The sequence below is a fragment of the Burkholderia sp. SJZ089 genome, from assembly GCF_007828315.1.
In the GTDB taxonomy this organism is placed as follows: domain Bacteria; phylum Pseudomonadota; class Gammaproteobacteria; order Burkholderiales; family Burkholderiaceae; genus Burkholderia; species Burkholderia gladioli.
The window spans coordinates 115,344-171,411 of record NZ_VIUM01000005.1 but is presented as its reverse complement, the minus strand read 5'-3'; the positions used below and the strand labels follow the sequence as shown (position 1 = coordinate 171,411).

The 56,068-nt window shown below is 68.2% G+C and carries 55 protein-coding genes and 1 pseudogene (1 of these 56 running past the window's edge); 21 read left to right on the top strand and 35 right to left on the bottom strand.

Going from position 1 to position 56,068, the window contains the following annotated elements; all coding sequences use genetic code 11:
* On the bottom strand, positions 1-1,087 hold the 5' portion of the coding sequence (locus FB600_RS11135) for a PHA/PHB synthase family protein (RefSeq protein ID WP_145756854.1). The gene continues 800 nt to the left of window position 1, outside the view; 1,087 of the gene's 1,887 nt are visible here — the first part of the coding sequence; it begins with the start codon at positions 1,085-1,087; the stop codon falls past the left edge of the window.
* 313 nt (positions 1,088-1,400) lie between these two features.
* Between FB600_RS11135 and FB600_RS11130 the strand changes: the two genes are divergently transcribed.
* The gene (locus FB600_RS11130; protein ID WP_046579581.1) at positions 1,401-2,603 is read left to right on the top strand and encodes an acetate/propionate family kinase; all 1,203 of its coding nucleotides are present in this window, start codon (positions 1,401-1,403) and stop codon (positions 2,601-2,603) included.
* 153 nt (positions 2,604-2,756) lie between these two features.
* On the top strand, positions 2,757-3,590 hold the full coding sequence (locus tag FB600_RS11125) for a universal stress protein (RefSeq protein ID WP_096748845.1): 834 nt from the start codon (positions 2,757-2,759) through the stop codon (positions 3,588-3,590).
* A gap of 55 nt (positions 3,591-3,645) precedes the next feature.
* On the opposite strand, the gene FB600_RS11120 is transcribed toward FB600_RS11125, so the two are convergent.
* Together FB600_RS11120 and FB600_RS11115 are read right to left on the bottom strand one after the other, a co-directional pair.
* Positions 3,646-4,101 carry a universal stress protein gene (locus FB600_RS11120; RefSeq protein WP_046579174.1) on the bottom strand — a complete coding sequence of 152 codons (456 nt, stop codon included), beginning with the start codon at positions 4,099-4,101 and terminating at the stop codon, positions 3,646-3,648.
* A gap of 129 nt (positions 4,102-4,230) precedes the next feature.
* A complete protein-coding gene (locus tag FB600_RS11115) occupies positions 4,231-5,223 on the bottom strand; it encodes a zinc-dependent alcohol dehydrogenase family protein (protein ID WP_046579175.1) in 993 nt (330 codons plus the stop codon).
* Between the two features lie 160 nt (positions 5,224-5,383).
* Between FB600_RS11115 and FB600_RS11110 the strand changes: the two genes are divergently transcribed.
* Positions 5,384-6,385: an Acg family FMN-binding oxidoreductase gene (locus FB600_RS11110; protein ID WP_105819963.1), complete on the top strand. Its 1,002-nt coding sequence runs from the start codon at positions 5,384-5,386 to the stop codon at positions 6,383-6,385.
* 40 nt (positions 6,386-6,425) lie between these two features.
* On the top strand, positions 6,426-6,761 hold the full coding sequence (locus FB600_RS11105) for a c-type cytochrome (RefSeq protein WP_013698082.1): 336 nt from the start codon (positions 6,426-6,428) through the stop codon (positions 6,759-6,761).
* Between the two features lie 54 nt (positions 6,762-6,815).
* Here the strand turns inward: FB600_RS11105 and FB600_RS11100 are convergent, their stop codons facing one another.
* On the bottom strand, positions 6,816-7,055 hold the full coding sequence (locus FB600_RS11100) for a hypothetical protein (RefSeq protein ID WP_013698081.1): 240 nt from the start codon (positions 7,053-7,055) through the stop codon (positions 6,816-6,818).
* A 255-nt stretch (positions 7,056-7,310) separates the two neighbouring features.
* On the opposite strand from FB600_RS11100, the gene FB600_RS11095 reads away from it, so the two are divergent.
* Complete coding sequence (locus FB600_RS11095) at positions 7,311-7,964, top strand: nitroreductase family protein (protein WP_047835492.1); 654 nt, start codon at positions 7,311-7,313, stop codon at positions 7,962-7,964.
* A 127-nt stretch (positions 7,965-8,091) separates the two neighbouring features.
* Here the strand turns inward: FB600_RS11095 and FB600_RS11090 are convergent, their stop codons facing one another.
* Both FB600_RS11090 and FB600_RS11085 read right to left on the bottom strand, forming a co-directional pair.
* Positions 8,092-8,526: an Hsp20/alpha crystallin family protein gene (locus tag FB600_RS11090; protein WP_013698079.1), complete on the bottom strand. Its 435-nt coding sequence runs from the start codon at positions 8,524-8,526 to the stop codon at positions 8,092-8,094.
* A gap of 118 nt (positions 8,527-8,644) precedes the next feature.
* A complete protein-coding gene (locus FB600_RS11085; RefSeq protein WP_096748848.1) occupies positions 8,645-8,935 on the bottom strand; it encodes a DUF1488 domain-containing protein in 291 nt (96 codons plus the stop codon).
* Between the two features lie 452 nt (positions 8,936-9,387).
* Between FB600_RS11085 and FB600_RS11080 the strand changes: the two genes are divergently transcribed.
* On the top strand, positions 9,388-11,082 hold the full coding sequence (locus FB600_RS11080) for an AAA family ATPase (RefSeq protein WP_105819962.1): 1,695 nt from the start codon (positions 9,388-9,390) through the stop codon (positions 11,080-11,082).
* Positions 11,083-11,149: 67 nt separating this feature from the next.
* On the top strand, positions 11,150-11,722 hold the full coding sequence (locus FB600_RS11075; protein ID WP_046579182.1) for a rhomboid family intramembrane serine protease: 573 nt from the start codon (positions 11,150-11,152) through the stop codon (positions 11,720-11,722).
* Between the two features lie 12 nt (positions 11,723-11,734).
* Here FB600_RS11075 and FB600_RS11070 read toward each other — a convergent pair whose 3' ends face one another.
* The 4 genes from FB600_RS11070 to FB600_RS11055 all read right to left on the bottom strand — a co-directional run bounded on the left by FB600_RS11070 (position 11,735) and on the right by FB600_RS11055 (position 15,997).
* Complete coding sequence (locus FB600_RS11070; protein ID WP_096748849.1) at positions 11,735-12,199, bottom strand: hypothetical protein; 465 nt, start codon at positions 12,197-12,199, stop codon at positions 11,735-11,737.
* A gap of 47 nt (positions 12,200-12,246) precedes the next feature.
* Positions 12,247-12,792: an Hsp20/alpha crystallin family protein gene (locus FB600_RS11065; protein WP_013698074.1), complete on the bottom strand. Its 546-nt coding sequence runs from the start codon at positions 12,790-12,792 to the stop codon at positions 12,247-12,249.
* A 116-nt stretch (positions 12,793-12,908) separates the two neighbouring features.
* Entirely contained in the window at positions 12,909-14,243 is a 1,335-nt protein-coding gene (locus FB600_RS11060; protein ID WP_186056450.1) for a nitrate/sulfonate/bicarbonate ABC transporter ATP-binding protein, read from the bottom strand.
* A gap of 20 nt (positions 14,244-14,263) precedes the next feature.
* The gene (locus FB600_RS11055; RefSeq protein WP_046579583.1) at positions 14,264-15,997 is read right to left on the bottom strand and encodes an ABC transporter permease; all 1,734 of its coding nucleotides are present in this window, start codon (positions 15,995-15,997) and stop codon (positions 14,264-14,266) included.
* A 238-nt stretch (positions 15,998-16,235) separates the two neighbouring features.
* On the opposite strand from FB600_RS11055, the gene groL reads away from it, so the two are divergent.
* A complete protein-coding gene (gene groL / locus FB600_RS11050) occupies positions 16,236-17,861 on the top strand; it encodes a chaperonin GroEL (protein WP_046579191.1) in 1,626 nt (541 codons plus the stop codon).
* A gap of 197 nt (positions 17,862-18,058) precedes the next feature.
* Here groL and FB600_RS11045 read toward each other — a convergent pair whose 3' ends face one another.
* The 4 genes from FB600_RS11045 to FB600_RS11030 form a co-directional block, all read right to left on the bottom strand.
* Positions 18,059-18,508, bottom strand: a complete 450-nt coding sequence (locus tag FB600_RS11045; protein WP_046579193.1) for a CBS domain-containing protein — start codon at positions 18,506-18,508, stop codon at positions 18,059-18,061.
* Between the two features lie 118 nt (positions 18,509-18,626).
* Positions 18,627-19,277 carry a BON domain-containing protein gene (locus FB600_RS11040; protein ID WP_046579195.1) on the bottom strand — a complete coding sequence of 217 codons (651 nt, stop codon included), beginning with the start codon at positions 19,275-19,277 and terminating at the stop codon, positions 18,627-18,629.
* A gap of 86 nt (positions 19,278-19,363) precedes the next feature.
* A complete protein-coding gene (locus tag FB600_RS11035) occupies positions 19,364-21,631 on the bottom strand; it encodes an FAD-dependent oxidoreductase (protein WP_186467856.1) in 2,268 nt (755 codons plus the stop codon).
* A gap of 26 nt (positions 21,632-21,657) precedes the next feature.
* The gene (locus FB600_RS11030) at positions 21,658-22,158 is read right to left on the bottom strand and encodes a flavodoxin family protein (protein ID WP_227742978.1); all 501 of its coding nucleotides are present in this window, start codon (positions 22,156-22,158) and stop codon (positions 21,658-21,660) included.
* 171 nt (positions 22,159-22,329) lie between these two features.
* Here FB600_RS11030 and phaZ point away from each other — a divergent pair, with 171 nt between their 5' ends.
* Positions 22,330-23,586: a polyhydroxyalkanoate depolymerase gene (phaZ, locus tag FB600_RS11025; RefSeq protein ID WP_096748853.1), complete on the top strand. Its 1,257-nt coding sequence runs from the start codon at positions 22,330-22,332 to the stop codon at positions 23,584-23,586.
* Here the strand turns inward: phaZ and FB600_RS11020 are convergent.
* From FB600_RS11020 to FB600_RS11010, 3 genes are all read right to left on the bottom strand, one after another.
* Entirely contained in the window at positions 23,557-24,048 is a 492-nt protein-coding gene (locus FB600_RS11020) for a hypothetical protein (protein WP_052747403.1), read from the bottom strand. The genes phaZ and FB600_RS11020 overlap by 30 nt on opposite strands.
* Before the next feature lie 180 nt (positions 24,049-24,228).
* The gene (locus FB600_RS11015) at positions 24,229-24,579 is read right to left on the bottom strand and encodes a carboxymuconolactone decarboxylase family protein (RefSeq protein WP_046579587.1); all 351 of its coding nucleotides are present in this window, start codon (positions 24,577-24,579) and stop codon (positions 24,229-24,231) included.
* A gap of 289 nt (positions 24,580-24,868) precedes the next feature.
* On the bottom strand, positions 24,869-25,510 hold the full coding sequence (locus tag FB600_RS11010) for a response regulator transcription factor (protein WP_096748854.1): 642 nt from the start codon (positions 25,508-25,510) through the stop codon (positions 24,869-24,871).
* Between the two features lie 628 nt (positions 25,511-26,138).
* Between FB600_RS11010 and FB600_RS11005 the strand changes: the two genes are divergently transcribed.
* Positions 26,139-26,831, top strand: a complete 693-nt coding sequence (locus tag FB600_RS11005) for a CBS domain-containing protein (RefSeq protein WP_096748855.1) — start codon at positions 26,139-26,141, stop codon at positions 26,829-26,831.
* Positions 26,832-26,875: 44 nt separating this feature from the next.
* Positions 26,876-27,382 (top strand): BCAM0308 family protein, encoded by a 507-nt coding sequence (locus tag FB600_RS11000; RefSeq protein ID WP_096748856.1) that lies wholly within the window; start codon positions 26,876-26,878, stop codon positions 27,380-27,382.
* A gap of 79 nt (positions 27,383-27,461) precedes the next feature.
* Here FB600_RS11000 and FB600_RS10995 read toward each other — a convergent pair whose 3' ends face one another.
* From FB600_RS10995 to FB600_RS10985, 3 genes are all read right to left on the bottom strand, one after another.
* Positions 27,462-28,718 carry a putative glycoside hydrolase gene (locus FB600_RS10995; RefSeq protein WP_096748857.1) on the bottom strand — a complete coding sequence of 419 codons (1,257 nt, stop codon included), beginning with the start codon at positions 28,716-28,718 and terminating at the stop codon, positions 27,462-27,464.
* Positions 28,711-29,505 (bottom strand): polysaccharide deacetylase family protein, encoded by a 795-nt coding sequence (locus FB600_RS10990; RefSeq protein WP_052747407.1) that lies wholly within the window; start codon positions 29,503-29,505, stop codon positions 28,711-28,713. Before FB600_RS10990 ends, FB600_RS10995 begins: the two co-directional genes overlap by 8 nt.
* Positions 29,506-29,576: 71 nt before the next feature.
* The gene (locus FB600_RS10985; RefSeq protein WP_096748858.1) at positions 29,577-30,527 is read right to left on the bottom strand and encodes a universal stress protein; all 951 of its coding nucleotides are present in this window, start codon (positions 30,525-30,527) and stop codon (positions 29,577-29,579) included.
* Positions 30,528-30,964: 437 nt separating this feature from the next.
* On the opposite strand from FB600_RS10985, the gene FB600_RS10980 reads away from it, so the two are divergent.
* Genes FB600_RS10980 through FB600_RS10970 form a run of 3 tightly spaced genes read left to right on the top strand, consistent with a single transcriptional unit; the run spans position 30,965 to position 35,167 of the window.
* A complete protein-coding gene (locus FB600_RS10980; protein ID WP_046579216.1) occupies positions 30,965-31,426 on the top strand; it encodes a hypothetical protein in 462 nt (153 codons plus the stop codon).
* Positions 31,419-34,130 (top strand): cation-translocating P-type ATPase, encoded by a 2,712-nt coding sequence (locus FB600_RS10975; protein ID WP_145756820.1) that lies wholly within the window; start codon positions 31,419-31,421, stop codon positions 34,128-34,130. Before FB600_RS10980 ends, FB600_RS10975 begins: the two co-directional genes overlap by 8 nt.
* Entirely contained in the window at positions 34,127-35,167 is a 1,041-nt protein-coding gene (locus tag FB600_RS10970; protein WP_046579220.1) for an AI-2E family transporter, read from the top strand. The genes FB600_RS10975 and FB600_RS10970 overlap by 4 nt, the downstream gene beginning before the upstream one ends.
* A gap of 105 nt (positions 35,168-35,272) precedes the next feature.
* Here the strand turns inward: FB600_RS10970 and FB600_RS10965 are convergent.
* A pseudogene (locus FB600_RS10965) lies at positions 35,273-35,420 on the bottom strand (IS701 family transposase); the annotation flags it as partial.
* Between the two features lie 344 nt (positions 35,421-35,764).
* Entirely contained in the window at positions 35,765-36,040 is a 276-nt protein-coding gene (locus FB600_RS10955) for a hypothetical protein (RefSeq protein WP_124076333.1), read from the bottom strand.
* Between the two features lie 359 nt (positions 36,041-36,399).
* Between FB600_RS10955 and FB600_RS10950 the strand changes: the two genes are divergently transcribed.
* Genes FB600_RS10950 through FB600_RS10945 form a run of 3 tightly spaced genes read left to right on the top strand, consistent with a single transcriptional unit; the run spans position 36,400 to position 37,234 of the window.
* On the top strand, positions 36,400-36,816 hold the full coding sequence (locus FB600_RS10950; RefSeq protein ID WP_124076331.1) for an EamA family transporter: 417 nt from the start codon (positions 36,400-36,402) through the stop codon (positions 36,814-36,816).
* 21 nt (positions 36,817-36,837) lie between these two features.
* Positions 36,838-36,981, top strand: coding sequence for a hypothetical protein (locus FB600_RS37175; RefSeq protein ID WP_164467538.1), 144 nt, complete (start codon positions 36,838-36,840; stop codon positions 36,979-36,981).
* 19 nt (positions 36,982-37,000) lie between these two features.
* A complete protein-coding gene (locus FB600_RS10945) occupies positions 37,001-37,234 on the top strand; it encodes a hypothetical protein (RefSeq protein ID WP_145768425.1) in 234 nt (77 codons plus the stop codon).
* Between the two features lie 223 nt (positions 37,235-37,457).
* Here the strand turns inward: FB600_RS10945 and FB600_RS10940 are convergent, their stop codons facing one another.
* The 3 genes from FB600_RS10940 to FB600_RS37710 form a co-directional block, all read right to left on the bottom strand.
* The gene (locus tag FB600_RS10940; protein WP_036034522.1) at positions 37,458-38,108 is read right to left on the bottom strand and encodes a hypothetical protein; all 651 of its coding nucleotides are present in this window, start codon (positions 38,106-38,108) and stop codon (positions 37,458-37,460) included.
* 217 nt (positions 38,109-38,325) lie between these two features.
* A complete protein-coding gene (gene rclC / locus FB600_RS10935) occupies positions 38,326-38,946 on the bottom strand; it encodes a reactive chlorine resistance membrane protein RclC (protein WP_096748861.1) in 621 nt (206 codons plus the stop codon).
* Positions 38,947-39,018: 72 nt separating this feature from the next.
* Positions 39,019-39,588: a DUF4148 domain-containing protein gene (locus FB600_RS37710; RefSeq protein ID WP_261383368.1), complete on the bottom strand. Its 570-nt coding sequence runs from the start codon at positions 39,586-39,588 to the stop codon at positions 39,019-39,021.
* 275 nt (positions 39,589-39,863) lie between these two features.
* Here FB600_RS37710 and FB600_RS10925 point away from each other — a divergent pair, with 275 nt between their 5' ends.
* The 3 genes from FB600_RS10925 (at position 39,864) to FB600_RS10915 (ending at position 46,126) form a co-directional block, all read left to right on the top strand.
* Positions 39,864-41,585 carry a DUF3300 domain-containing protein gene (locus tag FB600_RS10925; RefSeq protein ID WP_145756821.1) on the top strand — a complete coding sequence of 574 codons (1,722 nt, stop codon included), beginning with the start codon at positions 39,864-39,866 and terminating at the stop codon, positions 41,583-41,585.
* A gap of 1,038 nt (positions 41,586-42,623) precedes the next feature.
* Positions 42,624-44,585, top strand: a complete 1,962-nt coding sequence (locus FB600_RS10920; protein WP_261383371.1) for a glycoside hydrolase family 28 protein — start codon at positions 42,624-42,626, stop codon at positions 44,583-44,585.
* Between the two features lie 164 nt (positions 44,586-44,749).
* On the top strand, positions 44,750-46,126 hold the full coding sequence (locus FB600_RS10915; RefSeq protein ID WP_096748863.1) for a glycoside hydrolase family 28 protein: 1,377 nt from the start codon (positions 44,750-44,752) through the stop codon (positions 46,124-46,126).
* A 47-nt stretch (positions 46,127-46,173) separates the two neighbouring features.
* On the opposite strand, the gene FB600_RS10910 is transcribed toward FB600_RS10915, so the two are convergent.
* The 10 genes from FB600_RS10910 to FB600_RS10865 form a co-directional block, all read right to left on the bottom strand.
* Positions 46,174-46,485 carry a zf-TFIIB domain-containing protein gene (locus tag FB600_RS10910; RefSeq protein ID WP_036051461.1) on the bottom strand — a complete coding sequence of 104 codons (312 nt, stop codon included), beginning with the start codon at positions 46,483-46,485 and terminating at the stop codon, positions 46,174-46,176.
* 186 nt (positions 46,486-46,671) lie between these two features.
* Entirely contained in the window at positions 46,672-48,108 is a 1,437-nt protein-coding gene (locus FB600_RS10905; protein WP_145756823.1) for an alginate export family protein, read from the bottom strand.
* Between the two features lie 4 nt (positions 48,109-48,112).
* Complete coding sequence (locus FB600_RS10900) at positions 48,113-49,060, bottom strand: VOC family protein (RefSeq protein ID WP_145756824.1); 948 nt, start codon at positions 49,058-49,060, stop codon at positions 48,113-48,115.
* An 89-nt stretch (positions 49,061-49,149) separates the two neighbouring features.
* Positions 49,150-49,914 (bottom strand): YoaK family protein, encoded by a 765-nt coding sequence (locus tag FB600_RS10895; RefSeq protein WP_145756825.1) that lies wholly within the window; start codon positions 49,912-49,914, stop codon positions 49,150-49,152.
* Positions 49,911-50,147, bottom strand: a complete 237-nt coding sequence (locus tag FB600_RS10890) for a DUF1427 family protein (protein ID WP_096748868.1) — start codon at positions 50,145-50,147, stop codon at positions 49,911-49,913. The genes FB600_RS10895 and FB600_RS10890 overlap by 4 nt, the downstream gene beginning before the upstream one ends.
* Before the next feature lie 83 nt (positions 50,148-50,230).
* On the bottom strand, positions 50,231-50,893 hold the full coding sequence (locus tag FB600_RS10885) for a phosphohydrolase (RefSeq protein ID WP_013698047.1): 663 nt from the start codon (positions 50,891-50,893) through the stop codon (positions 50,231-50,233).
* Positions 50,894-51,004: 111 nt separating this feature from the next.
* Positions 51,005-51,427: a DoxX family protein gene (locus FB600_RS10880; RefSeq protein ID WP_047837551.1), complete on the bottom strand. Its 423-nt coding sequence runs from the start codon at positions 51,425-51,427 to the stop codon at positions 51,005-51,007.
* A 10-nt stretch (positions 51,428-51,437) separates the two neighbouring features.
* Positions 51,438-53,315, bottom strand: a complete 1,878-nt coding sequence (locus FB600_RS10875) for an amidohydrolase (protein ID WP_098154020.1) — start codon at positions 53,313-53,315, stop codon at positions 51,438-51,440.
* A 149-nt stretch (positions 53,316-53,464) separates the two neighbouring features.
* Entirely contained in the window at positions 53,465-54,100 is a 636-nt protein-coding gene (locus tag FB600_RS10870; RefSeq protein ID WP_098154021.1) for a hydrolase, read from the bottom strand.
* Positions 54,101-54,382: 282 nt separating this feature from the next.
* Positions 54,383-55,378, bottom strand: coding sequence for an alpha/beta fold hydrolase (locus tag FB600_RS10865; RefSeq protein ID WP_105821062.1), 996 nt, complete (start codon positions 55,376-55,378; stop codon positions 54,383-54,385).
* 502 nt (positions 55,379-55,880) lie between these two features.
* On the opposite strand from FB600_RS10865, the gene FB600_RS10860 reads away from it, so the two are divergent.
* Complete coding sequence (locus FB600_RS10860; protein WP_013698042.1) at positions 55,881-56,057, top strand: DUF1328 domain-containing protein; 177 nt, start codon at positions 55,881-55,883, stop codon at positions 56,055-56,057.
* Positions 56,058-56,068: the final 11 nt, after the last annotated feature.

Below are 56,068 nucleotides of genomic sequence, written 5' to 3'. Positions count from 1 at the left end.
ACCCGACCGCATGCACGGCCTGCCCGCACCGCGCTCGCACGAACTCGAGCGCGGCCAGGCAGCCGTCATGCAGATAATCGTCGAGTCCGAGCTCGCGCGACTCCGCCCCCGGATTGCGCCACGACAGCACGAACACCGTGTAGCCGGCCTCGACCAGGAAGCGGATCAGCGAATTGTGCGGTTGCAGGTCGAGGATGTAGTACTTCATGATCCAGGACGGCACGATCAGGATCGGCTCGCGCGCCACACGCGCCGTGGCGGCATCGTATTGAATCAGTTCGCACAGTGCGTTGTGCCACACCACCCGGCCGGGCGTGAGCGCCACCTCGCGCCCGGGCAGATAGGCGGGCGCCGCGCCCCCGCGCGCGCGGCAGGCGTGATCGCACCAGGTATCCAGGTCGTCCATCCAATGGTGCAGGCCCGCCGCGAGATTGGCGCCGCCGCTGCGCAGGGTCGCCTCCAGCACGAGCGGATTGGTGGGAATGAAATTGGCGGGACAACAGGCATCGAGCCATTGCCTGGCCAGGAAGCCGACCAGTTCCTCGTGGTGCCGCTCCACGCCCGGCACGCCGCTGGTGGCATCACGCCACCAGTGCTCGACCGCCAGAAAGCCTTCGCGATAGCCGCGAAACGGCCAGGACGACCATGCCGGATGGGAAAAACGCGGATCGGCCTGGGCCGCGGGCGGCGGCCGAGCCGCCGCCTCGACGCTTGCCTCGGGCGCCGCCGCGTCCGCTGCCTGCCAGGGGCGCATCGCCAGCTCGGTGCATTTGCCCGGCGACATCGCCAGATGCGCGCCCCAGTCGATCACCGCCAGGGCCATCGAGATCGGCGACAGCCCCAGGGTGATCGCCGCCACGTTCGCCCTGGCGATGCGGTCCCATTGCTCGGCCGCCGTGGCGGGGGGCCGTGCCAAGCCGCGGGGGAAGGCTCGCCGCGCGACCGGGCGCGCTGCCCCCTGAGGCGACCCCGCGGCGGGTCCGACAGGACCGCCGGGCGCCCCGCGCGCCTGACGCCCAGGGGCGACGCGTCCGCCGTGCGCGGCCTGCAGGCCCTGCGCCGAACTGGTCAATACGGGGTGCTTCATCATGGTTCCTGTGTCGATCCGATCCGCCGCCGGGCCCGGAGCTGGTCGCTTGCCCCCCGGCATGGGCGACTGTGCGATCGCCGCGGGATCACGCCGTTGACTTGAGTCAAGCGCGTGGCGCGGTGCCTTCCTAGACTGGGCCACACCGAACCAGGCACCGTCGCGGGAGCATCGCCGATGAACCACCGAAACAGGCAGCCGCGCCGTGCCGCGCATGGGTATCGCGAGCGCGGCCATCGCGCCGCCGCCCGCGCGCGATGCAACGGCACCGAAGCGGGCCGCCGCGGCCCACGCGAGCGGCACTGAGGCGCCCATGCGGACCCTCTCGCTGCTCGTCATCAATACCGGCTCGTCGAGCCTGAAGTTCGCCGTGTTCGCCTATCCGCCGCACGGCGAGCCCGAGCGTCGGCCCCTGCATCGCGGCGAGGCATGGGATGCCGGAGGCGGCATGTCGATCCGCTTCGACGACGAGCCCGCCCGGCCGCTGCCGCCGCATGGCGGCGAGGATCCCTACCGCGCCGTGCTCGCGCAGGTGGTCGCCTGGATCCGCGAGCGCCTGCCGCGCATCGCGCTGTGCGCCATCGCCCACCGGGTGGTGCACGGCGGCGCGCATTTCGGCGAGCCCGTGATGCTCGACGCGCGCGTGCTGGACGCGCTGCGCGCGCTCACGCCGCTGGCCCCCGTGCACCAGCCCCACAGCCTGGACGCGATCGACGTGCTGGGCGAGGCGTTCCCGGGCCTCGCGCATGTCGCGGTATTCGACACCGCGTTCCATCGCAGCATGCCGCGCGTCGAGCAATGGCTGCCACTGCCGCATGCCTGGTTCGAGCAGGGCCTGCGTCGCTATGGATTCCATGGGCTGTCCTACGAATACCTGAGCATCGCGCTGGAGGAATCGTTCGGCGAGCGCGCCCGCGCCCGCGTGATCGCCGCGCACCTCGGCAGCGGCGCCAGCCTCTGTGCCCTGCGCGAGGGACGCAGCATCGCCACCACCATGGGCTTCTCCGCATTGGACGGACTGATGATGGGCAGCCGATGCGGAACCCTGGACCCCGGCGCGATCCTCCATCTGCTCGAGCTCGGGCGGATGTCGGGCGAGGCGCTCGGCCGTCTCCTGTATCACGAATCCGGCCTGCTGGGCGTCTCGGGCACCTCCGGCGACCCGCGCGTGCTGCTCGAGCGCGAAGCGGCCGGCGACGGCCTGGCACACGACGCGCTGGCGCTGTATGTCCACCGCATCGTGCGCGAGGCCGGCGCGCTCTGCGCCCTGCTCGGCGGCCTCGACCTGCTGGTCTTCACCGCCGGCGTCGGCGAGGGTTGCGCGATCCTGCGCGAACGCATCTGCACCGCCCTGGGCTGGCTCGGCATCGAACTCGACGGACCCGCGAACGCGCGCCACGCCCATGTCGTGTCCTCGGCATCGAGCGCGGTCACCGTGGTGGTCGAGCCGGCCAACGAAGCCTGGATCGTGGCCCGCGACGCCGCGCGCCTGCTGCGTGCGGCCCGCCGCGATTGATCCACGTCAGTGCCCTCGCCGCCGCGGCGGCGATGATGGACGACAGCCGGCCCAGCAAGGCCGCGGCCTCGGTCGGCGCCTGCCGCCGCGGCCGTCGCGCGGACCAGTCGGGCGCGCCGCGCCGGGCCCGGCACCCACCGACAAGGAGCCGTCATGAGCTATCGCACCCTGCTCGTCCACCTCGACGACAGCCCACGCTGCCGTGTTCGCACCGATCTCGCGCTCGACCTCGCGCGGCGCTGGGATGCCCATCTGATCGGCCTCTACGTGGTCTGCCAGGATCTGCTGGAACCGCTGCGCCGGCCCGGGGAACCGCTCGAGCTCGGCGTTCACGAACGGCTGACCGAACAACGGCGCAAGGCGGCCGAGCAGCAGTTCCTGAAGGCCGCTGAAGCCGCGGGTCGCGCCGTCGAATGGCAGGCGCCCGCCGGCGCGCCCAGCCATACCGTGATCCGGCATGCGCGCCATGCCGACCTGCTGCTGCTCGGCCAGGAGGATCCGGACGATCGCCTGAGCCATGTCGCGGCCCATTTCATCGAGGACGTGGTGATGGGAGCGGGACGTCCCGCAATCGTGGTGCCCCGCGCCGGCAGGGTATCGAGCTGCGGCGAGAACGTGCTGATCGGCTGGGACGGCAGCCGAGAGGCCGCCCGCGCCCTGGCCGACGCGCTGCCGCTGCTCGCGCACGCGAAACTGGTCGACGTGGTGACGGTCGAATCCCGCCATTCCGATCCCGACCGCACGCCGGCCGGCGTGGACGTCGCCGCGTATCTGGAGCGCCACCAGGTGCGCGCCGCCTTCTCGACGGTGCCGCGCGAACGCGCTGCCGGCGCCGGCGAGACCCTGCTGGATCGCGCCACCGAATTGCATGCCGATCTGCTGGTGATGGGTTTGTACAGCCATACCCGCATGCACGAGCGCATGCTCGGCGGCGTGACGCGCACGGTGCTGGGCAAGATGAGCATCCCGGTGCTGCTCTCGCATTGAAGCGCGCACGGCGGGCCGCGCGCGTCCCGCCGTGCGCCGCGGCCTCGCGAATCGTTCAACGATCCCGCGCCTCGCGCACCACCAGTACCGGCCGCCGTGCCGAGCGCAGCAGCGATTCGGCGACGCTGCCCAGCCAGAACCTGCGCATGCCGCGCCGTCCGTGCGTGCCCATCACGATCAGATCGGCATTGCATTCGATGGCCGCCCGCACGAGCACCGCGGACACGTCCTCGCCGCCCGCCTCGATCGCCTGAGCCGTGCCGCGTACCCCGGCGCGCCGCAGTGCCGCCTCGGCGTCGGCCACCACCCTCGCCGCGCGCTCCGATACGCGGCCTGACGGCTCGAGCTCATCGGCATATCCGCTGTCGAAATCCAGCAGCCTCGGCGCGTCCGGTACCACGTAGCGGGCATCGATCGTGCCGCCCGAGATGCGGGCAAGGTCGATCGCCCGGTCCAGCGCGCGCCGCGCGCCGTCGCTGTCGTCCAGTGCCGCGAAGATGCGTTGGTACATGGCGCGTTCCCCGCCCGGTTCCGATCGGGCCACTGTGAGGCCGGGTTGCCGCATGCCCTTGACCAGGGTCAAGCCGGGATCGCGACCTCCGGAAAAACCGGGCAGCGGCCGAGCGTCGCCGCGCATCGGTCAGGCACGCACGCGCAGCACCGCGGCGCCCGACACCCGGCCATGGCGCAGATCGTCGAGCGCGCGATTGGCATCGCTCAGTGCATAGGGCACCGCCTGCACCTGCAGCGGAATCGCGCCGGCGATCCGCATGAACGCGAGCGCATCGGCGCGCGTCAGGTTGGCGACCGAGGCGACACGGCGCTCGCCCCATAACCACGCGTAGGGAAAGGCGGGAATATCGCTCATGTGGATGCCGCCGCACACCACGATCCCGCCCTTCTCGATCGAGCGAAGCGCGACGGGGATCAAGGCGCCGACCGGCGCGAAGATCAACGCGGCATCGAGCGGCTCCGGCGGCGCTTCGTCGCTGCCGCCCGCCCAGACCGCGCCGAGCGACAAGGCAAGCCGCTGCGCAGGTAGGTCGCCCGGGCTGGTGAGGGCGAACACCCGCCGGCCTTCGGCCCGGGCGATCTGCGCGACCAGGTGCGCGGCGGCGCCAAACCCGTAGATCCCGATGCGTCGCGCGTCGCCGGCCATGCGCAGGCTGCGGTAGCCGATCAGGCCGGCGCAGAGCAGCGGCGCGGCCGCCAGGTCGGAATAGCGCGGCGGCAGATGCACGCAATATCGATGGTCGGCAACGGCACGTTCCGCGTAGCCGCCGTCGATGGTGTAGCCGGTGAAGCCCGGCCTGTCGCACAGGTTTTCCCGGCCGGAACGGCAATACGGGCAGTTGCCGCAGGTGTGGCCGAGCCATGGCACGCCCACCCGATCGCCCGGCGCGAACCCCGTCACGCCCTCGCCCAGCGCGCTGACGGTGCCGACGATTTCGTGCCCGGGGATCAACGGCCGTTTCGGGGCGGCCAACTCGCCGTCCAGGATGTGGAGATCGGTCCGGCATACGCCGCAGGCACGCACATCCAGCAGCAACTGCCCCGGCGCCGGCCGTGGATCCGGCACCTGCGTCTCGCGCAGACTTCGCGTCCCATCACCCTCGAAACTCATCGCAAGCATGTCGGCCTCCCCCTGCCCTCGTCGAATTCAAGCGTAGACGGCAACGACCGAACCCGTATCCCACTCGACCACGTGCTTGACATGAGTCAATCGCGATGCGATGCCCGCTGACAGGATGTGATGGCATCGCGCCGCCGGCCGGCGCCCTGGAGATCATCGAATGACATACCTTGCTCCCTCCGCCGCCAATGCCCGCCTGGACAGCCAATTGGGCCTGCTCCTGCGCTACGCGACGATGGCGCCGTCGAGCCACAATTCGCAGCCCTGGCGCTTCATCGTCGACCGGAACACGATCTCGGTGTGCGCCGACCGGATGCGCGCGCTGGCCGTGATCGATCCGTACGACCGCGAACTGATCATCAGTTGCGGCGCGGCCTTGCTCAACCTGCGCGTCGCGCTCAGTCACGCCGGGCTGGCCCACACCATCAGCACCTTTCCGTCCGAGGCCGATCCCGACCTGCTCGCGCTGATCCGCGTGTGCAACGACGGCTTCATCGACAACGACCTCGCCACGCTGGTCGATGCCATTGCGAAACGGGTCACGACGCGCTCCCCATTCGAAGGCACGGCCGTGCCGCCCGCGCTGCAGCACGCGCTGGTGGCGGCCGTCATCGCGGAGGGCGCCGGCGCACTCGCCGTGGATTCCGTCGCGGATCGCATGCGCATCGCCGAACTGGTCGCCGAAGCCGATCGCCAGCAGTTCCACGATCCCCGTTTCCGTCGCGAGCTGGCCAGCTGGATCGACCCGCGCCGCCATCTCGACGGCATGCCGGCGTTCGCGGCGGGAGTGCCCGCCCTGCTCGACTTCAGCGCGCCGCTCGTCACCAGCGCGGTGCGCACCTTCGACCTCGGCAATGGACTGGCCGCGCTGCACCATCAATTGGTCGAAGCCTCGCCGCTGATCGTCTGCATCAGCACCGCCGGCGACGACCGCGAGGCCTGGCTGGTCGCCGGCCAGGCCCTGGAGCGGATGCTGCTGGTCGCGACGAGCGCCGGCTATACGGCGTCCTACCTGAATCAACCGATCGAGACGAGCGGGCCGCGCGACTCGCTGCGCCGCATGCTGGCCTTGCGCGGCACGCCGCAGCTGCTGCTGCGCATCGGCCGTGGCCCGCATACGCCGCACTCGCCGCGGCGCCCGCTCACCGACGTGGTGTCGTAGTCGAGGCCCGCGCCTGCCCTCATTCGACCGGATCGCCGCCATGCACCTCGCGCCTCTCCTCACTTTCGCCTTGGCGATCGCGCTCGCGCGAACGAGCGCCGCCCAGACCTCGGTGCCCGAGCCGACCGCGCTGGTCGACGCGCAGCACTGCATGTTCTGCCATACACCGGACATGCCTTTCCTCGCCCCGTCCTTTCATCAGATTGCCGAACGATACCGGGACGTACCGCGGGCCGAGGAGCAACTGGCGATCAAGCTGCGCCTTGGGGGGCGCGCGCACTGGGGAGACACGCCGATGCCGCCGGCCGGCGAGCGCGGCGGCCCGCTCTCGCGCGAGCAGGCGCACCAGTTGGTTCGCTGGGTGCTGAGCCAGTGAGCGCGGTGTCCGTGCCCTTGCCGGCACAGCCGCGCATCCCGGCCGCGCGCGCCGTCATGTCGTGAAGGTATTCGCCTTTCTCATCTCGACCCAGATCATGCCGGTGCGCAATCCCTCGATGGCGGCATCGCGCTCCGTGGGATGGCAGGTGCTGTGCGTGAAGGTGTGCTCGCACACGCCGCTCGGCAGCTCGAGCTTCACATGGGTTCGGCAACGATACCCGCCGGCATCCGCGGCAACCGTCTCGATCGCCACGGTCCAGTCTGCATGATGCAGTTCTCCTGAGAGCGTCATCGAACCTCCTTTGCGGTAACGGAAAACATGGACCTGCTGCGCGCCCTTCGGTGAGTGGCGCCGACGCTGCGAGCAGATTGTGCTCGCGCGGGCAAGCTCACCTATGACTCAAGTCAATCCATGCAGGCCGTGCACGCCGGGCATCCCGCGACTCTCGATTGATGGAGGTCAAGCGCCGGCCGGGCCGCCGGCTTATCGTCCCATCAGCGCCGTTCCATGTCGGGTCGACGGCGGCGTCGCCAAGGAGAATCGGAGATGGAACGGCAGTTGTTGACTTATACGCCCACGGCCCCGGCACGGCCGGCGGCCCTCCAGGAAACGCCGCCGGCGGTCATCGACCTGCCGCGCCCCTCCCTCGATGGCGGGGTGCCGCTGATGGCGGCGCTGGCGGCTCGCTCGAGCTGCCGGTCCTTCGCCATCGAGGCGCTGCCGCCGGCCTCGCTCGGCGCGATGCTGTGGGCCGCCGACGGCGTCAACCGTCCCGGCGGCGCGGGCCGCACCGCGCCGTCGGCATATGGGGTCGATGCGATCGACCTTTACGTGACCTTGCCTGGCGGCGTGTATCGCTATGAGCCTCTCTCGCATCGCCTTCTGCTCAAGCACGCGGTGGACGCCCGCAACCTGACGGGCTACCAGGATTTCGTGGGGCGGGCCCCGCTGGACCTGGTCTACGTGGTCCGCACCGCCGCGCTGCCGGGCATGCCGCCGTCGCAGCGCGATATCTTCGCGGCCGTGGAGGCCGGCGCCATCGCCCAGAACGTGTCGCTCTACTGCGCCGCGGCCGGCTTGGGATCGGTGGTGCGCGGCTGGATCAATCATCGAGCGCTGGCCGAGGCGCTGAGCCTGAACGAGGACGAATTGCCGATCCTCGCGCAGACCATCGGCTTCCCCGGCCATGTCGCGGGCTAGCCCGCCCGGGCAGGATCGGGGCAGGCCAGACAGCTGCCGGGGCCAAGCACCGACGACGCCCACCACCTGACGAGGCCGGCGTGCCGGGGCCGGCGCGCCGGCCCCGCTCCCACCCGGCCACGCGTATTCAACTGATGGTCAGCCGCTTCTGCCCGGCCGGCGCCTTCTTCGGCAGCGTCAGCGACAGCACGCCGTCGTGATAGCTCGCCTGCGCCTTGGTGTCGTCGATCTCGTCGGACAGGGCGAACGATCGGCTGATCTCGCCGCGATAACGCTCGCGACGGATCACGCGCTCGCCGTCCTTCTGCTCCTGGTTGTGCTCGAGCTTCGCGCTGATCGCCACGGTGCGACCGGTCACCTGGACCTCGATCCGGTCCTTCTCCACGCCGGGCAATTCGGCATCGACGTGATAGGCATCGTCGCTTTCGGCCACGTCGATCCGCATCGATGCAAGATCGGGCTGATCGCTCATCGCGATGCTGCGCATCGGCCTGAACAGGCCCTGAAACAGCTCGGAAACGGGTTCGATCGAGAACGGATCGTAACGCGTCAGATTGTTCATGCTTGCCACTCCTCGAACGATTGCAATGAACCGGCGGCGATCCTGCCCGCCGTGCCGTGCAGGGATGTCACGGCAACGCCCAGCGTAGCCGCGGCCATCACGCCGCGCTTGACACGGGTCAATCGCGGCTACCTCGTTCGTAGAAGCGGAAGTACCCGCTGTGCAGCAAGACCGGCCGACCACCGATTTCCTGCAGCAGGCACCGCGCCGCATTCTCGATGGTCTCGCGATGACGCTGGAAGGCATCCAGCAGATCCGATTCACGTGAGGAAGCGGCCAGGAAGTGATCCTCGAGCGCCTCCGCCGTGATGACGCAAAGCACGCGGCGACCATCGACCAGCGCGGAAAAACTCAAGGCCGGATCCAGGCCGCAATAGCGAGGCGCTTCGGCGGGAAACGAGATGTGCATGGGCTCTCCGGATTTCATTCGGATCGGGCCGGGCTCGGGTCGGCCGGTGACGCGGCATCGAGCCGACACGACGCTTCAGCGAGCGGCCACGCCGGGACGCACGCCGCGGCGCAGGCTCGGTTCACCGCCAGCGCCCGGCGGTTCGCCTCGCGCAGGATACGCTCGGCCACGCTGCCGGACGGGTGCCGCCGCCTGCCCGGGCGCGCCGATCGGATGCCAGGCCACGCCGAGCGCAGCGCATTGGTGCATCGTCCGGATCAGGTCGATTCGGCGCTTGACCTCCATCAACGCTCGAGCGGGAATCCATGACATCGTGCATGCAAGCCGCCCGCGCCGATGCCGAGGCATGCAGGTGGGGCCATGATGCGACACCGTCGGTGCCGGCCGCTGCCGTCCACCGTGCCCGCCCATCGGCCGCCGACATGCCGCGCGGCTGCACCAAGGGACCCAGCATGCCCGCGCTACCCTACCTGCCGTTTGCACTCGGCCATGGCGAGGCGAGGCGACGCGCCTCGCAAGTCGATCGCGCACTATGTCGCCCCGCCACCTATCCGCATCCCGCCGGCCGTATCGAGCGCATCGAAACCCATCTATCGGTCGTCTACCTGGCCGGGCGCCACGCCTACAAACGCCTCAAGCCGGTGCGATTCGCCTTCGTGGACCTGGCGACGGCGGCACGGCGGCAGCGCTGCGCGATGGCGCAGTACCGCCTCAACAAGCGCCTGGCCGGCCCGCTGTATCTCGATATCCGGCCGTTGCTGGTGCTCGGCCGGCGCGGCGTGTTCGGCCGTCCGTTCCGGCCGGGCCGGCGCCGCTGCGCGAGCGTGCCGGGCGAATATGTGGTGCGCATGCGGCGGTTCGAGACGGATGCCCTGCTGTCGGTTCGCTGCGCGCGGCAGGCGGAGGGGCTGGCCGACGCCGAGGCACTGGCCGCCACCCTGGCCCGCCATCATCTGCACGCGCCGCGCAGCCGGGACCCTCACGCGGCACGCGCGCTCTCGCAATGCCGCGCCCTGCTCGCGGAGCTGGATCGCGGCACGCCGGCGCAAGCCGCCCTGCACGCCTGGTACGCGGGCGAGCTGTCGCGCATTGAGCCGATCCTGGACCGGCGGCAGGCGCACGGATTCGTGCGTGCCTGCCACGGCGACCTCCACCTGGACAATATCGTCCGCTGGCGGCAACGGATCCTGATGTTCGACTGCATCGACTTCGACGAGGGGCTGCGCCGGATCGATATCGCCAGCGATCTCGCCTTCGCGCTGATGGACTTCTGTGCCCATGACAGGGGCGATTGCGCCCATCTCCTGATGTCCGGGTGGCTGGCTCGCACCGGCGACTACGCCGCGCTGCAGGTGCTGCCCTGCTACTTCGTCTATCGCGCCCTGGTAGGCGCGCTGAGTGCCCGGCTGCGCGACGACCATGCCGCTCGCGCCCGCTACCTGCGCACTGCCGAGCGCATGGTCGCCTCGCGCATCGGCGCCGCGCCCTGCCTGCTGCTCTGCCACGGCTTTTCCGGCTCGGGAAAGACCTCGGCCAGCCGTGTGCTGGCAAGCCGGCTCGGCGCGATCCGGCTGTCGAGCGACGCGCAGCGCAAGCGCCCCCTCCTCGACGCGGCGCAGGTCTCGCACCTGCCGGCGTCGGCCTATTCGGAAGCGGCGGTCGGGGCGGTCTACCAGCGCTTGCGCGACCAGGCAGCCGAGGTCCTGGCAAGCGCGCATACCGTGATCGTCGATGCGAGTTTCCTGCGCCGCCAGCACCGCGCCGATTTCCTCGCGCTGGCCAGCCGTCTAGGCGCGCGCGCCGCGATCCTCGACTTTGCCGCCAGCCGCGCCACGCTGGAGGCGCGCGTGATCGACAGGGCCAGGCTCGCGCGCGACCTGTCCGACGCCGATGCGCAGGTACTGGCCCACCAGTTCGCGCGCGCCGAGCCGCTGACTCGATCCGAATCGGCGATCGCGATCCGCCTCGACACCGAGCGCATCGACACGAGCTACCAGGATCCCGCCTTCTGGCAACCGCTGCTTGCCTGGTCGTGCGCGGGTGGCCGCTGGCGCTCGCCGATCCGGGCGAGCGGCTTCGACCAGGCCGACGACAGCCGGGCTTGCACGATCGCGCACGCCGGGGCCGCCGACGTGCCCGCCGCGTGAAGCCGGGACGCACGATGCGTCCGGCCCTGCGCCCCTGCCGTCGTCTGGTCGCCAGGATGCGCGCGTCATGAGCTTCGCGCTGATTCTCGCCAACGTCGCCGTGTTCCTCGTCGAACTGCTGGTCGGCCCGAGTCTCGTCGATCGGTTCGCGCTGTGGCCGGCGGCGAGCGCGGCATTCCGCATCTGGCAGTTGCTCAGCTACAGCCTGCTCCACGCCGGCATCGTCCACCTGGCCTACAACATGATGGGCCTGGCCCTGTTCGGCCGTGACCTCGAGCGCCTGCTCGGATCCGCGCGTTTCCTGGTGCTGTACGTGTGCAGCGTGCTCGCGGGCGGGCTCGCACAGCTCGCGGTGGAGCAGGCCACATCGACCGCGGCCACCCCGACCGTGGGCGCTTCGGCCGGTGTGTTCGGCGTGCTCGCGGCCTATGCCGTGCGCTTGCCGAAACGGCGCGTGATCCTGCTGTTTCCGCCCATCGCCATGCCGGTCTGGCTGTTCGTCACCGGCTACGCCCTCGTCGAGTTGCTCTCGGGGGTGAGCGGCGACGCCGGTGTTGCCCATTTCGCGCACCTGGGCGGCATGCTCGGCGCGATCGCGTGCCTGATGCTGTGGAGGCCGGCGCGTGCATCCGGCGCCTGAGCCGGGCTTGCGCTAACGAGGCGCCGGGTTCTGGCGAGGCGGCAATTCGTCCGCCGGCGCAGCCGCGGCCGGCCAGGCGATGCGCAGGTCCAGGGCGCCGCGGGAAGGAACCTGCACGTCGCGAACCTCCTCGACATGCTGGTCGCGCGCGCGGATCGTGTAGCGGCCGGGAGGAACCCGCACGAACAGGATCGACCCGGTGGTACGCGCCTGCAGGATCACCGACGAGCCCGAGACGATGTCGAGATCGATGCCGGGCAGCGAGGTGCCACGCGCGGACATCACGGCGATGCGCAGGTTGTACCGGGTGGCGACGGCCCGCAAGGCATCCATCTGCGCCGCCGCGCCGAGGTCCGGCGGGTTGCCGGGCGCCGTCGGTTCGCTCGAGACGGCCCGGTTCTGCGCATGGCTGGACGGGGCCAAGGCAGAGGACAGCACGGCCGCCAGCAGCAGGCATGTCGTCCGGACGAGTGTCATCGACGTTCGCCCGGCCGGCCCTCGCGCGTGAGCGGGCGCGCGCGGCATCAGCCCGCCTTGATCTCGATGCGCTTGGCCGCCTGGCGGGCCTCGGCGGTCTTCGGCAAGGTCACCTTCAGGATGCCCTTGTCGAACGACGCGGCGATCTTCTCGGCATCCACGCCGTCCGGCATCGGGAAATAGCGTTCGAAGGCGCCGAAGCGGCGTTCGCGCATGTAGTAATCCTTGTGTTTCTCCTCCTTGTCCTCCTGCTTCTCTCCTCGAATCGACAGGCCGCCGTTCGAGAGCGTGACCTCGATATCCTTCTTGCTCATCCCGGGCAGTTCCGCGGTGATCTCGTAGGACTGCTCGGTTTCCGAGACGTCGACGGCCGGCGCCGACCCGTCGCTTCTGTCGCGACTCCAGAACGGCTCGACCTCGAGCAGCGAGCGGCGCATCGCCGACAATCGCGCGGCCGGATCGAAATCGTCGAACAGATGATCGATCTGGCGGCGCAAGGTTTCGATCGGATGGCGGAATGAGGTGGTCAGCGAGTGGCGCTCGGCGGGATTGACCGGCACTTCGCTGGCTGGCTTGCGGGCAGACTCGTTCATGTCGCGGCTCCTGAGGGTCAACGGAGCCCTCATTCTCGATCGCGCCGCGGCCCGCGGATTGACCGAAGTCAACGGCCGAAAGCGCATCGCGGCGGCCGCGTAATCCAAGCCGGGGATCAGCGCCGGAAGCTCTGGGTCGGATCGTCGTAGTCGAACAGCCCTGCATAACGTCCCCAGTCGATCACCACACGCAAGGCCCGATCCGCGCCTCGCGCATCGAGATGGTCCTCGAGTTCGAGTTCGAAACGCGCGCGCGGCGCGCGATGCCCGACGCGCTCGCCGAGCACTTCGTCGATATGCCCGGCCAGCGGCACGAAGCGAAGCACGTGCTCGCGAAACAGGCGCCGCCTCGTCGCCTCGTCGGCGCGCGCGAACACCTGGCCGGCCGCGCTCAGCCGGAGCGTGCGTTCCTGCCATTCGGCCAGTGCCAGGAGATGGAGTGCGGCCGCGGTCGGATACAGCGCCTCGACACGCAGCGCCAGCGCCGCGGCGATCACGCCGAGCTCGGCATGCCCGTCGTAGGGGGAGCCCGCCAGGGTTTCGACGAAGCCCGCGAGATGGTGGCTGGTGACCTCCGGCAGCGCCAGCGCCAAGCCCTGCCGCGAGGCTGCGGCGGCCTGCCCGCGATCGGCGATGCGCGCGGTCAGCATTCCGTAGATGCGACCGACGATCGCCTGGAAGGCGGGATCGCGCCGATTGCGCGGACGTGGCAGCGCAATCTCCAGCGTCGCCTCGATGCGTGCCGGACCGGCTCCGAGCACCGTGACGCGATCGCACATCAGGACCGCCTCCTCGATATTGTGGGTCACCATCATCACCGCCCGGGTCGGCAACCGGTGTGACTCCCACAGATCGAGGAAATCGGTGCACAGCATTTCGGCGGTCAGCACGTCGAGTGCGGAAAACGGCTCGTCCATCAACAGCAGGCACGGGCCGCCCACCAGCGCGCGCGCGAAGCCGACCCGCTGGCGCATGCCGCCCGACAGCTCGCGCGGATACGCCGACTCGAAACCGACCAGGCCGATCTGCTCGATCGCGGCGCGCGCCCGCTCGCGCGCGTCGCGAGCCGCCAGGCCGAGCGCATCCAGGCCGAGCTCGACGTTCTCGATCACGGTCAACCACGGATACAGCGCGAAGGTCTGGAACACCACGGCGATGCCCTCGGTTGGTCCCTCCAGGGGCCTGCCGAGATAGCGCACCGAGCCGGAGGTCGGTCCGAGCAGGCCGGCCGCGATACGCAGCAGCGTGGACTTGCCCGATCCCGAGCGGCCGAGCAGGCCCAGGATCTCGCCCTCGCGCAGCACCAGACCGATCCCGTCCAGCACGCGCCGCGGCTCGCCGGACGGCTTCGGGAAGAACTGGCAGATGTGCTCCATCTCCAGCACGATCGCGCCTGGCTCGCGAGGCGCTCCGGCTTCGAGCTCGGCGTACCGTACCTCGGGCTTGGACATGGGCATCTTCCCGGCAGGATTCAGTCGAGCCGGGTCCGACGCTGCGCGAACGCATACATCGGACGCCAGACGAGTCGGCTGATCGCGACCACGAGCATCGACATGAAGGCAACCCCTAGCGCGATCCGGGGATAGTCGCCGGCGGCGGTCGCGCGCGCGATATAGGCACCCAGCCCGCCCGCATCCAGGCGGGTATCGCCCCAGTTCACGGCCTCGCCGACCACGCTGGCATTCCAGGCGCCGCCGCTCGCGGTTATCGCGCCGGTCAGATAGTAGGGAAAGACGCCCGGCAGCATCACGCGGCGCCACCAGGTGCGCGTGCTCAGCCGGAGACTGTCGGCCGCCTCGCGCAGATCGGCGGGAAACGCGCTTGCGCCCGCGATCACGTTGAACAGGATGTACCACTGCGCACCCAGCATCATCAGCAAGGCTAACCAAATGTCCACCCGCAGGTGCAGGCGCAGGATGGCCACCACCGCCACGGGAAACAGCAGGTTGGCCGGAAAGGCGGCGAGAAACTGGGACACCGGCTGGATCCGCGCGGCCAGCTTCGGCCGCAGGCCGATCGCGATCCCGAGCGGCACCCAGACCAGCGAGGCGAGCATCACCAGCACGCCGACCCGCAGCGTGGTGAGCGCCCCCGCGCACGTCACGGCATACAGGTCCGCCCAGGCCAGCGCCGGGCGGCCGGCGCGATACAGCGCGAAGCCGAGCCAGGCGAGTGCTGCGCCACCCGGCAGCATGCCGAGTCGCGCGAGCGCGCCCGCCGGCAGCTTGAACCGCTCCGGCCACCGCCACTGCGGCGGGCGCAGCCGCGCGCGGGCCGCCCGACGCAACAACCCGGCCAGCGGACGCGCTGCGCAGGCTGCCCATGCCGAGCGCCGAAACACCTCGAGCACCCAACTGCGCGGCGCCGACGCCGGCTCGGCGTCCCCGTAGCGGAACCGCTCCGACCATGCCATCAGCGGCCGGAACAGCAACTGGTCGCACGACACGATGGCCACGCTCATCGCCGCCACCGCCCATCCCACTGCGGCGAGGTCGCGGCGCTCGATCGCCAGTGCCACATAGGCACCCACGCCGGGCAGCTCGACGCGCAAGCCGCCCACGGCGATCGCCTCCGAGGCGACCACGAAAAACCAGCCGCCCGACATCGACATCATGGCGTTCCAGACCAGGCCCGGCAGCGCGAAGGGAACCTCCACGCGCCAGAAGCGTTGCCACCCGGACAATCGGAAACCGCGGGCCGCCTCGTCGAGATCGCGTGGCACGGTGCACAGCGCCTGGTAGAAACTGAAGGTCATGTTCCAGGCCTGGCTGGTGAAGATCGCGAAAACCGCCGCGCATTCGGCACCCAGCACGCGCCCGGGAAACAGCGACAGGAAGAACAGCACGGTCAGGGACAGGTAGCCGAGGATCGGCACCGACTGCAGCACGTCGAGCAGGGGGATCAGCACGGCGCCCGCGCGGCGGCTCCTGGCCGCCAGGCTGGCATAGCCCAGCGTGAAGACGAACGAGGCGAGCAGCGCGGCGAGCATCCTTGCCACGCTGCGCAGCGTGTAGCCCGGCAAGGCGCCGGGGGACAGCGACAGGGTGCGCTCGGGCCCGAGGCTCAGCGGCCCCCCGACCCGGCTTGCCCAGATTCCCGCGAGCAGCAGGCAACTCGCCACGATCAGCGTCGCGGCGAGATCCCGCCAGCCCGGCGCGGGCCATGTCCGGCGCGCATCGCGTGCTAGCTCCGGATGAATTTGCACCAACGCCTCCCTCGGCCGATCGTGGCGACTCATGTTCGCGATCGTGCCGTCCGTCGCAATTGACCTGAGTCAAGCCGCACGGCGACAAGCACATCGGCGACGCCCCCGTCGCCCGCCGCCGCTAGGGTTGCCGATTGACCTCGGTCAATCGGCAACCAGACACCGACCGGTCAAATACCGTATCCGCCGGGGCGGCGAGCGGCCGCGAACGGGCAGCATCACTTGTGCGGGAGACAACATGTCAGCCACATCACTGGCCTTTCATCAGGATGCGCGGCGACGCCTGCTGAAAGGCGTCAACGCGATGGCCGAGGCCGTCAAGCTCACGCTCGGCCCGGGCGGTCGCAACGTGATCGTCGGACAAGCGGGGGACGCTCCGCTGGTCGCCAACTCGGGCGTGATCGTCGCCGGCGCGCTCGAGCTGCCCGATCCGTTCGAGGACATGGGCGCGCGGCTGCTGCGGGTGGTCGCCACGCGTACCAGCGAGGTGGCGGGCGACGGCACCACCACCGCCACCACCCTCGCCCAGGCGATCGTCGTCGAGGGCATCCAGTGCGTGAGCGCGGGACACGATCCGATGGCGCTCAAATCCGAGATCGAGGCCGCGGGCGCGCGGGTGATCGCGCAATTGCAGCGCATCGCCCGGCCCTGCGCCAGCGGCGAGGAACTGCGCCAGATCGCGACCATCTCCGCGAGTGGTGATTCGAGCATCGGCCGGCTGGTGGCGAACGCGATCGAACGGGTCGGCCGGGACGGCGCCATCAGCGTCGAGGAGGGCCGCCGTCTGGAGGACGAGCTGGATATCGTGGAAGGCCTGCGGATCGAGCGAGGCTACCTCTCGCCGTTGTTCGTGGCTTCGTCGGACCACCAGGTGGTGCTCGAGGAACCGCGCATCCTGCTGTGCGACATGAACATCAACACGATATCCCAGCTGCTGCCCTTGCTGGAGTCGCCGGGGAGCACGGAGAAACCGCTGCTGGTGGTCGCCAACGAGGTGGGCGGCGACGCGCTCGCGACCCTGGTCGTCAATCACCTGCGCGGCACGCTGCGATCCTGCGCGATCCGCTCGCCGGGCTTTGGCGACACGCGCGCCGAATGGCTCGGCGACCTGGGCGCGCTGACCGGCGCGACCGTCATTTCCGCGCAGGCGGGACGCTCGCTGGAGCGCGCGACGCTCGCGGATCTGGGTGCGGCCCGGCGCGTCGAGATCACGCGCGACACGACCACGCTAATCGCGGGACACGGCGAGCGTCAGCATATCGACGAGCGCATCGCGGCGATCCGGTCGCGACTCGATACGACATCGCCCGGCCATGAGCGCGAGGCGCTGTTGCAGCGGATGAGGAGACTGGCGGGCGGCGTCGCCGTGATGCGGGTCGGCGCGGCCACGGAAACGGCCGTGCGCGAGCGCAGGAATCGCTTCGACGACGCCTTGCATGCAACTCGCGCCGCCATGGAGGAAGGGATCGTGCCGGGCGGCGGCGTCGCGCTGCTGCGCGCGCGCGCCATTCTCGCGGACGATGCGCTCGCGCCCGTGGCGCGACGCACCGCGGCGCGCATCGTTCATCATGCGCTCGCGGCACCGCTGCGCCAGATCGCCGAGAACGCCGGCGCGGACGCCCAGGCGGTGGTGCATGCGGTGGAAGCCGGATCCGGCGCCTTCGGCTACGACGCCGCGACCGGCACCTATGGCGACATGATCGCCGCCGGCATCGTGGACCCCGTCAAGGTGGCCCGCACCGCGCTGCAGAACGCCATTTCGATCGCCTCGCTGCTGCTCACCACCGACTGCATGATCGCGCGGGGTCAGGTCGGGCCGCCCTCGTCGGCCGATCCGGCCGCCTGGCTGGACAGTTCGCGCTGAGCGTCGCCGTCCGGGATCGGACGGCGACGGCATGACGGCAGCCTCGGGATCGACGGCGAGGCGTCGATCGTATCGCTTCCGCGCTCGCCGCACGGCGCGGCGGCGGGAAGGGACCGAGGCGATGCCAGGGCATCGGTCTGCCTGCCCGCCCCGCCAGGAACGCGGGCACGGGAGTGTGTGCCGCCTGGCGGCCGCGGCTACGGGTGCCGCGACTGCTCGAAATATACCTGCCTGGCCGCCACCAGCCGCAGTTCGTCGAGCAGTTCGGCCGCCGCGCGCAACAGATCGTCGAGCGTGACGATGCCGAGCAGTTCACCGGCGTCGCCGACCACCGGCAAGCGACGCACGCCGTGCTGGCGCATGCGCCTGGCGACAAGCCAGAGATCGTCGCCCCCATGCGCCACCGCGACGGGCTCGGACATGAGCTCGCCGACCAGCAACGCGTCCGGTTCGGCATCCTGGCCCACCACGGCGACCACGATATCGCGGTCGGTCAGGATACCCACCGGCCAACGCTGCCCATCCTGCTCGCGCACCACCACCAGATCGCCCGCATGCTCGGCGCGCATCGTGGCGGCCGCCTCGGCCAGGGTGATCCGCGCCGAGCACGTGACCACCTCGCGGGTGCACAACCTGGCTGCATTCATGCCAGCTCCCGGACCATGCCGGACGGGCGCGCCTCGGGCCACGACACCGCGAGCGCATGGCGGCCCAGTCGGCCGATGCCGCAGGTCCGGCCGGCCGCGCGAGACACAGGCGCGACCATCAGGCCACGCTCATCTGATCGACGACCTCGCGCACGCCCGGCGCCGACCAGGCCGCATCGAAGGCCAGCCGTCGTTCACGCAGCGAATCCACGCGCCCCGTCAGGATGACGCGTCCATCCTGTACCGCCACCCCCACATGGCCCGCTTCATCGGCCGCGTGGCGGGCCAGGGCCGCGGCGATCTTGCCGGCGATGTCGCCGCTCGTCGGATGCGCACGCACCCGGATCTCGTTGCTCACGTGGACCACGCCACGCAGCCGCTCGACGGACCGTTCCGCCGCCTGCATCTGGTAAGCCCAATTGACCTCGCCGGACAGGGTCACGCTGCCTTTCTCCACCGTGACATGCACAGCCTGCTCCCCGAGTCCGGCGTCCCATAGCAACAGGGATCGCGCGGCCGCCGCGATATCCTCGTCGGAACGCTGCTTCGTGCCGTCGGTGCGGACCACGAGTTCGAGCACCACGCCGCGCACGCCCGCGAGACGCTCGACCGCCTTGCGTACCGTGACTTTTTGCAAATAGCTCGGCACCTGCCCGGTGAGCGTCACGATCCGGTCGTGGACCGCGACGCCGATGCGCGCTGCGTCGATCGATGGATCCCACTCGAGTTCGCTCTCGATATCCTTCTTCAGCTGGCTGTCTGTCTTCATGGTCCTTGGCTCCTGTTCGCCTGCGGTGCAGACAACCTTAGGCGCGCAAGCCCGAAGCGGATTGACTCAGGTCAGCGCTTTCGCGCTTACGACGCCTCGCCCGGTCCGAGCGCATCGAGCGCATCGAGCGCGGCGGCTCGGCCCTGCTCGCGAAGCCGGGCGATGGCGTCCACGGAAAAGTCGAAATCGCGTGCGAAGGGCGCGCGGATCAAGCCGGCGCCGCCGAGCTCGATGCGCACGATCTGCACCGGCGCGCGCTCGCCCATCAGGCGGATATAGTCGGGAGACTGCCTCACCTGTGCGGCCGTCGCCGGCGCGAGCCGGCTGGTGACGCGCTCCACCAGCTCCCTGAAATCGCCGGCGTTCTCCTCGAAGCGCAGGTCGTTGCGAACCCGGTCGGCATACACGATTTCGTCGCGCCGCAACAGCACCTCGAACAGGTTCGAGGGCAGGGGCCGAGCCCCGGAAAACAGGTCGACCACGAACACGCGTCCCGCGATCCGCCCGCAACGCTCGATCACCAGGTCGAGCGGGGAGTTGCTGATGATGCCGCCGTCCCAATAGGCCCGCCCTTCGACGAAAGTCCAGGGCATGGCCGGCGGCAGGCTGCCGCTGGCGAGCAGGTGATCGGGGGTCAGGCGATCGACATAGCTGTCGAAGATGCGCCGGTGGCCGCTTTCCACGTCGACGGCGCCGAGCAGCAGCCGCGTGGGGCTCGCCGCCAGCGCCTCGAAATCCACGTACCGGGACAACAGCGCGCGCATCGGCCCGGTGTCGTAGCAGCTCGTCCACCATGGCGCGAAGCCGGTCGTCCAGAATTGCGCGGGCCACCAGCGCGGCTGCAGGAAATTCGGCACCCCGAACAGGGCGATCCGCCAGGCGAGCAGCGTGTGCCCGGCACAGGGCGCGTATTCGGAACCCGGAGGATTCGATATCGACAACTCCCGCCAGAACGCATCGAGCGCCTCGGCGGCATGGCCGGGATGGCTGGCGGCGATGGCGCCGTTGAACGCACCGATCGACACGGCCGAGACCACGTTGGGCCGCACGCCCCGAGCCTCCAGCGCCGCGATCGCGCCGCTTTCGAACGCCCCCAGCGCGCCGCCGCCCTGCAGGATCAACACGGTTTGCGGCGGTACCGCGCGCAGCCGCCAGCCCGGACGTGCCGCCGCCAATGGGTCGGCGAGATTGAGCCGATAGCGTATCGCTTCCTCGGCGGCCGTCATGTCCTCGGCTCGGGCACCGATCGAGAACATCGCGCGCAGCACGCCATGGCGAAGGTAGAGCAGCGAGTAAGGCGGCTCGTTGAAGCTGCCCCGCTCGACCATTTCGTTCGCTTCGCAGGGGTCGCCGAGAAAGTTGTAGGAGACCTCGAACACGTTGCCGTAGAAGATCGAGACATCCCGGTGAGGCAGGCGCGCGCCTTGCATGTTGCGCGCGGCCAGGCGGCCCTGGCGCACCGCGTTGTCCCAGTGTTCGATGCGCCGTGGCTTGCCCGAGGCCGGATCCTGGAATCGTGCCACGTCGCCGGCGGCGTAGACGTCGCGATCGGAAGCACGCAGGCACTCGTCCACCAGCACGCCATCGGCGGTCGCGATGCCGCTACCGGCAAGGAAGGCGCAGTTCGGCTCCACCCCGATCGCGACCACCACCAGATCGCAGGCGAGCACACGGCCATTCGCGAGCACGGCCGCCTCGACCGACTGGACACCGATCAGATGATCGACCGTGGTGTCCGTCAGTACCTCGATGCCCCTGGCGCGGCAGAGCCGGCCGAAGTGCTCGGAGAGCCGGACGCAGTGCAGTTGCGGCAGCAGTTGCCGACTGCGCTCGACCAGGGTGACCTGCAAGCCGCGCGCGCGCAGCGTCGCCGCCACTTCGATGCCGGTCAATCCGCCGCCGACCACGAGCAGGCGCCGCTGGTCGATGGCATTGGCGCGCAGCGCCACCGCGTCGTCGATATCGTGCAGGTAATGGACGCCGGCCAGTGACGCCCCCGGCACCCGCAGCGCGAGCGGCGACGCGCCGGTGGCGATCAGCAGCTTGCCGTATTGCAGGCGGCCGCCGTCGTCGAGCTGGACGAGATGCTGGGCAGGATCGAGCGAGGCGACCCGCACGTCGCGCAGGATCTCGATGCCCCGCACCTCGTAGAACCCCGGCGGGTGTATCGCGATCGCCGAGGGGGCGAGCCTGCCGGTCAGGAACTCCTTGGTCAGCACCTGCCGCTGGTACGGCAGCACCGGCTCGCCGCATACCAGCACGAGGCTCGCGGCGGGATCTTCGTGTCGCAGGGCATGGGCGGCCGATACGCTGGCGGCGCCTCCGCCGACCAGCACATAGTCGAACCGACGCAAGCCGGGTGCTCGCGCTGGCGGCTTGCTCACGGCGCATGCCCCTGCAGGGCACGCTCGGCGAGCCGATCGGAAATCGCGCGACCGAAGTGGGACAGCTTCTGGTGGGCCGTCCCCTGGCGCAGCTCGCGTGCGCAGATCGCGCAGGTGGCGAGCGGGCGTTGACGCATCAGCGCCTGCATCTGCGCAAACACGGCGCAATCGCCACGCGCGCCCATGGTGCAGAACAAGGCGGTCGCCCGCGGCTCCGTGCCATGGCGGGCAAGCCAGGCCGCGACCGGCGTCGACGCGCGTCCGGCCCACACCGGCGTGCCGATCACGACCAGGTCGTAGGCCGATACGGAGCAGGCCGTCGGCCGCAATTCGGCGGCACGGCCACGCAGCGCGTCCACCAGGCTGCGCAGGTAACCGAGCGCCCCGGCGCGCCGTCGGCCGTCGACTTCCAGGAGCCGCTCGCAATCGGCGCCAAGTAGATCGGCAAGCTGCCGCGCCACGCCGGCGGTGGTTTCGCTGCGCGAGTAGAACAACACGAGCGTGCGTCGAGTTGGGGTATCCATGCGCTACTCCCTGCCAAGCGGATAAATCGGAAGATCAGCGTAGGTCGCAAGACCGTGAATACGCTGATTCAGGTCAATGCGATCCCCTGCCCCGGGCCGACAGTGTGCTGACTTGCGTGACCGTATCGATTCCGGATCCTTCCCATGTGGTACGAACTCATCGAACAGCAAGCCGGCTGGCTGCGCGCCTGGGGTGCCGCCATGCGCTGGGCCGGCGCGCCGGGCGTCGATGCCGCGAACGCGTGTTACACCGATCTGCTGGAGCCGATCGTGGGACTGCAGCTCGCCACGCCGCAGCTCGTGATCGAAGCGATCGTGCAGGACGGCCAACCCGTCGCGATCGACCAATCGATCGCGGCGAGCGCACCGTTCTGCACGCTGCGCCGCTTCGCTCGCGGCGATGCGCGACGGTCGATCCTGCTTTGCGTGCCGCTTGCCGGCCACGCCTCGGTGATGATGCGGGAAACCGCCGAGACACTCCTGGCGGATGGCGACGTGTTCGTCACTGACTGGATCAATGCGCGCGACGTGGCCCTCGAAACGGGGCGCTTCGGCCTCGACGAGTATGTCGCGATGCTGGATGATTTCGTCGACGTACTGCTGGCCGAGGACCGGCCGGTACACGTGGTCGCGGTCTGCCAGGCCACCGTTCCCTGCCTGGCTGCGTTGGCGCTGCGGGCGTCTCGGGGCGCGGCCTCGCCGGCGAGCCTCGCGCTGATCGGCGGCCCGCTCGACGCGCGCCTCCATCCCAGCGCGCTCGGCATCGCGGCGCGCTCGCACTCGCTGGCCTGGTGCAGCGACACCCTGATCGACGTGGTGCCGGCGGGCTTCGCCGGGCGCGGCAGAAGGATATTCCCGGCCTACCTCCAGCGTGCGGAAATCGCCATGGTCTATCCGGATCGCTTTCTCGAACTGGCCGGACGCTGCCGAACCGCCGCCTCGCTCGGCGACGCACGCGCCTACGACAACGCGCGCCGGGCGCTGCGCGAATATGTGGCGCTGCTCGACATGCCGGCCGAATATTTCCTCGATACCGTCGACCTGGTGTTCCAGCGCGCCAGCCTCGCGCAACGGTCATGGCGGGTCCATGACCGGCGTGTCGACCCGGGCGCCCTGCGCGAACCCTACCTGCTGACCGTCGAAGGCGAGCGCGACGCCGTCACCGGCGCCGGGCAAACCCATGCCGCGCTGGCGATGTGCAGCGGCCTGGCGGCCCGGCGGCGCCTGCGCCTGGACATCGAGGACTGCGATCATTACGGCCTGTTCACGGGCGTGCATTGGCGCGATCGGGTGCATCCCGTTCTGCGGAGTTTGTTTGTCCGGGCGGAAAAAGCCCGGCGGCCGCAGCCGGCCCGAGGCCCTGCCGGCACGTCAGGCGGCAGCGGCGAACTGCTTGCCTGAAGGTTGCGTCATGGGGCCGTCGGGCAACGCCGATTCCGTGCCCGCATGCTGCTGTTGCGCGAACCAGTCCCGCCAGGATGCGAACAAGCTAGCGTCGCCGCAAAGGCGGCTGAAATCGCGCAGGCCGGCCGCCTGGCATTCACTCAGCCAGGCGCGCGTCGCGTTCGCGGACTCGCGCTGTGCGTGCATCGACCATACCGCCGCGTCATGCCACAACGCGGCACTCGACTGCGCATAGGCGTTCCATGACTGCCGCCAGGCCTCCCCGAAAGCGCGCCAGTCATGCGCATCCGCGACGGCCACCCGGATCTGGTTGAGTGCATCGCAGTCCCGATCAACACCGCGCTGCTGGAGTGCATGCCATTCGTTGCGCAAGGCCTGCGCATGGCTCAACAAGCGCAACCAGGCGTCGCAGGCTTCCCATGGATTGGCATGCAAGGTTTCCATCGCTCGATTGATCATGTCGTCTCCTTTCGATAAGCGTGTTTCGTGATTTCCGGCCGGCCGATGATGCCGGCTCGGTCCGGTTTGATGCACAGTGCAGCGCCTGGTCGCGTGCTCCATTGATCACGATCAATCATCCCGCGCCGCCGGGCCGATGCAGTGGTACCGGACCGTCGGGCACCGTCGCGAACGGGAAGTTCAGGCGGAGAGCTCGTCGAAGGCGATCAACGCATGGACCGCGTACATCATCGACGGTCCGCCGCCCATGTAGACGGCGACGCCGCCGACTTCCTCGATTTCCTCGCGCGTCGCCCGCAGCTTGATCAAGGCGCGCATATGGAAACCGATGCAGTCGTCGCATCGGCTCGAGATCGCGATACCCAAGGCAATCAGCTCGCGGGTCTTTTTCGTCAGCGCGCCGTCCTTGGTACCGGCCGCGCCCAACGCGCCGAAGGCCGACATCAATTCCGGCTGGGATTGGCCAAGCGCGCGCATGCGCTCGGCGATCTGCGTGGTTCGTTCGCGATAGCGCAGTAGTGAATCAGACATGGTCGACACCTCGGCAACGATGGGATCGAGCCGGCGGACCATGCGCCATGCTGTACCCCGCACGGGTGCACAGCCTTGGTATCGGCGTGATTTCCGGCACGGCTTCGATGGTATCGAGCCGGACACCGGATTGCCTGACCTGAGGCAAGGAATCGACCGCATGTCCGGTGGACCATCGACTCCGCGCAAGGCACGGCAACACCCTCTCGCCGACGGTGCCGCTGCCCGCCGCCCAGCGCCTCGCTCGCGGGACATGGGGACGCCAATCAAGCGCGAACGCGCCACCACGCTATATGCATGGATCGACGAGCCGATGGGCGAGTGCATATCGCACCAGCTCGGCGTCGCTGCGCACCGCGAGCTTGTCGAACAAGCGCGCCTTGTAGGTGCTGATGGTCTTGTTGCTGAGCCCCATGTCCCGGGCGATCTCCGCGACAGGTTCACCGGATGCCAGATGCCTGAGCACCTTGGTTTCCTGCGTGCTGAGCCTGGCATGTCGTGGCGCGTCGAACGGCAAGTCGATCATGCGCACCATATGCTCCGCGACGTCGGGGCTCAGATATCGGCGGCCCGACAGTACCAGGCGCACCGCCTGTAACATCTCGGCGCCGCTATTGCGCTTCGCGAGAAATCCACCCGCGCCGGCCGCAAAGACCGACTTGGCCTGAACCGGATCCGAATTAGCCGATATCACCAGGATCCTTATCGTCGGCACGTGAACGGCAAGTTGGTGAATCAGTGCCCGGCCTCGTTGCCCCAGACTGGAAAAATCAAGAATCGCCACATCGAATGTTTCGCCGTCGACCGCGGACAATATCTCGTCGCCATTCGCGAGCTCGCATCCGACGAGGAAATCCTGCGTGGTTTCCAGTATGCGTCGAATGCCGGCGCGCGTGATGGCATGACGCTCGACGAGAAGAACCTTTTTCATTGGCAGCCTCGTAGTGATATCGCTTGCCACTGCCGCCGAGGCGCATATGGCCGATGCATGCATAAGCACTCACGCCATCTCCACAGGCGGCAATTCGCAGTTCCTCCGATGAATGCGGACAAGCCTGATATTGAATGTCGAATCATCCTGCTTCCATATGGTGCAAGCCGCCGGACCGGGAGGAAAATGGCGCAGGGAATCCCGTGCTCTCGCGGCATGTCGGATTCGCTTAATAGCTTAAAGTGATCGCCATTTCTCGTCCAGATGCGCAAACGTTGAAATTACATCGATATTTCAGAGGCGCCCGATATATTCAAGCGCCGCCCATCGTCGATTCCCCGATTTCGCTTCCGCTTCGATCACACATCGGAAATCACGCGGCATTCCTCGAGACATGCGTTCCACATCCAATTAATTAAAAGTATGGATATCGAGTGCGAATCGCATGATTGACCTCGGTCAACTCGACACCGGCACCGAAGGGCAAAGTCGACTGGCGCCGAGATAGGCGAGGCGAGAACGACGGCGGAAACGGCCCGTCGAGATTCGCCGCTCGTGTTCCTGCCCGAAACAGGACGACGGCGCGGCTGCCGGGCGAACCGGCGGAATTTGTCATAGGAGAGCACCCATGCATGCTTGCGACGTGATGACCCCGGAGGTCATCCATGCACGCCCGGAAATGAGCATACGTGAAGCCGCCGCGCTGCTCGCGAAGCATTCCATCAGCGCCTTGCCCGTGCTCGATTCCGACGGCAAGCTGGTGGGCATCGTGAGCGAGGGCGACCTGTTGCGCCGGTATGAAATCGGCACCGGCGATCGCCATCGCTCCTGGTGGCTGCAACTGTTGACGTCGAATCGCGAACTGGCGAGCGAGTATGTGAAAGAGCATGGGCGCAGCGTGAAGGACGTGATGACGGCCGAGGTCGTGACGGTCTACGAAGACACGCCCCTCGCGGACATTGCCGAGGTGCTCGAGCGGCATCGGATCAAGCGGGTTCCGGTGATGAAGAACGGCAGGATGACCGGAATCGTGAGCCGTGCGAATCTCGTTCGCGCGCTGGCCGGCATGGATCCGCTCAAGGCACCCGCCTGCCAGCCGCGGGACGCCGAGCTGCGGGACGCCATCCTCGCCGCGGCCAAGGGGAAATCCTGGGCGCCGACGCGCGAGAACGTGATCGTGACCGACGGCGTGGTGCATCTATGGGGCTTCATCACAAGCGACGAAGAGAGTCACGCGCTCTGCATTGCCGCGAGAAACGTGCCAGGCGTCAAGCAAGTCGTCAGCCATCTCACCTATCCGCCCCCGCCGCTGCCGCTGTGACGCGGCGAGCCGCGATAGCGAGGCACGTCATCCATGGGCAAGCCATGACCGGCGCCACGGACAGAGAGACAGCCCCCATCGGGATGCCTCGGCAGCAAAGGAACGGCAGCCACTGGGCCGCCTGGCACGTGCCGAGCGGCAACGGCTGCCGCGAATGCGGCGCGGTGTATGACCGGGGACGGTGGCTCTGGAACGCGACGCCCCATCACGACGCGCAACTCGTCTGTCATGCCTGCAAGCGCATCATCGAGCACGCGCACGGCGCTGAACTCGAACTTCAGGGTTGCGCCTATCTGCGCGCTCACCGTGCGGCGATCATGGACTTGCTATGCCTTCAGGCTCGCATCGAGGCGTATTACCACCCGAGCGGGCGCCCATTGCAAATCGACGAGGATGCGAATGGCCTGAGGGTGACGGTCTGCGGCGCCACCCTGCTTCGGCGGCTTGGCGAAGCGTTGTTGAATGCTCACCTTGGACGATTCTCCATCGAGTATCGCGAGGGCGACGAGTTGGTGCGAGCTTGCTGGACACGAGCCTCGGATAGCCCGTGACGCCACTGGGTCGTGACGCCTCGACTGAAGCCGGCCCGATCCCCGCTCGCGGCGCAAGGCTCGGCTCAGGATACGTCGTTCAATGCGGCAACGTCGCGGGATCGTATTGATTGCGCGGGTTCCACAGCATCCAGCCGTCGGTGCCCGCCGCGTCGGACGCGTCGACCTGTGCGCGAATCTCGTCGGCGTCGAACGGACGGCGGTCGAACGCATAATCGCGAAACGCCTGGAGCCAGGGACGAAACCGGATAGGACTCAGTCCGGTACGACGCACGGCCTCGGCCAGCGACCTGGAGACGATCTCTCCGGGACGCTCGGTCGGCTTGCGGCAGCCGGGCAAGCCCCAGGTGAAGCCGGATGGGTACAACATCGGCGAGACGTAGTCGACAACCTCGGCCAGCGCCTCGAGCCGCTGCCCGATAGCGGTGTCGTCGGTGTTCCAGCAGACATAGCCGAATATATCGGCCGACATGTAGAGATTGTATGGCTGCAGTCGCTCGCGCGCGCCGATCAGGAAGGCGACGATCGCCGCCACGCGATTGGCCTCGGTGTTCGGTTCCTTGAAGCTGAGCCCGTTGGCATCCGGAAAGCGAAGATAGTCGAACTGGATCTCGTCGAAACCCAGCCGGGCAGCTTCTTCCGCGACCTCGTAATTGTGTTGCCAAGCCGCGCGAATGCCCGGATCGATCCAGCGCTGCTGCTGGCGGTCGCGCCAGATCCTGCCCTGCTCGTCGCGCACGGCCCATTCGGGATGCGCGCCAGCCAGCGGATCGTCCTTGAACACGACGATGCGGGCAATCAGGTAGAGGCCGCGTGCGTGAAACTTCTGCAGCAGTGCGCGCAGCTCCGCCGCATTCAGGACGCTGACCGGCGCGTGCGCGGCGGCGCCGGCGCTTTCGCGCGCAGGACTGGAGTACGGCGTCGCACCGCTATCGCCCTTGACATCGATGACGAGCGCGTTGATCACGGTCTTTCCCTGCAGGGACAGCGCCGAGTCGCGAAGCGTGCTGTTCGCCACACCGAACGCGGAAAGGTAGACCGCCTTGGGACGCACGGCCGTCATGCTCACGGTGCGCTCGAGCTCGGCGGGCGCCAACAGGACTTCCGCGCGTGCATATCCCGGTGCGCGCAAGCTCAGGCGCGTCCCTCCCGCGGCCACGTCCAGGGAGAACACGCCTTGCGCATTCGCGGTCCGATTCGCGCCCGAGGCGTGGCCGATGGCCCCCGCCACCGGACGCCCGTCGCGTGAATCGACGATGGCGACCGTGACCGCCGACACATGGCCGGCAAAACCGATCATCGACAGCAGCAAACAGGCAAGCACGCGATCATTCATGGGGGCCACCAACCGGTTTCAACAATACGTTCATGCAGCGCGTGTCGCATGCGTCGGTCATCAGATAACGCGGCAGTGCCATGGCGGCGTCCGCAAGTCGAACCGGACGTGCCTCGATCGTGAACCCGGCGACATAACCCGCACGAAGCGCGAGCTGGTCGGTCTGCGCATCATGGATGCCGAATGGCCAGGCCAGGAACCGCACCGAACTGCCGGTTTCCGACTGGAGCCGATCGCGTGACCGGGTCAACTGGAAGGACACGAAGTCCAGGTAGTCCGCCGGCGTGCGCCGTGCGCGCTCGCTGCGGAAATTCGGATGCCAGTAGGTGTGCGATTCGATGTCGAAATCGCCCGACTGCCCGAGTGCACGCAATTGCTCCCAGGTCATCGCATAGCTGGCGTTGGATATGGCCGACGGGTAGATGAACAGCGTGACCGGTATCGGACGCCCTGCCAGCATCGGACGCATCACCTCGTAGACGGAGCGGTGCCCGTCGTCGACGGTGATTGCCACGGCCAGCGGGGGCAACACGTCCGCCTGGCCCCCATGCCAGCGAACCACCTCGTCCAGCGATACGATCCGGTACCCGTTCGCCTCGATGGCCTGCAACTGCCGGAGAAATGTCACGGTGCGTACCGTCATCGAGTCCCGGCGCTCGGTGGCAAAACGGTGGTACGCGAGGATCAGCACGCGCCGGGGCGAACCCAAGGCGGCGCCGTCATGGGCAGTCCACGCCGGCACGGTGGACGACAGCAGGAGCAGGCAAGCTATCAGGCGAAGCGGCATCGTATACCTCGTCAAGTCACCAGCCCATTCTTCACGGCGCCCTGCCGGCGTGCTGAGGCAGACCAACCGCGTCAGGCGTCCCGTTCATTGACGATCAGCAGCGGGATCGATGTCATTCGAGCCACGCGCCCGGCAACGCTGCCGAGAAGCCAGCGTGCCATGCCGCGCCGGCCATGCGAGCCAACCACGATCAGATCCGCGCCCCACCTGCCCGCCTCCCGCAAGATCGCGTGCGCGACATCATCGTTGGTGCGCTCGGTACTGACCATCGCCACGCTCGAACAAGACGACACGCCCTCGAGAAGTGGTCTTGCCGAGCTCAGCGCTTTCTCGCCCTCCTCGATGAACGCGTCCTCGAGCGCCGTGATCGGCACGACGTCGACAAAGCGAACCGCGCGATCCACGACATAGATGCCGCGCAGATCCGCGTCCGGCACCGCCAGCGTCAGGCCGAACGCGAGCGCGCCCATCGACTGGCTGCTGCCGTCGATCGCGAAGAGGATGCGCCGCGGCGGTCGATGAAGGTTCCTGCCGCGCGCCGGCACGATCATGATCGGACAATGCGAGGACCTCGCGAGCGGCTCGGACACGGTACCTTCCACCCACCGGGACAGCCACCCATGATGATGACGTGCGCCGACCAGCACGAGCTCGGCCCGCCAGGTTTCGGCCGAGTGAAGCAGCGCATGGACCAGGTCACCGCCATGCCTGGTGAGATCGATGATTTCGGTCTCCAATCGAAGATCGGATCGCGTCAGGGCCTCGCGCGCTCGCGACACCGCGGCGGTGGCATCGTTCCTGAGTTCGGCGCGGACGCTGTCGAGAACCGCCCGGGGCAGTGATCCGATCGGAATCAGCGTTCGCGGATTTTCCGCCACGCTGACCAGGCGGATACTCGCCCCCGCGGGCGCCAGGCGAGATGCGAAATCCACCACCTGCCGGGACGCGACAGACAGGTCGACGGCAATCAGGAGCCTGGCCGGGCGTGCACGCAAGCGGCTGGTTGAACTGCTGTCGTTCATCGCCTACTCCTGTCGAATATGTCGGGATTGTCGACATGCAGGGGTCGGCGGCAATTGACTGGGATCAAGCAGGATCGATGCAAGGAGATGTTGTCGGCCGCGACGGTCGGAAAACCCGTCGGGTGCCGTTTCCCGGCTCGCCCTGCTGCGTTCGATTCGTGGCCTGTGAAACACGGACAGCGCGCATCAGAAAGACCGGCCCCAATTCCTGGCAGGAATAGGCGACTCGCGACACCCCCCTGATGCACGTCAATCGGAAAACTGGCCGGCAGGCCATCCTGAGCATTCCGTGCAACGAGATGTCGAACTGCTCCACCGGATGCCGCCTGCGCCCCTGTTTTTGCCGTCCGGCACATGCTTTCCCACCTGCCGCCGCAACAAAGTCGTGGCGCATCGGGGCGGAAATGCCTGGGGCAACATCAAGCCTGGAGGTCTTCATGTTGGTCGAAACCGTACGTGCGCTGTCAGCGGCGCTGGCCTTCGGCATGCTCGCGAGCGCTTCGGTCCATGCACAAACGCTGCCTGAACCTGTCGAGCGCGACGGCATGACGTATGTCACCGGCGGCATCGGCGCGGACGAGGTGAGCGCGTTCCGAGAAGTCGCGTCGAAGTACAAGCTGCGCATCACCTTCACATCGACAGACGGGCACTATCTGTCGGACATCGACGTCCGAATCTCGTCCGGCAGCCATGAGGTTCTCGGTGTGCACACCACCGGCCCCTTCCTGTTCGTACGTCTGCCCAAGGGACCTTATCGGATAACGGCTCGCGAACGGCACATCAGCCAGTCCAGGCAGGTGGTGGTTCCCGCGCGCGGCGGCATCGACGTTCGCTTCCATTGGGACGACCCCGACCGCCGCGGCACCATGCAGCCATGCCGGCAGCCTTGCGATGACTGACATTCCTCTGATCGAGACCTGGCATGCGCGCAGCGTCGAGGCGCTCGCGCGGCACCTCGCGTCGAATACGGAGAACGGTCTCGACAACGCCGAAGCCTCGCGTCGGCTGAAACAGCACGGCCCCAACCTGATCGCGGAACTCCGGCAGCGCGGTATCGCCGGCATGATCGGCGTGCAGTTCCGGGATGCCATGATTCTCGTGCTGATGGCCACCGCGCTTCTGTCCGGCATCCTGGGCGATCTCAAGGATTCCCTCGTGATCCTCGCGATCGTACTGCTGAACGCGGCAATCGGCTTCAGCCAGGAGGTCCGTGCGGAACGGGCGATGGCCGAACTCAAGCGGCTCGCCGCGCACGACGTCTCGGTCATCCGCGGGGGCCGGCGTTCGACGGTGCCCTCGGCAACGCTCGTTCCGGGCGACATCGTGTTGTTGGAGGCCGGCGGCGAGGTGCCCGCCGACATGCGCTTGATCGATGCCATTCGATTGAGGGTGAACGAAGCCACCCTGACGGGCGAGGCAGCCCCGGTCGAAAAACGCGTCGCCCCGCTCGACGACGCGGCGCTGCCGTTCGCCGACCAAACCAATATGGCCTTCAAGGGCACGATGGTCGCCTACGGCCGCGGCCGCGGCATGGTGGTTGCCACCGGCATGGACACCCGCCTCGGACACATCGCGGCACTGCTCGAGAACGTGCCCCCGACGCCCACACCGCTGCAAGCGCGCCTCAAGCGGTTCGGCCGTCAGCTTACCGTGCTGATCCTGATAGTGTGCGCCGGCATCTTCGTCTCGGGTGTGCTGCGCGGCAACGCAGTCATGTTGATGCTGCTCACCTCGACGAGTCTCGCCGTCGCGGTGATTCCCGAGGCGCTGCCGGCCGTGGTAACGGTCATGCTCGCGATGGGTGTTCGCAAGCTCGCACGGCGCAATGCGCTCGTTCGCAAGCTCGCGGCGGTCGAGACGCTGGGTTCCGTCAGCTACATATGTACCGACAAGACGGGCACGCTCACGCTCAACGAGATGCGGGTGGTCGAGCTCTATCCCTGCGGCGAAGGCCGGATGGACGTGGCATCGGCCGCGCAGTGCGGTAGCGCCGCAAGCTTGTTCGAGGCCGCGGCATTGTGCAATGACGTCGAATACGACGTGCAAGGCAGACCGATGGGCGACCCGACCGAAGTGGCCCTGTACCGGGCCGCGGAGGCCGCGGGGCATGACAGGCGCCGGCTCGAAAAGACGATGCCGCGCTGCATGGAGTTCGCGTTCGATTCGGATCGCAAGCGAATGACGACCTTCCATCGCGCGGCAGGCGGCTTCGTCGCTTACTCGAAAGGCGCGCCGGAGGCCATCATCGAGCGCTGTACCACGATGGCCGGCGGCAACCATGACCGGGCGGACCAGGCTGCCCGCTTCGAGCGCGAGGCACTGCTTGCCGTGGCGGGCGCCATGGCCGAAGATGGGCTGCGGGTGCTCGCGATCGCGCAGCGCACGTGGCCGGCGCTGCCCGCGCCCGAGTGCCTGTCGGACCGGGTCGAGACCGGTCTCACGCTGCTCGGTCTGGTGGGCATGCTCGACCCGATTCGCCCCGGTGCGCACGACGCGGTCGCGACCTGCCGATCAGCCGGCATCACCCCGGTCATGATCACCGGCGACCACCCCGCCACCGCGCGGGCGATCGCCGGGCGACTCGGCATGCTCGGGGACGGCGACCGGGTGATGAGCGGACGCGAGCTCGCGGCGCTGTCCGAGGCCGACCTTGCCGCATGCATCGAGCATGTCAAAGTCTTCGCGCGGCTGGATCCCGCACAAAAGATCCGCATTGTCGAAGCGATCCAGGCCCATGGCCACTACGTGGCAATGACAGGCGACGGCGTCAACGACGCGCCCGCGCTCGCGCGCGCCAATATCGGCGTGGCCATGGGACAGGCGGGCACCGATGTCGCGCGCGAGGCGTCGAGCCTGGTCCTCCTTGACGACAACTTCGCGACCATCGTCGCCGCGGTCGAGGAAGGCCGGCGCATCTTCGACAACATCCGCAAATTCATTCGCTACGGCCTGAGCGGCAATGCGGCCGAACTCTGGGTGATCATGGCCGCCCCTGTCCTCGGGCTACCCCTGCCGTTGCTGCCGACCCACATCCTGTGGATCAACCTGCTGACGGACGGGCTGCCGGGCCTGGCGCTCGCCGCGGAACCGGCCGAGCCGAGGATCATGGCGCGTCCTCCCCGGCCGCCGCGTGAAGGCCTGTTCTCGGGCGGCATGTGGCAACACATACTGTGGGCGGGCCTTGCCATGGCGCTCGTCGTGCTTGCCGTGCAGGCCTGGGCCCTGAGCAGCAATCACGCTGCATGGCAGACCATGACGTTCTCGGTGCTCGCATTTTCCCAGATGGGCTACGTGCTCGCGATCCGCTCGGAGCGACGCTCGCTGCTGACGCAGGGACTGCGCTCCAACTCGCCGCTGCTGGGTTCAGTATTGCTGACGCTGGCGCTCCAAATGGCAGCGATCTATTCTCCGCCGCTGAATACCCTGCTTGGGACCTCGCCGCTCACGCCGCTCGAGTTGGCCGTTTCATTGGCTGCTTCCCTGGTGATATTCCTGCTGGTCGAATTGGAGAAATATTTCGTGCGTCATGCCGCGATTCGCGCATCGCGACGCGCTTCAGCCACACGGGCAGCATGGCGCGATGAAAGATCGGGGCAGGCATGACGCCCGGCACGAAGAAGCAGGCAGTGCTCGCGCTTCTGCTGGCGATGCTCCTTTCGCTCGGCATCCTGGTGCTGCGGCCGTTTCTGGTCTCAATGACGTGGGCGCTGATCATCGCGTACGTCTCGTGGCCCGTCCACCAGCGCATGCAGTCGCTGACCAACCATCGGCGATCGATCTCGGCCCTGCTGACGACCTCGCTCGTCACGGTGGTGCTGGTCGTGCCGATACTGTTGCTTGCCTTGCCGCTCAGCCGGGAAAGTGTCGAGTTCGCGCATCGAATGGCAGCATGGTTTTCGGACCAACACCACACGCTACCTCGCCTGGCCAGCTCGGTTCCGTGGTTGGGAGTCTGGCTGCAGGCCGCAGCCGACGATATCGGGCGTGATGCCCGGGAATCTCGCGCACTGCTCGCGCAATGGGGCAACCATGCAATGGGGGCTGCCGCGCAACTCGCCGCGAACGCAGGACGCAATGCCCTGAAGTTCGGCTTTGCCGTACTGACGCTCTTCTTCGTCTACCGGGACGGACGAACCGTGCTCGACCAGCTTCGCCTCGTTTTCGAACCCTTACTGGGCAAGCGATTCGACGTTTATCTCGCTTCCATCGGCGAGGTATGCCGCGCTGTCGCCTATGGGGTCGTGCTGACGGCGACCGCCCAGGGCACGGCCGCCGGCATCGGCTATTGGGCGGCAGGTGTCGAGGCTCCGCTCCTGCTTTCGGTACTGACCGCGTTGGCTGCATTGTTTCCCTTCGGTACACCTTTCGTGTGGGTACCGGTCGGCCTTGCCTTGCTGCTCGACGGCCGGCTATGGGCTGGAGTCGGCCTGCTGGCATGGGGCACGCTCGCCATCAGCGGGATTGACAACCTCGTCAGGCCACTGTTGATCAGTGGGGGCACGCGAATGCCATTCCTGCTCGCGGTCTTCAGCATTCTCGGCGGCATTACGGCATTCGGCTTCGTAGGCTTCTTCCTGGGCCCTATCGTCGTCGCCACATTGCTCGCTGTTTGGCGCGAATGGGGGGATGTAGTGGTCTAATCTTCCAGTGTCAGTAAATCACTCTCGAACGCTGAACAAAACGGACATCGCAGGAGTCGACGCGCGATGTATGCAGCGATACGCCAGCGCAGCGTGGTGATGGAATCAGCCACGTGACGCTGCGCGCGCTGGGGACCCGCGTGGCACGTAATCCGAAGGTAAGGCAAATGGGTCGCAGATCGCGGAGTTTTTTACTGCCGCCTTGAATGAGGCGTTGAGAAACAAGAAACCCGTAGGCAGCAATACAGAACGATGGCGCTGTCACATCGGCACGTGTGCTCGCGGAAGATGGCGTGATGAAACCAAAGCGCTCTACCACGGCCGTCGATTCCCCGGCCACACGTGGCACGTTTCGCCCGCTGGGTGCGCGACGCTGGATTCACGGTCTACCGTCTTCACTGTATGGGCGTGACGGCGAGCCGTCCGATCTGGAGATCGGCCAAGCCGTCATGAAGACGCCGTGCATTAGCGTGGAATTCCGTGCCTTCGGCGCCGGCGGCTCGCACGCGAACAGTGCGGCGGCCCTGGGGTAGGCACGATCGGCATGTGCTTTACAGGAAATTTTGCGCTCTCGATGATGCTCGCGCCAGTGCTTGCTCAACCAGCGCTACCGCTCGATGACGACGCCGGTCTGCAGATCGTACCCGGCGAGTTGGGATCGTCCGGGCTCGGCTCCGTGATGAGGATCTCGGTGCGCTGGCCCAGCGTTTCGAAGGCGAACGATTCTGCAAAGCGCAACGCTTTGAGGCTTATCGCGAAGCGCTGGGAGAGCGACTCGTCGCGCGTGGCCTCCGGGACATCGCCGCGAATCGCGATGTGCCTCGGTTCTACGCGGAAGCGGTCGGAACGCCCCACGATGTCGTGTCGATCCACTTCGTGGATCGGGAGGGCTAGCCGCACGCGACGAGACCCTGGCATTCTTCGCGCAACGGCTCTCGTGCAAAGCAGCCGTGTCAGGATACTGAGCGAATCGTCCCGCCGTCGAGCGTAGCGACGCCTCCCGGGCGAACTCGACGCTGGCGGCGAATCCGCCGGACTTCGAGCGGCGCCGCTAATGCGCGGTTCCATTGGAAGATGGGCCCGGGCCGGCCCGCGTGACACGTCGACGTCGACTGCAGTCCCCTCTCCCGCCTGGACGCAGCCTCCAAGCTTGCTGCCTTGTCCCGCCACGGCAAATCTGAAAACCTCCCTCCGACAAGACGTTCGAACCTGTCCATCGGAGCGTATTCGAGATGTTTTCAAGCCTGGCAACGTTGTTCTTCGTGCTCATCTGGTCCACGGGGCTCGTCGTCGCGAAAGCGGTGGTGCCGCATGCCTCGACGGACCTGTTCCTGCTGGTGCGCATGCTGCTGAGCGCGGGCCTGCTCGGCGCGCTGGCGCTGGCGGCCCGCGAGCGCTGGCCAGGTGGCCGGCAGTTGGCGAGCCACCTGCTGGCCGGTGCGCTGCTGCACGGCGTCTACCTGAGCGCGGCCTACTGGACGGTCGGGCATGGCATGCCGGCCGGCGTGATGTCGCTGATCGGCAGCATGCAGCCGATCGTGACGGTGCTCGCGATGTTCTTCATTTTTTCAAAAATCTCGAGTTGCAGCGTGTCCGACGGCGCGCCCTCGTTTTCCGGCCAGAGATGCTTTTGCGAGAAACGCACCTGATAAAGCCCCTCGCGATCGACGATGCCGGGAATGCTGGCGATGTGCGAAGCCGCGGCGGCATGGGCCCGGGCGCCGAACGCGATCGCCGCGCCGCCGGCCACCAGCGACTTCAGCAGCGTCCTGCGTGCCGGCGAGCTTTCGTGGTTCGCCGAATGGGCGGGATGAAGCGAGGGAGAATCATTGATTGACATGGCTGCCACCTTTCGAGGATACCGGCCTGAAAATCCTGTTTACCGCTAATGACGCAAAATCTGGAATTCAGGCGCTACGGGAAGGATTGGGATGGGAATTCGATCGAAACCGCCATTGCCGATATCGGCGGCAAGCGGCGGATTCGATTCGATGCGTTTTTGATTTCCAGCTGGAAATTGTTTCCGAATCGATATTTTCAGATTTGCCATGTCGAAACAAGGCATGAATCTTGGACGCCGCGTCTAAGTCGGACCGATCGCGGAAATGGCTAGGCTGCGGCCGGGGAATGGCCGCCGGAATCGGTTCGGAAAATGCCCGGCGGGCCGCGCGCGAAGTTATCGGCGCGGCCGCGAGTCAAGGATCAGGGCTGGCGGGAAGGCGCTGCGGGAGACTCAGGCGAGGACGGCGCGAGGGCGCGGGCCATGGCACGGCCGGATTGCGTGCCCGTGTCAGTGACCGAGGTTGGTTTCGCAATCTTCCCAGTACCGCAGCGGATCGCGGTGCTGCGGGTAACGCTCGTTGAGCCAGCCCGTCAGGCGGCTCCATTCGGGGTGGCGGGAGCCGATCAGCGATGACCAGATCTCCGAGCGTTCGAGGATCTTGCCGCTCGCGCGATCGCGGATCAGCAGGCTGCCGAGACCGCTCGAGCTGTTCGTCTGCGATTCGACCTGGTAGCGCGGCAGGATCCGCAGTTCCGCGTCCTCGGCCCAGCCGTAGACGGCGCGAACCGTGTTCGCGGGGTCGCGCAGCTCGATCGGGCCGCTGGCCGGACGAATCGCCTTCCAGCCTTCCGGGAACTCGACGACGATCTCGTGGCCGCCTTCGCGCACCAGCTTCACGCGCCAGGCGCGCGCCATCGCCTCGCGCAGGCGGGCCGCCGACTCGTAGCCGGACGGCAGTTCCACCGCCATCGGCAGGGTAACCAGGTTGTCCTTCCAGAGCCGGCTTTCGTCGGCGGCGCGCTCGATGGTCTCGAATCCGCTGCCTTCGAAGGGATTCACCGGCCGGCTCGACGCGCTCGTGCTGATGCTGCCACCGGGTAAGCCCGAAAAGAGACGCTCGGCGTCCTGTCGGGTCAGTTTTGTCTTTCCTTTTTTCATCAGTTCTTTTTGTGCCACGATCTCGATTACCTCGGGCCCGTGCCGGATACCGGCACCGCGCCCCTTTTTACGGGCGCCCGAATGGGCCCGAAGCGCCATTTTGCACGCATATTACCGGCTTGCCGGCCTCGGTGGGGCCGAGATGCGTACAAGAATGGCCTGGCACCGGGCGGGGACACGGCGCCGAGCGTTCGCCGGCGGTGTCCCCGCCCGCTTCTCAGCGCACGGCCCGTGCCCGGGATTGTCCGCAGCCGCCTACCTCGCATCGGCTCTCGCGCTCGGCGAGCAGCCGTTTCGCCGAGTCCGCCATGACCAGCACCGAGGCCGCCAGGATCACGGTGTCCTTGATGATCAGGCGGCCGTGCTCGGAGAGGAAGGGAAAGCCGTGCTGCGCGTCGCCCAGCGCCGGCACCCAGGTTTCCGGCGTGCTCGCCAGGAACGACAGCGTGACGAAGGGCGTGAGAAACGACAGCAGGCCGCCGAGCAGGCCCAGCTTGCGCGAGGCGACGTTCGACAGCACCAGCAGGCCGATCAGGATCTCGAGCGTTCCCAGGCCGCGCGAAAAGGCATAGGTGTTGTTGTCCCGCTGCCAGGCCCGTTGCTCGGGCACCCGTTGCCCTTCCTTCGTCATGTGCCGGGCGTAATCCTCGGGATGCTTGTAGAAGAATTCCATCACGGGGCTCTGCGCCACCAGCGGCGTGATGCTGTCGGCCTCGTAAGGCACGAACTTCAGCACGCCGATCCAGAGAAACACGATGGCGATTGAGATGCGGACCAGGTTGACGCCGAAACGGTCGGCGCGGCTGGTGACCTTCAGGAAATGGATATAGGCATTCATGTACGTTTCGAACCACGGCGAGGAAAGTCTCGAGGAGCGCGGGCATCCACCATGCCGCGCCCCCGTCCCGGATCAGCTGCCAAAGTAGACCGGCTTCGGGCCGCTGTTCTCGTCCGCGGCGATGCCGCGATTCGCGCCGCCGGCTTCCGAGCGCGCGGCCGGGTTGGCACCGTAGCCCGCCGCGCCCTCGCCTTGCCGGTTGGCAGCGAGGCGTTGCTCCGCGGCCTGCAGTTGCGTCGGATAGCTGCTGTCCTCGCCGCGGCCCACGTTGTAGCCGGCCTCGCGCAGCTGCACGATCTCGGCGCGTACCTGGGCGCGCGTCAGCGTGCCGGCCTGGGCGTTGGCGGTGCCGGCGGCGAATGCCGCGACGAGGGTGGTGGCGGCGACAAGCACGGAGATAAAGCGCTTCTTCATGATCTTCTCCATCTGGCAAATTAGGTGTGCGTACAACCTTGTCGGCTCGACATGCTGGATCGATGCCGCCGGGTTGCCGGGATGCGTCGGACTTGGCGATCGCATGAGCACACTGTAGTTGCCGGGCTGTCGCGCTTGAATGCCGGGCAAGCTCAACAAGATGCCCGTTCGTCTCACGATGAGGATCAGGCGCAAAAGCACCGCCGACGCTTCGTGCGAGTCCTTCATTTTCATTTCGGCGAAGCGGCTCGCCAGCGGATTGAAAGGATTCGCCGATCGGCAGGAAGCCGGCCGCCGAGGGCTGGAGCCCGCGTCACGCAAGGGACGCACAGACTGTTACATAAAGCGCGCCGCATCTCGTGCACGAAGCTTCGCGGAGGATCGTTATGCTCGGTGTGGCCGCCGCGCCAGGCTTTCGTTTCCGTCAGGTCGAGACGGCCGCCACCCGGCAATACCACCGCCGCAAGCCCGGGCTCACTCCGATGAACGACAAGCACAAGATCATGAAAGACACCCTGCCGCCTCGTCACCACCCCGCTCGCGCGATCGTCGCGTCCACGCTCGTGATCGCCCTGCTCGGCCTCGCCGCCTGCAACCGGAAGAGCGATGACACGCCGCCGGCCGCCGCGGCCAGCGCCGCGAGCGCGCCGGCCGCGTCCGACGCGCAGCCCGCCCCGGCCGCCTACACGCCGCCGAGCGCCGACCAGCTCTACCAGATGGTGGCGCCGATCGCGCTGTTCCCGGACAAGCTGGTGGCGCTGGTCCTGGCCGGCGCCACCTACCCCGACCAGATCACCGCCGCCAATACCTGGCTCGGCCAGAATCCGACGCTCAAGGGCGCCGACCTGACGGCCGCCGCCGACGCGCAGCCCTGGGACCCTTCGGTCAAGGCGCTCACGGCCTTCCCGGCGGTGCTCTCGCAGATGGCCTCGAACATCGAATGGACCACCGCGCTCGGCCAGGCCTACTACCACGATCCGAACGACGTGCTGAACGCGATCCAGGTGATGCGCCAGCGTGCGCAGAAGGCCGGGCACCTGAGTTCGGGCAGCCAGCTGCACGTCACCCAGGTGGCGCAGGCCGCGCCGCCGCCGTCCTACACGCCGGCGCAAAGCGGCCCGGCGATCTACGAGGGGCCGCCGATCGTGCCGCCGCCGCCCCAGACCATCGTGATCGAGCCGGCCCAGCCCGATACCGTCTATGTGCCGGCCTACAACCCGGCAGTGGTTTACGGCGAGCCGGAGGTCTACCCCGGTTACACCTACCGGCCGAGCTACGACACCGGCGCGGTAGTCACCGCGGGCGTGCTGTCGTTCGGGGTGGGGATCGCCGTGGGGGCGCTGTTCAGCCATCACGACTGGGGCTGGCATTCGTGGGGCGTGAACTGGGGCGCGCCGCATCCGGGCGGCCCGGCCTGGGGCAACCGGGAACGGCCGGCGGTGGTGTACAACCACACCACCTACATCTCGAAGTCGACCACCGTGATCAACAACATCCACAACACGCGGATCACGAACAACGTCACCAACAACTACGGCAACACCACCAACAACGTCGGCAACCTGGTCAATCGCGGCGCGCCGCCGGCCGGCGTGGCCGCCGCGCAGCAGATGCGAGAACAGCAGGCCGCGCGCGAGCAGCAGATGCGCGAGCGCCCGGGGGCGCCGCATCCCGGTCCGTCGGCGATGTCGATGCCGCATTTCGGCGCCAACGATACGCGGCCGGGCGAACGGCCCGCGCCGCATCCCGACGCGAACCGTCCGAACGAGATGGCCGCGCATGCCGGCCCGGGCGAGCCGCATCCGGGTGAGGCGCGGCGTGTCGAGCGCAACGAGGCGGCCCAGGGCGTCGCCCATCCGCCCGCCGAGGGCCGCGCGCCGGAAAACGTCCCGCATCCGCCCGCCAACGTGAACGCGATGCACGGCGCGAACCCGGCGAACGGCGAGATGCGCGAGATGCCCGGCATGCAGATGCACCAGCAGGCCGAGCCGCGCCGCGAGCCCGAGACGCCGCGCAACGAGCCGGCCGAGGCCCCCCGCCAGCAGCACGAGGCGCCGCCCCAGGCACGCGAGGCCTTGCAGCAGCGCGAGGTGCATGCGCCGCCGCAGCAGCACGAGGCGCCGCGCCCGGCTGCGCAGCCTCGGCCGGCCGAGCACGCGCAACATCAGTCGCAGCAGCACGCGGCGCCGCATCCGCAAGAGCACGAGCGGCAGGAGCATCGCTGATCGCGAGGCGCGTCGAGGGAATGGGCGAACGGGATCGCAGGCCATGCGGTCCCGCCTAGGGTGAACCGCGCCGCGCATATCAAGGCCGCTGGCCGGACCGCCCCGCTCATGTCGAAGCCCGGTCGTTCGCCGTCGCTGCTGATGACCAGCGTCCCCCTCCATCCGTCGACATTCTTGTCGCGCGTCGTCATCGTGGATTCGTCGGCCGCAGCCTTGCGCGGCTGACCGCTCAACTGTTCTTTCGGCAAGGTTTGAGATATCGGGCGGCTGGCGTCGGCACGGCGAACGTCATGCGGCTCCCCGGTCGAAACGCCCGGAGCGGCCCGGCGACTCCACAGACGATTGGCTCATCCACGCCGAATCGTGACGACATGAAACCGACGGGGCGGACGGGATCGTCGGATCTCCCGCCGAGACGGTGATCGAGCGCGATGCTGGCGGCGGGGGGCGTCAGCATGCCTCCTTCCCGGGCGATGTCAGGGCCGCCATGTCGTGGTTTTCCCTTGGCGTATCGCTGAAGCGAAACACGGCCCAGAGGGCGCCGACGCTCCCCGAGCGCCGTCGATCACGGTGCTTCCCCGCATGCCGCACGACAAGCCAGCCCCGGTGGTCTGCTGTCTTCGCCATGAGCCGACGTCGTCCGACCACGGTGGATGGCCTGCCTAGCAGGCTGGCGAGCCACCCCCTTCCATCCAGTTCAATCATCATTTAGACATCAGACATCATATTTCAAATAGATGAAATCAATGAACAATCCTCAAGTCTGGTGATAGGTCCGAGATGTCCATTGCTCAATGGGGGGAATCGATAAATATCCGTAAAAATCGGGGTGATTCCCTTATGCCTCAGTGCTTCTTCGTAGGGTAGACACGTACGTGAAATTCAACGTCTTCGACATACCATTGTCGTGTCATCGTATGACAACGGATATCAGCTCGCCCTTTTCATCAACAAGACCACACGACCAGAACGGAGACAGCAGTGACGGCACCCGACTTCGACGCGACGCACGACGACCGCGAGCAGCCCCCCCGATTCATGCTCACCAGGCGACATTTCCTCGGCTACGGCGGCGCACTGATGGGCAGCGCCTTGCTCGGCGCCTGCGGGGGCGGCACCGATACGCCGCCGTCGCCCGGGTCTTCCTCGCCCGGTGGCACCGCCATGCCGGCCGATCCGATCTGGGGGCCGGACGGCGCGGCCACCAACATCATCGCTTCGCTCGACGGCATCAGGCAGGCGGCCTTCCGGGCCGTCGATTTCGAAGTCGAGGCCTATGGCGCGCAGCCCTGCTCCGTGGTCACCCAAACCAGCCCCTACACCGATGCAGGCAAATCGCCGGTCAGCCCAGGCGCCGGCGCGACCCAGGGTGCCGGTGCCTTTGATTCGCGGCCCGCCTTCCTGGCGGCGATCAGCGCCTGCGCGGCGGCCGGCGGCGGCCGCGTGGTGGTGCCGGCGGGCGACTGGTACTGCGCGGGGCCGATCGTCCTGCAAAGCAATGTCAACTTCCATCTGAGCGCCAACTGCACGATCTTCTTCAGCCCGAACCCGGCTGACTACGCCAAGGACGGCCCCGTCGACTGCGGCGCGAACGGCAAGCTGTTCTACAGCCGCTGGCAGGCCAACGACTGCCTGAACTTCGGCTCGCCGGTCTACGCGCGCAACGCCAGCAACATCGCGCTGAGCGGCGAAGGCCCGACCTCGATCCTGAACGGCCAGGCGATGACGCCGTTCGCGGGCGCGGGCAACACGGCCACCTGCTGGTGGACCTGGAAAGGCAGCAGCGGTGCATATGGCTGCGCGAATTCCTCGACACCGTCGCAGGCCTACGCGAACCCGAACAACGTCGACCTGAAGACGGCGGCGCCCGGCATCGCCGCGGCGCTCTACGCACTGCTGACCAACCCCGCCACGCCCTGGCAACAGGACCAGAACTACCTGCCGGCGCTGTCGGAGGCGGGCGTGCCGGTGGCGCAGCGGATCTTCGGCCTGGGCCATTACCTGCGGCCCTGCATGGTGGAATTCATCGGCTGCACCAACGTGCTGATGGAGGACTACCACACGCAGAACACACCGTTCTGGCAGCACCACCCGACCGACTGCACGAACGTGGTGATCCGCGGCGTGATGGCCGACAGCATCGGCCCCAACAACGACGGTTTCGATCCCGACGCCTGCCGCAACGTGCTGTGCGACGGCATGGTGTTCAACACCGGCGACGACTGCATCGCCATCAAGTCGGGCAAGGATCTCGACACCGGGTACGGCCCCGCGCAGAACCACGTGGTGCAGAACTGCACCATGAACAGCGGTCACGGCGGCATCACGCTAGGCAGCGAGATGGGCGGCGGCGTGGAGAACATCTATGCGCGCAACCTGACGATGCTGAACCAGTTCTGGGCGACCAATTCGCTGAACATCGCGATCCGTATCAAGACCAACATGAATCGCGGTGGCTTCGTGCGCAACTTCTACGTCGACGGCGTGAGTCTGCCCAACGGCGTGAGCCTGACGGGCGGCGGTTACGGCAGCAAGCTGCTGGCCGGTAGTCCGATCAACGGCACGGTCCCGCTGGGCGTGGTCACCGCCACCGCGGGTAACCCGTCCGCCTCGCAGGGCGGGCTGATCACCTTCGACTGCGACTACCAGCCGGCCGGCGACGCGATTCGCACGCGCCCGGCGCAGGTGCAGAACGTCAACATCAGCAATGTGAAGGCCAGCAACGTCACGCTCGGCGGCAGCACCGGATCCTGTTTCCAGGCGATCGTCGCGCAGGGCCCGGTGGCCTTTGACTACAACGGCCCGGCCCCCATCCCGGCGATTCCCGCCATCAGCGGCGTGACGATCTCGAACTGCGATTTCGGCTCGCCCGGCGCAGTCGGGCCCGCCAGCGCCTCCGCGCCGGGGCCGATCTACGCCTGGAACGTGAACGGCATCACGTTGCAGAACGTCAAGATCGCGGGGCAGCTCTACAACACCACGATCACCGACCTGCGCTGATCCGCCGGGATTGGCGCAAGTCGGCTGCAACGAGCAGTACCCGGAGCCCGGGCAGGGCTCCGGTCGAGGTTCGACCGGCGGCGGCGATTCATCGGCCGTGGGCTGCCGCGCGCCGGGAGAACCTGATTTCCCCCCTCCTCCATTCGAAAACAAGGAACAACCCGATGAAAGGGAAAATCAGCATGCGCGCGGCATGGGCGCTCTCCGTCTTCGCCGCGCTCGTCGGGCAGGCATCCGCGCAAGCGGCCACCTGCACGCCGCAGTGGAGCGGTTCAGCCAGCACCAACACCACCAATCTGCAGAACGCCATCCAGCAGTGCGCCGCCAGCGGCACCAGCAGCAGTCCGGGCCTGGTCGATCTCGGCAGCAACAACGGCATCTCGACGGCGGTCATCACCAGCGTGAACCTCGCCAGCAATATCGTGCTCAAGCTGGAGAAGGGCTTCACGCTGAAAGGATCGCCGGCGCAGCCGTCGGGCGGCGCGATGCTGACCGGCAGCAGCCTGAGCAACCTGACCATCACCGGCACCGGCGCGATCGACGGTGACGGACAGGACTACTGGCCCGCGGCGGTCGGACAGAACAACACGGCCCGGCCCAAGCTGATCGCCATCACCGGCTCGAACCTGCAGATCGGCTCGAACTTCACCGATGCCGGTAAACCGCAATCGATCGTGGCCTTCCCGAGTTCGTCCAATGCCACCGGTAACGCGCTGATCATCCGCAATTCACCGAAGGAACAGCTGGTGATCGAATCGGGCTCGAAGAACGTCACGATCGACGGCGTGTGGATCTACGCGAACCCGAACCGTAATGCCAGCGGCGACGATCTCGCGCCGAACACCGACGCGATCGACATCATCGGCACCCAGACCGCGACCATCCGGAACTGCCTGCTCGACACCGGAGACGACGATATCGCCATCAAGTCCAATGCGGGCGGTGCGCCGACCTCGACCGTCGACATCGGCCACTGCGTGGTGGGCGGCGGTCATGGCATCTCGATCGGCGGGCAGGAAGCGGCCGGCACCACGCTCGCCAATCCCGGCGTCTCGCAGGTCACGGTCGACACGGTGCAGTTCAGCGGCACCGACTACGGCTACCGGATCAAGACCGACCAGACCGCCAAGGACAGCGGCGCCACCACCGGCGTGACCTATCGAAACACCTGCATGCGCAATGTCCAGCAGCCCTTCCTGTTCACCTACGCCTATGCCTCGGGCACCGGCGGCGCCTTGCCGATCATCGCCAACGTCGACATCGACAACGTGATCGCCACCGCCACCAAGCAGCAAGGCGCCATCGTCGGGCTCTCGAACAGCCTGATGGGCGTACCGAAATCGGGGGACACCGGGATCCGCATCACCAATAGCCAGATCAGCGGCGGCAAGGCCTTCTCGGTGACCAACGGCGAATTGCAGCTGGGCAGCCACAGCACCGCAGCGACCACGACCGGCTCGAACGGCCAGGTGGTGCAGGTCCCGGATAGCGGCACGACGCTGTCCTGCCCGAGCAGCATCACGATCCCGGCACAGATCTGAGCCGGGGCGCGAACACGCCGCCGGCGCGATGCCGGCGGCCTTCGCGCTCAGTCGAAGTCGAACATGTCGAACAGCGAGCGTTTCTTGCGATAGCCCTGTTGGTGCCCGGCGCGATGCTCGTCGCGTCGATAAGGATGGCCTTCATGGCTCGCCTCGCGCGATCGTTCGCGCTCGCGGTCCTCGTATCCGCGCGCGCTCGACGGCGCGGGCATGCCGGCCTCCCGCGCATCGAGCGCGATCAGCTTGTCGAGCTCGCCGCGATCGAGCCACACGCCGCGACAGGTCGGGCAGTAATCGATCTCGATGGTGCGGCGCTCGGCGATCAACAGATCCGGGGTCTTGCAGACGGGACATTTCATCTTGCTGCCTCCTTGAGCGGCTTGAAGATGACGCCAGCATAGCGAGCGGGTGGTATCGAAAAAACCTGTATTACGCGAAATTCAACTGCGTTTTTTTCGAACCACCCGCCTCCCCGCTTCCCTGTCTCGACATCGAGCCGGTCGACATCGACTGCATCGAAGGCGCTCGGCGGCGCGCCTGGCCCGTTACCAGCCGAACTTCGCCTCCATACCGACATAGTCCGCGTTGCGCGCGCCCAGCGCTCGCAGCGAATCCCCGACGTTGAAATGCACGGCTTCCAGCGCGAGCGCCACGTTATCGCTGACCAGCCAGTCGGCGCGCAGCTGCGCATACATGCCGGTCCAGCGGCTGCCGTGGCCCGCCGTGCCCGGCACCACCGCCATGCCCTGGCCGTAGACGGCATCGGCCGCGGTCTCGCGCCACTGGAAGCCGAGCGCCGTCATCAGCGTGAGTGTCGGCGCGAGCTTGAACGTCAGCGAAGGCTTCACGTGGATCAGGTTGCTGTAGCCCGTGTAGCCGGCCAGCGTGAAGTAATAGCCGTTCGGGAACAGCGGGTTGAAGGTGCCGACGTGGCCGTTGCCGGGATGGCTGTCGCCGGAGGCGCCGTCCACCTGCAGGCCGAGGCGCGGCGTGCCGGGCAGCGAGGCGAAGCTATAGCCGCCGAGCATGCCGAAGGCCCAGGCGCCGATGCTGGCCGCGCCCACGTGCCCGGTCTGCCCCATCGCTTCCACGTCCCAGTCGAACGGCGCGCGCTTGCCGGCGTAACGCAGGTCGAACACGTCGCGCCGCTCGTTGCCGGCGGCATCGATAAAGCGCGCGTCGTCGCGCTCGTAGCGCGACCAGTAGGCCGACAGGTCGCCGGGGCCGAAGCTGCTGCGCTCGACGCGCAGGCCGCTGAACTTCAGGTGGCGGTTCGAGGTGTCGTCGAAGCTGTCGAGATCGCGATACTGCACCGGCCGCGTGAGATAGCCGATGAAGCGCCACTGGCCGATCTCGTAGTCGCCCCACAGCGCATCGAAGGCCTGCCGCACGTTGGGGCCGTCGCGCACGGCGATGAAGCGCTGCAGGTCGAAGGCCATCTCCTGGCGGCCGATGCGCGCCTTCACGGTGCCGGCGCCGAGCTGGCCGACGTAGGCGACGAAGGCCTGCTCCAGGTCGAGCGGGTTCTTGTCGACGGGCGACACCGAATCCTTGCCGAATGGGCGCGCATCCTCGAGTTGCACGAAGGCCTGCACGTGCTCGCCGAAACGCGCATCGGCATGGACTTGCGCGCGCTGGATCACGTAGCCGTCGGCGCGGCCGCTGCCGAGCCCGAACAAGGGCGCGTCGTTGAATTCGAAGCGCTCTCGCAGGTTCGCGCCGAGCGAGAGATACCAGCTCGGATCGCCCGACAGCGGGATGTACTTGAGCGCGTCGAGCGGCTTGCGCGGCAGGCAGGGATCGGTGAGCGCGCCCCAGTTCTCCTGCCAGCGATTGAAGCCCGGCACGGGGCGGCTCGCGGCGCAGGCCGGCTGCGCGACGGCGCTTGCCGCAGGCGGCGTCTGTGCCTGCGCGGCCGTGCCCGGCAGCAATGCGAGCGCGCAGGCCGCGCGCAACGCGCGGCGGGTCGTCTTGCTTTGCATGCGCTCAGTTCGCCGCGGCGGCGTCGAATTGATGCAATTCGGCCACGTAGCCGCCGGGGAACTCCACCATCGCCGTGCGTCCCTCGGCATTGCGCGCCGGCGGCACCAGCAGCCTGACCTTGGCGGCGCGGGCTCGGGCCAGGGTCGCGTCGAGATCGGCCACGCGGTAGCCGGTGGTCTCGTGCCCGTACGGATAGGGCAGCTTGCCGTCGGTCACGAACACCAGCATGTTGCCGAAACCCGATTCGATCCGAACCCGGCGAATCGATTCGCCCGGCTTGCCGAGTTCGGCGCCGTCGGCCCGACGATCGTCCGAGACGATCCGGCCATGCGAGAAGCGCAGGAAGCGGCCGATGAAATTGCCTGCCTCGTATTTCGACACATAGACGCGGTTGTCCGGCACCCGCTCGAGCGGCGCGTACGAAGGCGCCTTGGTGTGCCAATAGAGCTGCATGTTCAGGCCGCCCGGCCACTGGATGATCGCGTCCTTGCCGATCGGGTCGTCGAAGGGCTCGACCCGCACGTCGGCGCCGGCCGCGCGCGCGGCCCGCACCGCCTGATCGATATCGCTGACCAGGTAGCCGGTGCGCTCCTCGCCGAACGGATAAGGCACGGGCGTCTCGAAGGCGAACACCGACAGCATGCCCACCGGCGTCTGCACATATTGCGAGGCGGTCCTGCTCGGCGTGGGTGTAACCGTGAACACGGCGCGTGGCGAGGCCTTGCCGCCGAAGGTCGCCACGAAACTGTCGACGAACGCGTCGATGTCGGCGCTCGACACATAGACGTGCGTGGTGTCGTATTGCGGACCGACCGAGACCACCGGCGTGCGCGAGGCTGGCGCGGCGTAGCGCGCTTCGTCGGCGAAGCTGGAGGCGGCCGGCAGCAGCAGGCCGAGCGTGGCAAGCGCCGCAAGCACGCGCATCGGACGGGAAATGACGGAGAAGCTCATCTGGGACTCCAGGTTGGGAACGGAAAACTGCAAGACCCGGCTCTCGCCCGCCGACGGGGGGCGAGAGCCGGAACGGGGACGGCCTGGCCTCATCGGCCCGGGCCGCCGGCAATGCCGCCCGCGCCGGTGCCGGACATACCGTGGCGCGCGGCGATCGCGAGCACGCCGAGCATGGCGAGCGGCACCAGCAGCGCCGCGAACCCGGCCATGCGCCAGCCGAGCGCGCCGAGTGCCGCGCCCAGCGCAAAGGCGAGCACGGGCGGCATGACCTGCGCCAGGCGCCTGCGCACCGCGGCCCGCTCGTCGGGCGTGCCAGTCGGTGCCAGCAGCTCGAGCAGATCGAGCACGGCCTGGGTGACATTGCCGGTCATCACGGTGTTGGCGGCGATCGCGCGTGTGGCGAGCCTGGCATGCGCGTTCTGCACCCCCATCGCGGCCGCGCCGAGCAGTCCGCAAGCCACGGCCGCCGGCGCCTCGGTGCCGGCCATCGGCATGGCGGCGAGGCCCGCCAGCAGGAACGCGGCCAGCAGCACGCACTGCAGGCCGTACAGCGCCGCGGCGTGATGGCCCGGCGGCGCCTCGCGCGTGATGCCGGCCAGCAGCCTGGCGGCGGCGATGCCGGCGACGAAGGCCGGAAACACCAGCAGCTTGGCCAGCACCCCGCTGCCGGCGCCGGCCAGGCCCGAGCCGATCAGGATGAAGTTGCCGGTGACATGCGCGACGAACAGGCCCGACAAGGCCACGAAGCCGAGCGTATCGACGTAGCCGGCCACGAAGGCCAGCAGCACGTTTTCGCTGCGCAGCGTCCGCGCGGCACAGCCGCGCGCGCCGAGACCGCAGCCGGTGCCGCTCATGGCCGACGATCCCGCTGCGCGGCACGCCCGGCCGGCGTGTCGGCCGGGCCCGGCGCGGTGGCTGCCTGGGTGGCCTGCCATTGCGCCTGCACCAGCGGAATCGCGTGTTCGCCGATCACGATACCGAGCAGCCCGGCCAGCGCGATCAGCGGCGGCGCGGGCGACTGCACGCGCGAAAAGTAATAGAGCAGACCGACGACCACGCCGGCGCCGAGTGAAATCAGATACGACATTGCCACTCTCCCTTGATCGGCCACGAGCACTCGCCCGGGCCTGGTTTGCCTGATTGCCTGCCGCGCCGGCCTCGCCAACCGCGCTAATCGCGCCATGGCGAGCCCAGAATCTGGCCGCAGAAATTCATGCGGCGGTAATCCGGATCGATACGATCGAGCACGTCGGCACCGGCCGTGCCCGCGGTGCTGCCCGGCCGATGCGCGAGGCCGCGGCCGATCGCGTCGATCACCGCTTCGCCGAACCGCGCGCCGCGCGGATAGGCGGCCAGCACGCCCGCCCGCTCGCCACGGGTGTAGGCGTGGTAGTGGGCACCGGTCAGGTCGGTGCGCACCGCCTGCGCGAGCACGCCCGCCAGCGGCGAGATGCGCGCCGGAATTCCCGAAGTGGTATGCAGCGCGATCGCCAGCCAGAGCTCGCTCTGCTCGCGCTCGCTGGCGCCGTGGCGTCGCAGCAGGCCACGCGCGGCGTCGGCGCTGTCGAGCTCGTAGCGCTCGGCGGAACGGGCGTAGGCCGCGCTCAAGCCCATGTTGGCGTACAGCGAGCCCACGAACAGCGCGCCCGCATCGCAGGCCAGCCCGCCGCGCCGCGCGCTCAGTGCCGCCAACACGAAGACCCGGCGCGCATGCCCGAGCAGCACCGCCGGCAGCGCCGCGCCGGCGCTCTCGAGGGCGGCCAGGGCCAGCGGCGTGGCTGGAATCCTTACCCCCGCCACCTCGCCGCCCACGCCAGCCAATGACGCCTGCATGCCGCCCTCCCGGCTCTCGCCCTGTGTGGTTCGTGATCGCGCGCGCCGCGCGTGCGCCGTCGCGGCTGACCGCCAGCGCTCTTGCGGCGCGGCCCGCGGCATGTGCGGCCGTCAAGGCCGGCCGCGTTCGATCGCCGGCCATCGCAGGCGATGACGCCCCGCCCCGCCGATCGCGACCGTGCCGAACAGGATCAGCAGCATCCAGGCGAACTGCCCCTGTTCCAGCGACCAGTCCGGATGCACCAGCGTCAAGGCGACCACGGTGACGGCCAGGATCGGCAGCGCGGCGAGCCGCGTGGCGATGCCGGCGATCATCAGCAAGGGGCAGAGCACCTCGGCGAAGATCGCGAAACCGAGCGTGAGCGGCGCGCCCAGGTGCAGCGGATCCTCGATCGCGGCGAGCTGCGCACGCACGTGCAGCAGCTTCGGCAAGCCGTGGACCGCCAAGACCAGCAGGCTGGCGGCGACACGCAGGAACAGCAGCGCCGCGTCGGCGGTGCTGCCCGAACCCGGGCCTGTCTCGTTCGATCTCATGCGCGGCGCCTCAGAATGCGAAGCAACTGCAGCCGAGCGCGCCCCAGAACGCGTTCGCGTCGCCGGCCGGCACCTGGCCGCCCCAGGCCCGCCCATGCGCGTGGCGATGCACGCCGCAGAGGTTCGCGCAGCCCTGGGCGCAGGCGCGTTCCAGCGAGGCCACCGGGCGATAGCGCGCATAGCCGCCGAACTCGGCTACCGGCGACCAGCTCGGGCTGACCGGCAGCGCGGGCGGCCCGAAGCACTCGAATTCCTGGTCGGCGTACACCACCCTGCCGTTCACCACCGTCAGCACCGACACCAGATGACGAATCGCTGCTTCGTCGATGCTGAAGAAGTCGTCGCTGAGCACGGCGAAATCCGCGTACTGGCCGGGCACCAGCGCGCCCTTCCTGGTCTCGTCGTTCGAGAACCAGGCGCTGCCGACCGTGTAGCGGCGCAACGCCTCCATCCGCTCCAGCCGGTCGCGCGCCGCGTACATCGGCGTGCCGCCGACGGTGCGGCCCGATACCAGCCAATAGAGCGAGACAAAGGGGTTGTAGCTGGCCACGCGGGTGGCGTCGGTGCCGGCACCCACCGGCAGCCCGGCCTCGAGCATCTTGCGCACCGGCGGGGTCTGCGCGGCGGCGTCGGCGCCGTAGCGCGCGATGAAGTACTCGCCCTGGTAGGCCATCCGGTGCTGCACCGCGATCCCGCCGCCGAGCGCGGCGATCCGCTCGATATTGCGTTCCGAGATCGTCTCGCAGTGGTCGAAGAACCAGCGCAGGCCGGCGAACGGGATATCGGCGTTCACGCGCTCGAACACGTCCAGGAAGCGCGAGATCGATTCGTCGTAGGTCGCGTGCAGGCGGAACGGCCAGCGATTGGCGACCAGCAGGCGCACCACCGCTTCCAGCTCCTGTTCCATCTGCTCGGGCAGGTCCGGGCGCGGTTCGAGAAAGTCCTCGAAGTCGGCCGCCGAGAACACCAGCATCTCGCCCGCGCCGTTGACCTTGAGGAAGTCGTCGCCGTCGCCGGGCCGCGTGGCCTTTACCCACTTCGCGAAGTCCTCGATCTCGCGCCGCGCGTTCTGCGTGAACAGGTTGTAGGCGATGCGCAGGCTCAGTTGGTCGCGCCTGGCCAATTCCATGATCACGGCGTAGTCGTCGGGATAGGCCTGGTAGCCGCCGCCCGCGTCGATCGCGCTGGTCACGCCGAGCCGGTTCAGCTCCCGCATGAATTGCCGCGTGGAGTTCATCTGGTCCTCGACGGCCAGCTTCGGGCCCTTGGCCAGCGTCGCGTAGAGCAGGCCCGCGTTGGGCCGGGCGATCAGCATGCCGGTGGGATTGCCGCGCCGGTCGCGCTGGATCTCGCCGCCCGGCGGATTCGGCGTGTCGCGGTCGTAGCCGACCGCGCGCAGCGCGGCCGCGTTGAGCAGCGCGCTGTCGTAGAGATGCAGGATGAAGACCGGCGTGTCGGGGGCGATCGCATTGAGTTCGTCGAGCGTCGGGCCGCGCTTTTCCACGAACTGGAATTCGTTCCAGCCGCCCACCACGCGCACCCATTGCGGCGCCGGGGTGCGCGCCACCTGCGCGCGCAGCATCGCCAGCGCGTCGTGCAGCGAGGGCACGCCGTCCCAGCGCAGCTCCATGTTGAAGTTCAGGCCGCCGCGGATCACGTGCAGATGCGAGTCGTTCAGGCCGGGGATCACGGTACGGCCCCGCAGGTCGATGCGTCGCGCGTCGTCGCGCGCCCATTGCATCACCTCGCGATCGTTGCCGGTCGCGACGATCTTGCCGCCGGCCGAGGCCAGCGCCGTGACGAACGAGCGGCGCTCGTCCTGGGTGGCGATCTTGCCGTTGAAGATCACCAGGTCGGCGATGCGTGCCGGTTGGTCGGGTGCGCCCATCGTCGCTCTCTCCTGTGTGCTGGACGTGGTGGCCGACGCGCGGGCCCTGCCGCGGGTCGATGCCGGAATCGAAGGCGGCGGCGCGGCACGCATCCAGGCGTGCCGCGCCGCCCTGGGGCGTGCGCGTCGGCGGCGCACGCCGGCGGGGATCAGCCCGCCTCGCTGGCGTGCTCGCCGAGGATCTGCTTGGCGTAGCGCACGCCGATCCCGTAGGCGCTGTGCGCCTTGAAGATCTCCATGCAGCCGTCGTAGGTCTCGCCGCGCGCCCAGTCGCGCTGCAGCTCGCACATGAACTGCAGCGAGCTGGTGGGCACCGCGCCGGCCTGGATCACGCGCTGCACCGCGCGCTCGTGCGCCTCCTCCGTGACGTCGCCGCAGGCGTCGCTCGGCACGTAGATCTCGAAGCCCTCGGCCAGCATCTGCACGCTCGGGAATGCCACGCAGACCTCGGTCCAGAGGCCCGCGATCACGATCTTCTTGCGCCCGGTGGCCTTGATCGCCGCGCGAAAGCCCGCGTCTTCCCAGGAGTTCATCGAGGTGCGGTCGATCGGCTTCTGATCGGGAAACACCGACTGCACCTCCGGCAGCAGGTGGCCGCTGAAGGTCTCGGAAGCGATGGTGGTCAGCACGGTGGGCACCTTGAACAGCTTGGCGGCCTTGGCCAGGATCTGGACGTTGTGCAGCACCGTGGTGCGCTCGTGCGAGTGCGTGCCGAAGAACATCTGCGGCTGGTGGTCGATCAGCGCGAGCGCGCAGTTGTCGGGGGTCAGCAGTTCATAGGCCATCTGGGACTCCATAAAGGTGGCGAGGATCGGGTCGGGCAAAGCCGGCTCCGCCTCGAGGGCGCCGGCTTCGCGACTGGACCGCAGATTACGGAGCGCGGACCTGAAAGTCCTGTCGATCATCTGAAGCGATCTGAAGCGAGCTGAAGCCGGCGGAACCGGTTGCGCGCGACGGGGCCGGCGGCCGCCGCGGCAGGCGCGAAAAAAAGCCCGGCGCGTGGGCCGGGCGAGCGCAGCGGGAAATCGGGCGCGCGGCGTCGTTGCCGCCGCGCGAGCCACCCGCGATCAGGACTGCAGGAAGGCCAGCAGGTCCGCGTTGACCTGCTCCGCGTGCGTGCTGCACATGCCGTGCGGCGCACCGGCATGGATCTTCAGCGTGGCATTGCGCACCAGCTTCGCCGACAGGCGCGCCGAGTCGTCGATCGGCACGATCTGGTCGTCGTCGCCATGCAGGATCAGGGTGGGCACGCCGATCCGCTTCAGGTCCTCGCTGTAGTCGACCTCGGAGAACTGCCTGATGCACTCGTACTGGCCTTTGATCGAGCCGGCCATGCCCTGGCGCCAGAAGTCCTGGACCAGGCCCGGCGAGACCTTCGCCTGGGGCCGGTTGAAGCCGTAGAACGGCGTGGCCAGATCCAGGTAGAACTGCGAACGGTTCGCGGCCACGCCGTCGCGAATGCCGTCGAACACCGAGATCGGCAGGCCACCCGGGTTGGTTGCCGTGCGCAGCATCAGCGGCGGCACCGCGCCGATCAGCACCGCCTTGGCGACGCGCGCCTCGCCGTGCCGGCCGATGTAGTGGGCCACTTCCCCGCCGCCGGTCGAATGCCCCACCAGCATCGCGCCCATCACGTCGAGTGCCTCGAGCACCGCGGACAGGTCGTCGGCGTAGGTGTCCATGTCGTTGCCCGAGGACGGCTGGCCCGACCGGCCGTGCCCGCGCCGGTCGTGCGCGATCACGCGGTAGCCGCGGTTCACCAGGAACAGCATCTGGGCATCCCAGGCATCGGCCGACAGCGGCCAGCCGTGCGAGAACACCACTGGCGTGCCGCTGCCCCAGTCCTTGTAGTAGATCGGCGTGCCGTCCCGGGCGAGCACGAAGCCGCCGCCGCCGCCGTCGGCATGGGCCCTGGCATGCCCCGGCGCATGCGCGTTCGCGGCGGCGGCCGGTGCCGACAGGCCCGACATCGCCGCCACGGCGCCCGCCATGCCGGCGCCGGCCGACAGCAGGCGGCGGCGTTGAGCCGAGCGGCTCGTGAGGATGCGGTGCTGATGACTCATGTTTTCTCCTTCGATGGCTCGCGCGTATCGGATGCGGATCGATGGCGACATCAGCCTCGGTTCGCCGCGTCGAGCGCGTGGGGTTGGCGGTGGATCGCCCCGGGCCGGCTCGGCGATGTCGATCGCAAGCCGTCCGAGGCGCGATCGCAGCCTATCGGGGCGAAAACCGGAAGTCCTGTGGCAAACCTGAAAAGATCTGAACGGCGCATGGCGCGGGCCGGTGTGGCCATTCCTGCAATCCACGCCGCGGGCGTTTGCAATATTTACCGACATCGCCCCGGCCCGGGGCGGACGATGCCGACGCCGGCCATCGTCGAGGCGCGCCTCGCGGCATGCTCGGCACGGGTTCGGCAGCGGGCTTGCGAGCCGATCCGCGCGAGCTGGCCCGTCAATTGCATGAGATGGCCGCCGGCCTCGCCCCGGCCAAGAGAGAGCACGATGCGGGGCCGGCCTGGCGCCGCTTGCCGCATCCGCACAAACCAACTATAGGGAGTTGATCGACATGCTGAAATGGGCACTGATTTTCGCGGTGATCGCGATCGTCGCGGGGCTGTTCGGATTCACGGGTATCGCCGCCGGCTCGGCCGCGATCGCCAAGTTTCTGTTCGGCCTGTTCCTGGTGCTGTGCATCGTGTTCCTCGTGATCGGCGTGGTGGTTGCCAAGCGCGTCGTCAAATAGCGCCGGCGAGG

Coding starts and splice junctions, on each gene's coding strand:
- FB600_RS10885 (WP_013698047.1), bottom strand. CDS start 50,893: ATGCAGGCGTCATTGGCTGGCGTGGGCGGCGAGGTGGCGGGGGTAAGG.
- FB600_RS11075 (WP_046579182.1), top strand. CDS start 11,150: ATGAGCTTCGCGCTGATTCTCGCCAACGTCGCCGTGTTCCTCGTCGAA.
- FB600_RS10940 (WP_036034522.1), bottom strand. CDS start 38,108: ATGAAAAAAGGAAAGACAAAACTGACCCGACAGGACGCCGAGCGTCTC.
- FB600_RS37175 (WP_164467538.1), top strand. CDS start 36,838: ATGCCGGGAATGCTGGCGATGTGCGAAGCCGCGGCGGCATGGGCCCGG.
- FB600_RS10980 (WP_046579216.1), top strand. CDS start 30,965: ATGTTGGTCGAAACCGTACGTGCGCTGTCAGCGGCGCTGGCCTTCGGC.
- FB600_RS11120 (WP_046579174.1), bottom strand. CDS start 4,101: ATGTACCAACGCATCTTCGCGGCACTGGACGACAGCGACGGCGCGCGG.
- rclC (WP_096748861.1), bottom strand. CDS start 38,946: ATGAATGCCTATATCCATTTCCTGAAGGTCACCAGCCGCGCCGACCGT.
- FB600_RS11005 (WP_096748855.1), top strand. CDS start 26,139: ATGCATGCTTGCGACGTGATGACCCCGGAGGTCATCCATGCACGCCCG.
- FB600_RS11070 (WP_096748849.1), bottom strand. CDS start 12,199: ATGACACTCGTCCGGACGACATGCCTGCTGCTGGCGGCCGTGCTGTCC.
- FB600_RS10860 (WP_013698042.1), top strand. CDS start 55,881: ATGCTGAAATGGGCACTGATTTTCGCGGTGATCGCGATCGTCGCGGGG.
- FB600_RS10985 (WP_096748858.1), bottom strand. CDS start 30,527: ATGAACGACAGCAGTTCAACCAGCCGCTTGCGTGCACGCCCGGCCAGG.
- FB600_RS10905 (WP_145756823.1), bottom strand. CDS start 48,108: ATGCAAAGCAAGACGACCCGCCGCGCGTTGCGCGCGGCCTGCGCGCTC.
- FB600_RS10975 (WP_145756820.1), top strand. CDS start 31,419: ATGACTGACATTCCTCTGATCGAGACCTGGCATGCGCGCAGCGTCGAG.
- FB600_RS10895 (WP_145756825.1), bottom strand. CDS start 49,914: ATGAGCGGCACCGGCTGCGGTCTCGGCGCGCGCGGCTGTGCCGCGCGG.
- FB600_RS10880 (WP_047837551.1), bottom strand. CDS start 51,427: ATGAGATCGAACGAGACAGGCCCGGGTTCGGGCAGCACCGCCGACGCG.
- FB600_RS11130 (WP_046579581.1), top strand. CDS start 1,401: ATGCGGACCCTCTCGCTGCTCGTCATCAATACCGGCTCGTCGAGCCTG.
- FB600_RS11020 (WP_052747403.1), bottom strand. CDS start 24,048: ATGATCAATCGAGCGATGGAAACCTTGCATGCCAATCCATGGGAAGCC.
- FB600_RS10915 (WP_096748863.1), top strand. CDS start 44,750: ATGAAAGGGAAAATCAGCATGCGCGCGGCATGGGCGCTCTCCGTCTTC.
- FB600_RS10910 (WP_036051461.1), bottom strand. CDS start 46,485: ATGAAATGTCCCGTCTGCAAGACCCCGGATCTGTTGATCGCCGAGCGC.
- FB600_RS11125 (WP_096748845.1), top strand. CDS start 2,757: ATGAGCTATCGCACCCTGCTCGTCCACCTCGACGACAGCCCACGCTGC.
- FB600_RS11000 (WP_096748856.1), top strand. CDS start 26,876: ATGACCGGCGCCACGGACAGAGAGACAGCCCCCATCGGGATGCCTCGG.
- FB600_RS10865 (WP_105821062.1), bottom strand. CDS start 55,378: ATGAGTCATCAGCACCGCATCCTCACGAGCCGCTCGGCTCAACGCCGC.
- FB600_RS11060 (WP_186056450.1), bottom strand. CDS start 14,243: ATGTCCAAGCCCGAGGTACGGTACGCCGAGCTCGAAGCCGGAGCGCCT.
- FB600_RS10875 (WP_098154020.1), bottom strand. CDS start 53,315: ATGGGCGCACCCGACCAACCGGCACGCATCGCCGACCTGGTGATCTTC.
- FB600_RS11045 (WP_046579193.1), bottom strand. CDS start 18,508: ATGAATGCAGCCAGGTTGTGCACCCGCGAGGTGGTCACGTGCTCGGCG.
- FB600_RS10990 (WP_052747407.1), bottom strand. CDS start 29,505: ATGCCGCTTCGCCTGATAGCTTGCCTGCTCCTGCTGTCGTCCACCGTG.
- FB600_RS11110 (WP_105819963.1), top strand. CDS start 5,384: ATGACATACCTTGCTCCCTCCGCCGCCAATGCCCGCCTGGACAGCCAA.
- FB600_RS10925 (WP_145756821.1), top strand. CDS start 39,864: ATGAAAGACACCCTGCCGCCTCGTCACCACCCCGCTCGCGCGATCGTC.
- groL (WP_046579191.1), top strand. CDS start 16,236: ATGTCAGCCACATCACTGGCCTTTCATCAGGATGCGCGGCGACGCCTG.
- phaZ (WP_096748853.1), top strand. CDS start 22,330: ATGTGGTACGAACTCATCGAACAGCAAGCCGGCTGGCTGCGCGCCTGG.
- FB600_RS10970 (WP_046579220.1), top strand. CDS start 34,127: ATGACGCCCGGCACGAAGAAGCAGGCAGTGCTCGCGCTTCTGCTGGCG.
- FB600_RS11095 (WP_047835492.1), top strand. CDS start 7,311: ATGGAACGGCAGTTGTTGACTTATACGCCCACGGCCCCGGCACGGCCG.
- FB600_RS11015 (WP_046579587.1), bottom strand. CDS start 24,579: ATGTCTGATTCACTACTGCGCTATCGCGAACGAACCACGCAGATCGCC.
- FB600_RS10995 (WP_096748857.1), bottom strand. CDS start 28,718: ATGAATGATCGCGTGCTTGCCTGTTTGCTGCTGTCGATGATCGGTTTT.
- FB600_RS11090 (WP_013698079.1), bottom strand. CDS start 8,526: ATGAACAATCTGACGCGTTACGATCCGTTCTCGATCGAACCCGTTTCC.
- FB600_RS11080 (WP_105819962.1), top strand. CDS start 9,388: ATGCCCGCGCTACCCTACCTGCCGTTTGCACTCGGCCATGGCGAGGCG.
- FB600_RS11065 (WP_013698074.1), bottom strand. CDS start 12,792: ATGAACGAGTCTGCCCGCAAGCCAGCCAGCGAAGTGCCGGTCAATCCC.
- FB600_RS11085 (WP_096748848.1), bottom strand. CDS start 8,935: ATGCACATCTCGTTTCCCGCCGAAGCGCCTCGCTATTGCGGCCTGGAT.
- FB600_RS11105 (WP_013698082.1), top strand. CDS start 6,426: ATGCACCTCGCGCCTCTCCTCACTTTCGCCTTGGCGATCGCGCTCGCG.
- FB600_RS11115 (WP_046579175.1), bottom strand. CDS start 5,223: ATGCTTGCGATGAGTTTCGAGGGTGATGGGACGCGAAGTCTGCGCGAG.
- FB600_RS11040 (WP_046579195.1), bottom strand. CDS start 19,277: ATGAAGACAGACAGCCAGCTGAAGAAGGATATCGAGAGCGAACTCGAG.
- FB600_RS10900 (WP_145756824.1), bottom strand. CDS start 49,060: ATGAGCTTCTCCGTCATTTCCCGTCCGATGCGCGTGCTTGCGGCGCTT.
- FB600_RS10920 (WP_261383371.1), top strand. CDS start 42,624: ATGCTCACCAGGCGACATTTCCTCGGCTACGGCGGCGCACTGATGGGC.
- FB600_RS11010 (WP_096748854.1), bottom strand. CDS start 25,510: ATGAAAAAGGTTCTTCTCGTCGAGCGTCATGCCATCACGCGCGCCGGC.
- FB600_RS37710 (WP_261383368.1), bottom strand. CDS start 39,588: ATGAAGGACTCGCACGAAGCGTCGGCGGTGCTTTTGCGCCTGATCCTC.
- FB600_RS11100 (WP_013698081.1), bottom strand. CDS start 7,055: ATGACGCTCTCAGGAGAACTGCATCATGCAGACTGGACCGTGGCGATC.
- FB600_RS10870 (WP_098154021.1), bottom strand. CDS start 54,100: ATGGCCTATGAACTGCTGACCCCCGACAACTGCGCGCTCGCGCTGATC.
- FB600_RS10890 (WP_096748868.1), bottom strand. CDS start 50,147: ATGTCGTATCTGATTTCACTCGGCGCCGGCGTGGTCGTCGGTCTGCTC.
- FB600_RS10950 (WP_124076331.1), top strand. CDS start 36,400: ATGTTTTCAAGCCTGGCAACGTTGTTCTTCGTGCTCATCTGGTCCACG.